Here is a 57,671-nt window from a genome sequence, read left to right as displayed (position 1 = left end):
TGCACAACCCATACGTTGCAGAACCTCAAATTGTGCTATAGTTTCGACCCCCTCCGCCACGATCTCAGCGCCCAGAGCATCTGCAATCCTTATGACCGACTCTACTATGGTGCTAACTTCAACGTTCTCAACCAATTCACTCGTAAAGCTTTGGTCGATCTTGATCGTTGTGGCGGGAAATTTACGAAGATAGCTGAGAGACGAATAGCCTGTGCCAAAATCGTCGATGGAGATGCCCACGCCTAAATCTTTTAGCTTTTCGATCTGTGCCTGTGACTCATCAACATTTGTCATAGCGATAGTTTCAGTAATCTCCACCTCTACCACGCCATTTCCAAGACCATATTGGCGTAGCTTGTCTCCCAAGATCGAGACCAAGCTGCCGTCTAAAAACTGAATCGCTGATACATTGATCGAGAGCATCGCCACATCGACCCCATCACGATGCCAGCTAGCCAACTGCGCGAGGGCTCGACTAATTATCCAATTTCCCAGTGGAATTATAAACCCAGATCGCTCAGCGATTCGGATTATTTCGGATGGCGGGACCTCACCCAATTTAGGATGATTCCAACGCAAGAGAGCCTCAAAACTTCGAATTGACCCATCCCTGAGCGAAACTATCGGCTGATAAACCAAGTACAGCTCATCATTGGAAAGCGCCCTTCGGAAAGACTTCTGGATCTCGAGGGATCGAGTATAGGCCCCAATATTCGAGGAGTCGAAAAGAAGGATCTTATTTGAACCACCATGACGAGCGCGTTCTAGAGCCGAATTAGCCAAGATAAAGAGTGACTCAAAGTCACTAGAATCATCCGGGTAAAGCGAGATGCCAATGAAAGCTCCTAAGTGAACTTCACCGGCTTCCGTCTCAATTGGCTGATTTATCAATCCCAAAACAGACTGTGCGAAATCCAGCGCATCGAGTGGATCCTTCGTGGCAACGGCCATCGCAAATTCATCGCCGCCCAAGCGACAGATCGGCCTCTTTGGATCTATCATAGCTTCAAACCGACTACCAAGCCTCTGCAATGCGACGTCGCCTATCGAATAGCCATAGGCCTCATTGACAGCTTTAAAGTGATCGAGGTTGACAAGCAAAAGAGCAACGCCACCCATTGCCTTTGACTCTGACTCAAAGAGTTCAACCGTGGCCACCATGAAGGAGTTGCGGTTCATAAGACCGGTCAAAGAGTCAGTCATCTCGGCGTTACGAAGGCGTTCCTCGTTTGATCTCTCCTGGGTGACATCCTTATAAAATCCGGCGTAGCCCACCACCATCTCTCGATCGTCACGAATGTGGCGAATTGAAAATCGATTCAAATACCCGAATCCATCCTTGCGATGGCTCCATAGGTCGCCGTCAAACTCACCGTTCCGCAACAGCTTCGACCAATCCTCGCCGAAACCACCATCAAAGACCATCGGTGAATCAGTCGGTGCTACATAAGTATCGATTGCATCTTCTTCGCTATAGCCGGTAATCCTAGTAAAAGAGGAGTTGATAGCAGTGACCCTAAAGTCGGCGTCAGCAATCGCTATGCCTTCTCTACTGTTAGTAAAGAGACTCGCCGCAGTAAGAAGACGATCTCGACTCTCAATCCGAGCGGTAATATCCAATACAACAGCGACGAAGAAACGCTCCTCGCCCACTTCGGCAATCTGAAGGTGAACTTCTACTGGATATCTTGACCCATCTTTGCGTTGACGGACCGACTCAAAGACCAATATCTCCTTAGTCTTATCCAATAGCGGTGAGGCCAGCTCCATGAAGCTGGCCAAATCAAAATCAGGCTTAATCGCCAGAGCATCCATCTCATTTAGCTCTAAAGCGCTATAACCAAGGTTAATCAATGATCCACGGTTGGCCCATGTAAAGCGCAGCGACTTGGCTTCATAGATTAGCACTTCGTTGAGAGAATTATCGATAATTCGACCGAGTAACTCTATTCGATTGCGCCGTTCGTCACGCTCATTTACATTTTCAACTGCAGCGACTAAATAGTCGAAGTTACCCAAAGCATCAGTGACCACCCCTACGGTATTATGAACACGAATAGTTGAGCCATCCTTATGGATGTAACGCTTATCTAGGACAAAATAACCACCAGTCGCCTGAGAAGCTCTAGCTAAAAACGCCTTACTCAGCTCAATGTCATCGGGGTGCGAGAGGCCATATACGATATTTCTGGGGAGCTCATCTTGTTTGTAACCGAGCATCTCACAAAAGCGACTATTCGCCTCTAGGATCATCCCATCCTTGGTTAATGCTATCATTCCAACCATCGAATGCTCGAAATAGGCGCGGAAGTGGCGCTCCTTAGCAGCGAGCTCAGAGGAACTTCTCTCGATTTCCGCGTTTCGGTCAAAGTTTTCAAGAGCAAAAGTTACATCACGAGATAGCTCGTCCAAGAGCGCAACAACATCGCTATCGAAAGCACCTATCTGTTCGTGATAGGCCGTAAAGATCGCAAAGATCTCACCGCCACGAAAGATTGGGAAAGATCCACATGAATTAATTCTATTGGTAACAGCACGCTCTTTCCATGGATCTGTCATTTCAGAAGAGTGAAAATCATTGATTATGACATTTTGACCTTCACGCCAAACGTGTCCAGTTGGGCCTTGTCCGAAGTCAGAAGATGGATCGACGAAGATCTCAATTCCATCTAAATACGCAGTAGCCCCAGAAGAGACTAGGCGAGTCATACTTCCTGATTCGAGATCCGGGCGCCCAATCCAAGCAAGTCTCATTCCACCAAGAGAAACCGCAATGTCGCAGATCAGCGGAAAGAGGTGGCTTTCATCTTCGAGACGCAAAATAGCTTCATTGATCTCATAGAGGGCCTGATAAAGACGTGACATCTTCTCGAACTTCTCGTCCATTTAGCTCCTCCGTCTATCCAAAACTGACTCCGGGCTTACCTCTGGCAATGATCTATCCAAAACTACCCAGCGAGTGAAAATAAAGCAATCAATACACCCCTCATAAACGCCTGAATCTCTCATTTAGAATCTCAAATTCGGATCGTCCTTTTAGCAATACGAATTATCTCTCAGTGATATGGCCAATAGAGACCCCAAACTCATAAGCGATGCGCAACTCAATCCCATGAGCCTCATCTTTATTCACCTGATGCCACAAAAAACCGTCTTGTAATAGAGCTTCCTTGATCCATTTGATCTCTCGAAACTCTACTTTCAAAGCTCATCGGAGCTGAAGCTCACCTACGCATAACCACAGTCTTGCCCCAATTTAGGCGTTCCGCTCCTAGAAAACCTATCAATGGATATCGACCTATAGTCGATTCGCATTAGTTGAACTTAAATAATTATAGTAATTTATAATTTCATCAAACTATAAATCAAACTTTTAATTTCGCCTATCTGGCCTCGTGCCGCCCCAGTTAGAAAAGAGCGATCTCATAGACGGCGGACAAAAGGCTATACAATGAACCGAAACTTATCACACAAATTGACCATTTGGAAAAGCAAAAGCTCCCAATTGCATAAAAATCATGAACTACTCACCAGCAATCTAGTGCGAATTGATCTCTTGGTAATATCTGCACTGATCCACTATCGTCATCTCATCCCAGATATTGTAATGTGAATGCTCGATAGGATATCAGCCATGAGGGATTCCCTAAGGCGTATCATGATCTGGCACCAAAGAAAGAGCGTTCGACAATTTTGCCTTTGCCTTGATATCGATCTAACACTGCACGGCACGACGGATAGAAAATCGATCAATTCCATGGTTCATAAACTTGCCTAAGCATTTCAAACGGTCAACTTTAGATATCTATATCCACTGGTAATAGACCCAAGAGTCGTAATCTTGGTCACCCCAAAACTCCTTTGGCATTCAGTCAATGCCTTAGGGTGTCCAATCGACAACTATAAACGAATCTAGCCAAGCCTCAGAAAGACCAGTGTTCACTCTGACTCGAGCTTTTAGAAACTCACCTTGATGAGCGCGGTCTCGAATCATCACAGCCCAGAATTAGGGGTGAAAACACCCTCTATTGACACATGCTAGTCAATTGATGCAATAGAGTGTCGCGCTCGAGAAACAATCTAGTATTCCAAAAAAACAAAACCCAAAAGACTTTCGACCGGCCCGATGCTCATATTACCCGCGCCTAAGTAGATCAATCGATCCTAGGAGCAAATATCAACCAGTAGATCTCGCTCACTCGCCAATCTAATATATATTCTTGGGTTGCCTAGGTAGTTACCCTCTCCTGGCAATCTCCTTCGGAGCCTGCAATAGCTTTGTAACTTTTATAAGATCTAAGCCACCTCCATTCTTGTACCGTTAGTCGTATCTCAAACTGAATTATTCGTGGGGATAATCGGTACCTCAACTAGGAGTTCGAGACAACCTATTCTCCTTTCCCTGGGAAGATTTAGATTTTTGAGACCATCTACCTCTAAGCCCACAAACAAATCATCTTTCCTAATCATCGATGAGATTAGAGTCGAAAAAGATGGACCGAAAGTCTTGTACCACAGCGCAACACAGCTTCTCCATGCAACCCTCAAGTACTTTTCCAAAAAGGTTTGGCCAAGAAAAGCGCGATCTCCTGGCCAAATCAATAATATCGACTGATCGAAGGGGTCGCCTTAGCACTTGGTTATCACGGTATTGCTAATCTCTGTTTCGCTAATCCGAGTGTGGTTGAAAAAACCGCATCAACAGCACGATGCTCCATGCGGAGGTAAGGATTCCGCCTCGATCAGCTATGTTGCTTTTGGAAGTTAACTCTGCAACCATTACAACAAAAGTAGTAGTCGATGCCACCTAAATTGACAGTAATGGCGCTGGCGTCGATCACTACATCCATCCCACAGATTGGGTCAATCCCAATCTGTGGATAGTTGGGCGCCAAAGTTTCAGCTCGGTGCGACCTTGAATTTCTTCGGGTAACTATCTCTGCCAAGATGGATATTGCAATCTCACCAGGAGTCCGCCCACCGATGTCTAGTCCAGCTGGAGACTTTATCCTACTTAGGTCATAGCCCTTATCCTCTAGAAGACTTAGAACGCCAGCTCCCCGCCTTCTTGAAGCCACAAGGCCGATATAACTTGCCTTTGACTCCAAGGCCTCAATAAGCGCCGGCTCTTCGTCGATCCCATGGGTAGCGATGACGACGAAGTCACTTTCAAGCTCCTTAGATCCCATGAAAGTGCCCTCAAGTGGCCTAAAGCCAACAACTGCCGCTGCATCTAAAAGTGCCTGAGCAATTGGAGAGTCACCATAGATCACAATCGTCGGCTCAGGAAGTGAAGGTTCTAAAAACATCTCCAAGGTCCCGCCTGAAAGGCAAGGGTTGAAGGCCCTTATCACCTCGCCATCTGAGTCATTTTCATCGCTTTGAGTACTATGGGGCGAGATGATCAAAAGTGCCGAGAACTCTCTTGAGAGAACCCGCAGCGACTCAGCCTTAACTGTAGTCAAGGCACAAGAGCCACCAACAAAACCTTCGATCGTCCCATCCGAAAGAATCACCGCACAGTCTCCTGGCCTTGCACTCGTTGGCGATTGGGCCCGCACTACAGTTGCCAAGACAAAGGGAACCCTCTGTCGTCGCAACTCCGCTGCTCTATCCATTACATCGATTCGTGTCACTGGATTGCCAAATCCGTCCTATAGGGCGCACCTTGCATTGCCTGCCAGACTTGAGCTGGCGTAAGCGGCATATCTGCGTGCTTGACGCCATACGGAGCTAGCGCATCAATGACTGCATTGACAACCGCCGGCGGTGATCCTACTGTAGCCGATTCACCAACCCCCTTTAGCCCAAGAGGATGATGTGGGGACGGCGTTACAGTGGCACCGGTCTCCCAAGAAGGACATTCTAAGGAAGTAGGAATAAGGTAGTCCATAAACGACGCACCAAGGTTATTGCCATCTTCATCAAAGGCAATAACTTCCATGAGGGCCATTCCCACTCCGTCTGCAAGACCACCATGTACCTGACCTTCAACGATCATCGGATTGATTCTTGGACCACAGTCATCGACAGCAATGAATCGCCGTACCGAAACCTTGGCAGTTGCAGGATCCACATCAACAACACAAATATAGGCTCCGAATGGATAAGTCAAATTCGGCGGATCATAGACACACTCAGCATTTAGGTGACCTTCTACCCCTTCTGGTAGCTCTACCGTTCCGTGAGCACCAAGTGCTATCTCGGCCATGGTTTTGCCCACTGACTTATCACCTTTGATGTTGAAGCGGCCCTTCTCCCATTCCAGGTCTTCAGGTGCGCACTCCAGCATGGCACTAGCCACAATTCGTGCTTTATCAACCACACGTCGTGCAGCTATAGCTGCGGCTGCGCCAGATACCGGGGTCGAACGAGATCCATAGGTGCCAAGGCCAAATGGGGTATTGTCGGTGTCACCGTGTACCACGTCAATATCTTCTGGTGGAATACCAGTTACCTCAGAGACGATCTGAGCAAATGTAGTTTCATGGCCCTGTCCTTGACTCTGAACCGATAGCCGAACAACCGCCTTACCGGTAGGATGAACACGAACTTCACAGCCGTCAGCCATTCCGAGCCCTAAAATATCCATATGGCGCTTAGGACCAGCGCCAACCGTCTCGGTAAAAAAGCTAATGCCTATTCCCATTAGCTCGCCTTTGGCCCGTTTTTGTGCCTGCTCCTTTCGAAGCTCCTCATAACCAGCTATATCCATTGCTAAGCGAAGGGCCCGAGGATATTCACCGGAGTCGTACTCCCAACCCGTCGGAGATGTATATGGGAATTGCTCTGGGCGAAGGAGGTTCTTCATTCTCAGTTCTGCAGGGTCCATTTTTAGCTCTTGAGCCAAACGATCAACCATTCGTTCAACGAGATAGACAGCCTCAGTAACCCTAAACGAACATGCGTAGGCGACGCCCCCTGGTGCTTTATTGGTATAGACACCCCGAACAGAACAATGTGCAGCCATAAGATCGTATGAACCCGTAAAGACGTGGAAGAACCCTGCGGGAAACTTGGTCGGCTGAGCGGTATTATTGAAGGCACCGTGGTCGGCTAAGACATCTACCCTTAGACCCAAAATCTTTCCATCGGCGCTAGCTGCAATCGAACCCTTCATGTGGTAGTCACGTGCGAAAGAGGTGCTCATCAAATTCTCAGAGCGATCCTCCATCCACTTGACTGGTCGCTTGGTAAGGATCGATCCAACTATAGCCAGCACATAACCCGGATAGATTCCAACCTTGTTTCCAAAGCCGCCACCAATATCAGGGGAGACCACCCTCAACTTATGCTCTGGCAATCCCGCCACTAGGGCATATAGGGTTCTGTGTGCATGTGGAGCTTGAGTTGTGGAATAGATCGTAAGTTTTTGATCTATCGGATCCATATAGGCAACAGCCCCGCAAGTCTCCATCGGTGCAGGATGGACTCGAGGATATAACATATCTTGGTTGACTACGATGGCAGCGTTCGCAAAGACCTCATCTGTAGCAGCTTTGTCACCCGACTCCCAATCGAAAATAAAGTTATCAACCTTGCCAGCGATGTCATCTCGAATCACCGGCGCATCTTTATCAAGTGCTTTTTTGGCATCCACCACCGGTGGTAAAACTTCGTAGTCAACCTCAATAAGTTCCAGCGCATCTCTTGCGGAATAACGATCCTCAGCAACCACAAAGGCAACCTCTTGACCTTGAAAGCGAACTTTATCGGTCGCTAAAACAGCTACCACGTCATGAGAGAGTGATGGGATCCAAGCCAGATTCAGCGTCTCAAGGATTTCCCCAGTGATAACCGCTTTTACTTTAGGATGAGCTTGAGCTGCGGAGATATCAATTGACTTGATGCGAGCATGGGCATAGGGAGATCGCAGAACCGCACCGTGCAACATCCCAGGCAAATTGAGGTCATCTACATAGTTTCCCTTGCCCCGAAGAAAACGTGCGTCTTCTTTGCGCAACATTCTTCCAAAGCCAATCGGATTTGCTTGATTTTCTGTGGTCGTCATTGCGCAACCTCCGCTACATCCAAAGCGCCATTCGAAGAAGAGTTTGCAGCCGCCCATCGAATCGCTCTAACAATATTTTCATAACCCGTACATCTACAGATCTGTCCTGAGATCGCCTCTCGAATCTCAAGGTCGCTTGGATTGGGATTTCTATCCAAAAGGGCACGAGCGGTCATCAGCATTCCTGGGGTGCAAAAGCCACACTGAAGGCCGTGTTCTTGCATGAAGCCCTTCTGCACTGGGTCCAGTTCCCCACCTTGTTCAAGATCCTCTACTGTTCGCACTCTGTGGCCATCTGCCATTGCCGTCAAGACAGTACAGGACTTAACTGGAAGATCATCCAACCACAAGACACACGTACCGCAGTTGGATGTGTCACAGCCCCAATGCGTTCCGGTTAGCCCGATTTGATCTCTTATAAAGTGAACCAACAGAAGTCTAGGCTCTATCTCCTCAGAATAGTTGACTCCATTTACCTCAATATTCACACGCACTGCTAGTTTGCCTTTCCCTTGGAATTACTTAGTGCCCCATCGAGAGCCCTCCTGGTTAATACCTCCACCAAATGTCGCTTATATGCGCTTGGTCCACGCTGGTCAGAGTTAGGATTACACTCCGCACTAGCCATTCTTGCTGCCTCATCAAATAGGTCGGGGGTGGCATCCTTACCCAATAGATATGCCTCCGCGCGACTGGCGCGAAAATCAGGAGCACCAACAGCGGCCAAGCCGATTCCTACTCTTTGAATCTTTCCATCTTGGAGAGCGATAACGGCACCCGCAGCTGCAATAGCCCAATCGCCAACGCGGCGCTCAACCTTTTCATAGGCACTACCTAAATTCTTTTGTGTTACAAATGAGACTTCAGTCAAGATCTCATCGGGCTCCACAACCGTAGAATAGGGGCCCGTATGAAAACCATTTACTGAGACAACTCTGGTCCCTCGTGGCCCTCGAATCTCAACCATGGCATCTAGGGCGGCAAAGACTGCAGAGAGGTCTTCAGCGGGATCTGCTTGACACATGGAACCACCTACAGTTCCACGATTCCTTACAATCGGATCCGCAATGACAGCTTCAGCGTCTGGGATTATCTTCGCAACTTCGGAAATGACCTGAGAAGCCAAAAGCTCGCTATGGCGCGTCATAGCACCAATCCGAAGCACATTCCCGTCACGTCTTATGAAAGAGAGATCTGCCAATCCATTTATATCGATCAGACATTCGGGTCTAGCTAGTCTCAGCTTCATCATTGGTAATAGGCTGTGTCCTCCCGCTACCAATCGAGCCTCGGGCCCTAAGCGAGTGAGACGCTCGATAGCGTCATCTACACTCAGAGCGCGTTCATATTCCACCGGTGCTGGCACCTGCATGCATATCCCCCAACTTCATAGTGCGCCTAAGCTTCAGAAGCAAACCCAGGCAACCACATAAGTACATCTTGTAGCTAAGCGATATTACACCACATTTAATTGGCGAATCGGAATTTAACTTCAAATGTCAAAGTGATATGAAATTTTCCAAAGCCACCAAAAAGAAGAGCAAACTGGCTACGAATCACCGATCTACCGTCAACAAAAAGAACGATCAAGAAGAGGTCTCTTTGAGTCACTACGGATCTTTGAGTCACTACGGATCTTTGAGTCACTACGGATCTTTGGAGGTACGAACCAGAGGTCGTGTCCTCAGCAAGGTGCTTTCGTAGATCCTCATTTCAAAGAGGCGTTGATTCAAGAAATACAAGAAATAGCCCTTGTTCGGCGTGGGATAATCTCAGAGTGATCCAGAAATTCCAAAATTATATTGCAATGAAGAAATATAAAAATTAATTCACCAAAGATCATTCAAAGTAATAGATGCCATTTCACGAACTAATTGCTATCTAATTACCCAGCAAGCAAGAGGTTCAACTTTCATAAAAATCAATAACAACGGTTTTCAAAAACAGCCTATAGAAAGGACCGGGTAACCAATATCTTCCTTAGAGACAACGAATCACGCACTTACCCAAGAAAAACCAAATAGTGAGGCACAAAGGTGTCACTTTCTCTTGTGAAAGAAGCTCACCGATCGCCGAACAATTTGACTAGCTATTAGAGCAACTTCGGCACGAACCGCAAACCTTAGTCAACAAAGTGTCTGTTCCAAAAAAAACATGCACCATTTTCTGACCCTAAAATATACCTGTGAGCTGCAGATTTAAAATCTAACTACGGAATCTGGTAACGCTACAATGTAACATCGAGCCATGGAGTTCAACACAATAATAGAACCATTTCGAATTCATTCCGTGGAGCCGATCAAGCTAATGAGCCGGGATGAACGAAAGAGTGCTATCGAAAAAGCAAAGTACAACGTCTTTAATATTCCCGCCAAAGACGTCCTAATAGATCTGCTCACCGATTCTGGAACCGGAGCGATGAGCAGGGACCAATGGGCGGCAATTCAACATGGGGATGAATCCTATGCTGGCTCACCATCCTGGGAGATCTTTCGTGAAGCAGTCGTTGATTTATTCGACTTCAAGCACATAATTCCAACCCATCAGGGTCGAGCGGCAGAGAAGATTCTCTTTTCATCTATCGCTGGAGATGGCATGGTCATCCCCTCCAATACACACTTTGATACAACCCGAGCCAACATTGAATTTGTTGGAGCTCAAGGGGTAGATCTGGTCATCGAAGAGGGAAAAGACCCAGCAACTATTCATCCCTTTAAGGGAAATATGAATACTGACGCTCTAAGAGAGTTGATCGACCGAGTTGGTCCTCAAAATATCCCAATTATCATGCTGACGATAACAAACAACTCAGGTGGGGGCCAACCCGTTTCGATGGCCAACATTGAAGAGGTCTCTAAGATTGCACATGAATTCAACATAGCGTTCTTCTTGGATGCCTGTCGATTTGCAGAAAACGCCTGGTTCATACGTCTTCGAGAAGCCGGCTATGAGAATATGGATGTAAAAGAAATAGTAAAAAAGATGATATCCTACGCTGATGGAATGACCATGAGCGCCAAGAAGGATCCTCTGGCAAATATCGGCGGATGGCTCGCCTGTAACGACGACCTTCTAGCCGAAAAAGCACGAAACATGCTCATTCTCACCGAGGGCTTTCCAACCTACGGGGGCCTTGCCGGAAGAGACCTAGAGGCAATCGCAGTAGGGCTCAAGGAGGCGATCTCACACGACTACCTCCAATATCGAATCACATCCACCTCCTACCTAGGCGATGCACTCGACAAGGCGGGCATTCCTGTAGTAAAGCCCTACGGCGGCCACGCAATCTACATAGATGCCCGTGCTTTTCTATCCCACATTCCACCGCTACAATACCCTGGACAAGCTCTAGCCGTTGCCCTCTATGAGATGGGCGGAATTCGCGGATGCGAGATCGGTACTGTCATGTTTGGGATGACTCCGCAGGGAACTGAAGTTCCAGCCACTATGGATCTAGTTCGCCTTGCGATCCCAAGGCGAACCTACACCCAAAGCCACATTGACTATGTTATAGAGGTCGCAAAAAAGGTAGCTGAGGATGCCAAGGGTTTAAAGGGGTACAAGATAACTAAAGCTCCGCAATTTCTGAGGCACTTTACCGCGGAATTTGAAAGACTCAATTAACCCTAAAATCAAAGACCTAAAGTAAAAGTTTTCAACCGACTACTTCGTTTACCTTTTGATTTCCCATGATCGATCCATAGCCATCACCATCACAATCACCGTCCTAGGTGCAAAAATCCAGAGGTGCAACAACCATGGCGCCTCTGGAGCAAATGTCCTGAATCGAACCAGCCCTGAAAGATCCACAAAGTGGCAATGACATGGCAATAGAAATGGACAGCTGTCAACTTAGAAGAAGAGATCTCCGCCGGATAAATCCCCATAAGAAGCAAAAATTACCTTTGGCCGCGTCCATCTACCATCCAGCCCAAAAAGCACCTAAAGTGGGTAGAGTTCAACCCTTTTTCGACACAGAGATCATGCAATCCTAAATGGCGCATCCTTATATCTCCGTGACATCATCCCCGCCCTTACGGACGGGGTTTTCCGGCGCGCTTTGATAAAAACAAAAGAGCTACCTTTTATCTTCAAATCGCAAGACAAAGCCACAGACAAAGCTAAACCACGATTCAACTGGGTTCAACATTATAATCACCCGCTGGGAATAACCAAAAGTCGGCTATTTCGCTCTGTATTAATCAGCTCCGTATCAATCAGATGTTGGTATTAACGTCGCAGAGATGGATCACTATGACGAGCAACCCCTAGAACTATTCCAAGGCCAGCCATCATAAAGAGGAGCGAGGAGCCTCCGGCAGAGATCAACGGCAAGGGAACCCCGGTCACGGGCAAGAGACCCAAAACAGCGCCAATATTTAGCAGTGTTTGGCTCCCCACCCAAAGAGCCATGCCTATACAGACCAAAAACTCAAACCGACTTGGCGCTCTCAGCCCCACCCTAAAGATGGCATAGGTCAAACCTGCCAATAGTCCAAGCACAAAAAGACCGCCGATTACACCGGCTTCTTGGCCAATTACAGCGAAAATAAAGTCCGTCTGGCTGTTGGGCAGGTACCCCCACTTTGCTGAACCGGCGCCGATTCCAACACCATGAACTCCACCTGTAGCAAATGCAACAAGCCCCTGTACCTCCTGATAGGAGTAGCTCAACCGATTCTGCCAAGGATGAAGAAATGAGAGGAGTCTCTGGCGTCGATAACTTCGAGCAAGCGCTGCCACTGTGGCAAGGCAAATAGTTGCGAAGGCAAATGGTGCAAAGACCCTCATACGCATACCCGCTAGAAAGAGCATCCCAATCAGAATCGATCCGACCACCATGGCGGTACCCATATCGGGCTCAAGCAGAACCTGACCACAGATCAATCCAACCAGCAATATAGCCGGAAGAGCCTTTGAAAATCGTTGCAAACGAATAGGAACCGCCGGCGTAAAGAAGCCGGCCAGGTACAAGATGACAGCTAACTTCGCAAATTCAGAGGGCTGAAAACGTAAGAAGGAGATCCCAAGCCATCGCTTGGCTCCACCTACAGCAAGTCCCACGCCTGGCACAAGCACAATTATTAGAAATACTATGGCTGGAACAATTCCCAATCGAGCAAATGGTGCAATTCGCTTGGGGTTGATTCGAGCGATACCAAAGAATAGAAACAAGCCCATCACGATCCAGATCGCCTGGCGTTCAAAGATCGAAAAGGGAGAGCCCGAACCCTTTAAACCAAGTGAAGGGACGAATGACGTTGATAGGACCATGGCAGAGCCAACCAAGAGAAGGACCAAAACCAGAGCGATTAATGAAAAACTAAGCGAGCTTCGCTCATAGATGCGATCGCTCTGACTTAACTCATCCTCTAGTTCGTCATAGCCCATTCCATCGAGAGATAGAGTCCCTAAACGCCCACTAGTGCGCCTGCGAGAAAAAATGCCATGGCCCGAATCGGACTCCGAACCAGATACCTCGCCAGGTAGATCTTCCTGATCAGTCTCCAAATTCGATTCCGCTGTCGAGACGTTGGAGTTGCCACCGCTGATCAGATGAAATCTTCGATCCGGCTTTGCCTTTGAATCCAAATTCATACCAGTTCCTCCGAAACCCCACTCAAATCATGGGATAAGATACAACGACCTAACATCATGAACCAAAAACTCTCATATCAGCCCACGCAACCGAGCACTTTTTTTAATTGAACTCTGAAAGTCCAAGCCTCGCTCAACGTAGGAAGAGTACCAATCCCAGGAGGTACAACCAGGTGAAAGAACGATGGAATCACCCATTTGAGCCATACCAAAGGCACCTTCGACCGCATCAGCCATAGAGAAAGCTCGCACGACAGAAAGGTCGTGACCCACAAAGGCACCTTCAATATCACTTGCGGACTCTCCGATTGCAACTACACCACGTAACTTTGGTGCCAAAATCGCCAAAACCGATAGGTCCAACCCCTTGTTCTTGCCACCTGCAATCAAGACCACGTCCTGCAGAGACTCCATGTCACAGATAACAGCATCCGGAGTGGTTGCCTTGGAGTCATCAAAGACCTGATACCCCCCAAAGGAGCCAACGTATTGCATACGATGGGCCAACCCCTCAAATTCAAGGCACGTTGAACGAATTGCATCGTAGTCACAACCAAAGGAGGCTGCCATCGCACCTGCAAATAGAAAGTTCGTCAAATCGTGGTTGAACTGTCTCTTGAGGTCAGAGATCGGCCCGATCGATCGCCCTAGAACTATCAACTCGTTCTCAAAGATGTCGCCACCCTCGCCTAAAATCTGCCTGTAGGAACGCCCGATAGCGTCCAAGGAGCCAGATACTTCGGGTGAGAAGTTCGAAATCCAAACCTGCGCATCGTCATCCATCCCCTCAACGATTCGCATCTTCGAAGCTAGATAGTGCTCAATAGAGCCATGCCAATCCAGGTGGTCAGGGGCAAAGTTTAAAATCGCCGCCTGAATAGGTGCAAGGTTAGAGGTATTGGCCAATTGAAAAGAGGAGGCTTCAAGTACTATAAGGTCAAGATTAGAACCAACAGCCTCACTTAGGGGCGTTCCGATATTTCCAAGAGCCCTAACGCTGCTCCCCGATCGCTCAGCCATCTCAGCCAATAGGGTTGATACAGTCGTCTTTCCGTTCGTCCCCGTAATAGCGATAATCGGTGAAGTAATGCGCTCTCTGGCGAAAGCCATCTCACTTTGGACCTTTGATGGATCGCCAAAGAGACCATGGGTTGGTTCTATACCCGGGGAGACGATGACCTTATCAACATCGACGATCAGATCCGCAAGTTCATTTTCATCTCGAATCACGCTCAGATCTCCAGGAAGATCGATAGCCAAATTCGACTCAAAGACTATCACGTTGCATCCAAGTTGTCTTGCTAGCCTTACCGCGCTCTTACCCGCGCGTCCGTAGCCTCCCACCAGAATTGATTGGCTAGAGTGTCCAGTCGCTGAATCACCTTGGTTCTCCTGGGTCAAAGGCTTCATCGGCCACCTCGAGATCCCAAGGTAGCGTGCCGCAACCAACCACAACGATCCATGGATATGCCCTCTGCTAAAGATGGGGTCGTAGGCTCAATCATTGTTTGATCAGATTTCCAATAGAGAGAAAGTCAGCATAGAAAAGGCCAAGCGCGATCGCTGTAAAGATTCCGGCCATCATCCAAAAACGGACGATAACTGTCGTTTCGGGCCATCCAATCAATTCAAAGTGATGGTGAAGTGGTGCCATCCTAAAGACACGACGATGAAATACTCTAAATGAGATGACCTGAATAACCACGCTCAATGTTACGATAACAAATAGCCCCGCAAGAATAGCCAGCCAAAGGTCTAGCCCCATGATCAGTGTGGTAGCTCCTAAGGCCGCCCCAATCGCTAAGGAGCCCGTATCTCCCATAAATATCTTTGCGGGCGCAGCATTCCACCATAGAAATCCAGCTAAAGCCCCACACATCGCTACGGTTATTATTCCTATATCGATAGCACTAGAGACGTGATAGACAGATTCGTGACGGAATTGCCAATATCCAATAATCGTCAAGCACCCAAAGGCAAAGATCGCCGATCCTGCGGCCAATCCATCCAATCCATCAGTCAGATTGACGGCATTTGAAGAACCTATGACTACCAAGGTCGCAAAGACTATCCAAGCCCAGACGGGAACGTGGAAAGCAAAACCACTGAAACGCACAAAGTCGATCGACGATGGCACATGTGCCCAAAAGTGGGCGCCAAAGGCGAAGAGGCCTGCCACAATAATCTGACCAAGGATCTTAGCCGACTTTGTAAGACCAAGGGAACGAGCCTTCCTGATCTTGATAAAGTCGTCCAAGAAGCCAACCAACCCCGCTCCAAGAGCAGCAAACAGAACGAGCAAGCCACCAGAGGAGATTGGAATTCCCAAGTTGGCATGAGCTCCCAAATATCCGACTAGAACTCCCAGTAAAATTACAATGCCACCCATCGTTGGGGTTCCAGCCTTAGAGACGTGACGCTTTGGCCCATCTTCTCTGATCTGCTGGCCAATCTTATAGGCCCGTAAAAACTTAATCAGATAACTGGTTGCCAGGACAGCAACCAAAAATGCAAGTGCCGACGAGACAAGAATCGCGATCACGTTATCAGCTCCTGCCTCTTTAAATTCAAAACCAATCGAGCCACGTCACCATCGATAAATTCAAAACGATTAGGTCCAATCAATTGATAGCGTTCATGGCCCTTGCCTGCAATCAAAACAACGTCCTTATCGCCCGCAGCCATAATCGCATGCTCAATTGCGCTACGACGATCGTAGATAACGACGCTGGGAACGTCTCTTTTAGAATCGCTCAAACCGGCCAATATCGCCATAGCTATCGCTTTGGGATCCTCATTTCGAGGATTGTCATTGGTCACAACGACCATATCTGCGTACCTGCCAGCTACCTCACCCATCAGTGAACGCTTGATAGAGTCGCGATTACCACCAGCTCCGAAGACCAAAATAAGACGGCCCTCATCCTCTAAAAGATTCTTTAGCGAGGAAAGAACATGCTCTAGAGCATCGGGAGAGTGCGCATAGTCAACAAAGACCCGGGTTGGATCGTCACCACTAACTAGCTCTAGCCGTCCTGGAACCCCACTAAAGGTGGATAGGGCGCTAGAGATCTCCCCAAGTCCAAAACCCATCAATCGAAGGACCTCGATTGCCCCAAGCGAATTTGAAAGGTTATGTTCTCCGGTCAATGGAACCATAAAGCCACGACCGCAGTAGGTGAAGGTGATCTCACTCATCTTCAAGGAAAGATCTGTCGCGTCACTTATGCTATAGCTAGTGCCCGAAATGTTGCCAGACAAAAGCAGTCTAAGTCCATATGGAGTATCTCTGTTGATCACACAAAAACGGCTTCGACCGCCCTGGAAGAGCTTGGTTTTGGCTAAAAAATAGCTCTCTATGTCGCCATGATAGTCAAGGTGATCTGGAGTGAGATTAGTAAAGACCGAGACGAAAAAGGTGAGGTTATTGATTCGCCCCTGATCGATCGCGATCGAGGACGCCTCCATCGCCAGGTTGGAGGCACCATCTGAGATGGCACTTGCGATCCTGCTAAACAGTTCAGGCGACTCGGGGGTCGTGAGCTCACCATTTAAGGTACCAATCACTCGAGATGGTGAACCAAGCACATTTAAGACGTGTGCAACCATATGGGTGATAGTTGTCTTGCCGTTGGTTCCAGTTACACCTATAAGTCTAATTTTTTCTGAGATATCACCATAGAACGCATAGACAAGATCAGCTAAAACTTTACGATCCAGCCTTTCAATGACTAACAGACCCTCCAGTTCAGCCTCTAGATCGTCTTTGTGATAATCACTGATAATCGCACTACAGGCACCACGACTTAAGGCATCCCTCGCAAATGTGGCGCCATCATAACTTCTTCCTGGAAGACCAACAAAAAGATTACCAGGGGTCACCTTTCGAGAATCGATGGTAATCCCGGTAACTTCGCGATCTGGGCAGTGGTGAGCAAAATCACCGATCCCTGCAGCCATGAGTAGCCTCGATAATCGAATGAGATCCTCCTCAAAGAGAAATGCATTTTTTAGTTCCCGGCTTGCCCAGTCTAACAACTCACAGTGATCCATGATACCGCTACCTAATCAAGCCGAATACGAGATATTAGTGGAGCCTGAGTGGTTCCTAGGCACTTTGTGGCGATCAAACTAGCACCAAAACGAGCAAGCGGAAGCGAGCAGGTTGAAATGGCCGTCCCAGGAACTTTCGAATTTACCGTTGGCCTAGTCACTATTGACGAGGAAGGAGGAGTCGAAGGGGCTACAACCTTAGCGCCAAGATGGTATAGGGCATATGTCATGCTTGATGAAAAGACTTTTGCCGCGGTAAGGCCACCATAGAGTTGATTCGGCTCAGTCAGGACTACCATCTCCGATAGGGGAACCGAAGAATCGGTCGTAAATCCAACAAAGGTAGCCATGTATTGATGGGGAATGTAGCCAGCTCTTCCGTTCGGATAGGCAATCGATGCAGTTCCGGTCTTACCCGATATCGAAAAACCTGATACCGTCGCGGCTGGCGCTGTCCCGTTAGCACCAGTTACACCACTTAGAAGTCCAGTCATCACCGATGCTAGGGGTTTCGATATTACCCTGCGCTTTATTACCTTTGCTGGTGTGGTTCCCACTGCTTGTACAAGTCGAGGAGTTGCCATGACGCCCCCGTTGGCAATAGCGTTATAGGAGTCAATAACTTGCAGAGGGGTCACTGCTTCATCCTGGCCAATTGGCGCTGAGCCAGGAGCTGTTCCTGACCACTTCTTAGACGGATCCAAAAACCCCAAAGACTCTCCAGGAAGATTCAATCCCGATGCCACACCCCACCCAAAATTGCGAAACGATGCATTGATCTCATGGGGAGTGAGATGCGAAGCGATGGTGATTGTGCCGACATTAGAGGATTGCGCCAAGATATCCTTAGGGGTCATAATTGTAGGCGGATGAACTTCAGCGTCGTGGAAGTTAGTACCACCAACAATTATTTGATCTGGAACAACCATCTCTGTTCCAGGGGTGATTATCCCCCTAGAGAGGGCGGCCGCAAAGGTGGCAATCTTGGCGACCGAACCTGGCTCATAGACGTAGTCAACAGCCATATTGATCGAAGACTGTTGAGTAAAGGTAAATTTAGGCTGAGGAAGGTTTATTGGAGCTTCGCCAGTCAACGCACTTGAGGTGGGAGGTGCGCCAGCTACCAGATTAGCCATCGCCAAAATATTGCCATTTGTCGGATTCATAACTATTGCAACGCCAGCCCGTGCCTGAGTGGCCACCATCTCATTCGAAAGAGCCGTTTCAGTCTGAAGTTGAATAGCAGTATTTAAGGTAGTTGTGAGATTCTTTCCCTGTCGCGATGGAGTCAAGATCTTGGTTCCACCCGGAAGTGCACCCCCCGAAGGAGCAGTATTGACTAATTCGGTTCCTGGAGTTCCAGTGAGCAGAGAGTTGTAACTCTGTTCAATCCCGCCCACTCCCCCGTTGAACGTTGAGACACCACCGATAACCGATGCCGCCATCGCCTGATTAGGACGCACTCGAAGAGGCTCTTGGATTAAAGCGATCCCCGCCAGTGACGAAAGCTCTTTATTTATCTTTGCGGTCTGACTTTGAGTTATCTGATGGGCGATATATTGAAACTGGCCACTGGCCACCAAATGAGCACGAATAACCGATGGTGAAATCGCCAAAATAGAAGAAAGAATCTGCGACTCCGCAATTGGATTCTTAACTTGTAAGGGGTCCGCGACAACAGTATAACGAGGCTCTGATACGGCCAAAACGTTACCTGACGAATCAAAAATAGTTCCTCTTGACGGAGTGATTTTAAAGATTGAGTAGCCCTCTCCAGCTGCCAATAGTCGGTAATTCGTAGATGGTGCAAGACTAACTACGCTAAGGCGAACGATAAGGGCGCCTAAGACCAAGAGTGAAACTACCTTAATAAAGCCGACGCGCGAACGAGAGACTGGAAGCCATGAAAGGCCTCTATGACCCTTTGGGCCAGCCTCTTTAAAAGCGCTAGGCTCAAAGTCGCGCTGATACGAGCGCGACTTTGGCGATGGTGAAGCTGGCCTACCGCCCCCACCCTTGTTATCTTTACCTAAAGTGTTATCTTTACCTAAACGTGGAAATCTGGCCACAGTCAACCTCCATTGCGGGCCGTCTTTGAGCTCTGCATTGTAATCGTACGAATAGGCGCCGAAGTAGTAGTAGTCGAAGCAGCTGACGGCTGGGTGGTCGCCGACGCCGACGAGCTCGCTGAAACCGAAGACGAAGAGCTACCAGATGCAACCTGTGTAGCAGCAGTGGCAGATGACGACGCACTTGAAGGAGCAGCTGTCTTCACAACCTTGGATCCAGAGACATTCGTGGTAACTGGAGCACTTCCGCCAGGAGTGTAATAGAGAGAAAGAGGGGTCGAGGTGGGGGAAATTCCGGAACTATTCGTATAGGTCGAAGTGGTTCCAGGTCCAGATGAAAAGACCATATGCAACTTAGTCTGGGCATATTGCGCAATCCGAGCTGGCGCAGAAAGGGCCTCGCTGCGAAGGGCTAGCTCATTATTTGTCGTAGTCAAAGATGCAATCTCTGGTGCGATAGTGTTTACCTCTAACTGCATCTTTGCAATCTCTGCCCTAGCCATGACCGAGACGAAGATACCGCCAAACAAAACTACTATCGCGATGCCTAGATAGACACGTCGCAAAAGCACATTCCGCCGCGAATTCCTAAATGTCTTACCTGTTGGAAGTGACTTTAAGTGGCGAGGCGCATGTGTTAGAGGTTGCGGAGTCGGCGGCGAATCAACTCTTTCGATAGGTGCGTTTATGGCAACCCCGCTAAATCTTGTTCGGCGGGCCCTGCCACCACCCGAGGAAGTTCGCAGATGTGAAGGCGAGCCTTCGGTGGAGCTCTCCTTGGGAACAGTTGGAAGCCCGTGAACGAGTGGAACCTGATCTGTAGCGGTTCTAGTCAAAGACGGACTTTCACGAAAGCTGCGACCCGAGAGCCACTCCTCGAATGAGCTTAGCCTTGCACTTTCAAAGTCGTCTAAATGCTCGATCTGGCTCATTTTGACCGTCCTTTTATCGTTGAAATAGCGATCGGCTCGATGAACTCAATCGCTCGCATCTTGGCCGAGCGACTCCTGGGATTTATAGCGACTTCATCTTCTTTAGCGGTTGCCAATCGAACAATTGACCGCGCTCGGGCTACTGCTCCACAGACACATCCAAGCTGGGCCAGACAGTGACAATCTCCCTTTAGCATCAAAGAGATAAAGGATTTGACCTTTGCATCTTCCCCGGAATGATAAGAGATAAAAACGACGTGCGAACCAACAGGAAAAACCTCAGGGATATTTTCAAGAAGAGAGGAAAGCTCCTCCATCTCAACATTCACCAAAACCCGTATAGCTTGAAACACCCGCGCCTGAGAATCACGTCTTCCCTTGGTATATCCCTTAGGAAGAACTCGGTCTATCAATTCACTTAGTTCAAAGGTGCTCGACAAGCCAGCGCGAATCTCCATCTTTATCGCCCTAGCCAAAGCCTTGGCATATCGACCTTCGCCATTTGCACGTATTGCATCGGCTAGTTGGTTTTCGGAGATATTTGACAAAACCCCAATCGCATCCAATTGGGAATCCCTGTCCATCCTCATATCTAAAGCACCATCCAAACGCAAGGAAAACCCTCGCTCGGCACTATCGAATTGATGTGAACTCACACCAAAGTCAAAGAGACCGCCCACTAGCGGTGATTCTGCCATAAAACTCTCTGCTTCAGCACCGCGAAGTAGATCGGCGAGCTTTGAAAAAGGCGCCTTGAAGCTCAAGAACCGTCCTTCAAAGGCCGAGAGACGCGCAATCGAAAAGTCAATCGCGTCTTGGTCTCGATCTATCCCAATAACTCGCATGGCAGCTAGGTTGGCCAAAATGGAATGGCTATGACCCCCTCCGCCAAGCGTCCCATCCAGAACAGTTCCGCCAAGATCGCCGAAGATCTCCACCACTTCGCGCCACATAACTGGCGCGTGATATGAAGATGAAAACTCTCCAGGAGCAAATTCAAAGTTAGGATGCTGCATTAACACCCCTAAATTCATCCCAGTTGGATGGAGACCACAGCTCAATGGTGTCGAGCGCACCTATGACGACGACCTCACGGGTCAAATCTGCCATATTTCGCAATCGCTGCGGGATGGCTAGACGACCGCTGGCATCTATCTCCTGGTCAAACGTATCCGCCAGCCAGACCTTGACAGGTCGTCTTACGTCGATATCGCTAATATCTTTCGCTCGTTGAATAGCGCAATAGTCGTCAAAATCGCTCATGCGCCAAAGAACTAGACACTTATCTCCATATTGGGAAACTGAAATTACACAGGCGTCGCCAAGATTGCTGCGGAAGCGTGACGGGAGCGTGATACGTCCCTTCGCATCGAGCGAATGTTCATGAGTACCAATGAAATGGCTCAACGTGCCTGCCATCAGTACCCCCTTTCGAACATTTGCCCCACAATCATCCCTAATGACCCACTCTACACCATATTCACCCACTGTCAAGCAATTTTCAAGCACTTGACCTCGCAATATCACAAATTGTGGGTGACCAAATGCCCGGCGTGAATTCATAGGGGCGATTTAGGATGCAATTGGTAGAAAATCTCCCATCTCGAAGTACAACTTGTCGCGCAAATGAGCACGAAAGTAACGATTAGATTAGGAATATAAAATCGGGGGGGGGACGGGGAACGATTGCCCACGTCCCCCAAAGGACGCTTTAGGGAAACAAGCCCCCACTAATGAGTCGATACGATCATTCAAAAGGTGATTTTGTCAATTGCGCCAGATCTCAACGAATGAAAGCCACAACTATCGAAGATCAATTAGCACAGTTTGCTCCAGCAAAATCTAAGTCCTATTTGCAACAAGATGCCCTTAGCCAGGAAAAGGCTCAAAAGCAAGGCAGCGCCACGTTTAGGCGACAAAAGGTTAGAGATCCTTCAACCTGGATCTAAGTGCTAAAAGATTGCCTCTCCGATAAGATTGCCAATCGTAAGATCATCGCTTTGGGCAACCCAAGGCGCTACATCGATGAGATCTGTTACCATCTGACGTAGGTGATCTACACTATCAATCTCTCCCAATAGGAGTTGCGATGTTAGATCGTAAGGAAATTTTATGTAACACATCGTGTGAATAAAACACGCGTGGCGACTTCGTCGTTGCGCCATTCCTACTAGCTTCCTGCCGCCGACCAAGATCTCACCCGGAGCTTTGCTGGTAAAGCAGACTTGTGAAGCCAATGGGTCCATCACGATCGGTCGACCTTTGACCTCAAGGCCAGAAACACCCAAAAAAGAAAGTGCGTCGAACCACCCTCGCGCAACCAGGTCAAACGATCTACTCACATTTGCCTCAATTAGAGGATCATCTACAGGAAAAGAGATATCGATCCAGACACATTCGTGAGGAAGCGCAATGACACCTGTGCCGCCCGAAGATCGTCGAACCAGTTCAAAGTCGATTTCCTTGGCTTTTGATACCATATCATCGGACAGTTTTTGGGTTGAACCAAGTATGATAGCTGGCCGTTGAAGGCGAGACACAAACACGCTGCGCGTGAGCGGTGGTATGATATGGTCTCGGTGAAAGTCTGCGGCACCACCTTCGACGACATGCAATTCAAATCCCACCAAGGGGCCACCCTTCACCTATAGCCACTCCAGCACAGACACCTTAGTATGGTTTTTAGAAGCCTTTCACCTTAAAACTCTAACGTTACAAATGCCAACGAATGTAACGAATAAGGCCAAAATGCCCAGAATTCTCCGGCTGGTTGGAAGAACGTCTCTTTGTGACCTGTGGTAACGACCAAGGGTTCCACTTTCAAAAGTTCAACGAATCCTTAGCGAGGGTCTCGAAGCACCTTGAAAGCTGCTCATCGAATAGTAACTTAATTCCGTCGATTATTCAGAGCACATTTCGACGATATGGTTGCTCATTTATCTAATTTGAAAACAAAGAATTAACTGAAGAATCGAAATATGAAGTTGGATATCATATTTTCAACTTTTATAATGACCCTAGACGCCATGGCGAATAGGGCTCAAAATCACCCATAGAAAAAGAGACGTCCCAGATCAACAGCAGACCACAAATAAATAGCCGGTACAAAAACCGATATAAGCAAGATCTCCTGCTGGATATGAAGGAGCATTATTTATAGCGGTAGCATTGCTTAGGGTTTATTAGATGGATTTGATGGGACTGACTAAGTAGTAATTTTGATGAAAGAGATCGCTAAGGTAGAAGATGAGGTGGAATTAGCTGTTGCAATAGAGCACTTCGGAACGAACTTGAGACGGCTTGGGCAAACAGTGCGAGCAAACCCATTTGCTTGGAGCTGTCAGGGCTTACAATAGCTTTTCAGGCTGCAATCAAGTCCGCCAACGACGTCTCTGGTGCAGTTCCCTAGTACGCACTAAATGCCAGAGGTACTCAATCCTCAAACACAGAGCGTTTTGCTGACGTTCAAACCCGGCCTCTATAAAAAACAGCAAATCCTCCCCATTGAATGTCGCTGCCAATCAAGTTAAGTCATGTAGATAGGAATAGATATGACAAGCCCTTGGAATGATCGTTTAGCCCAAGTTTGGGCAGGCTCCCATAAGCCTCGAGCAAAAGTATTAGCCGATGAACCCCAGAGTCAAGCTGGAACGGGAGTGATCATTGGAGATGATGGAGTACTAACTGCCCGTCACGTTATTGCAGGTGCACTAAATGGGGGTACGATTCTGGCTCGGATGGTCAAACAAGGTGCGACAACATCTTCTTGGGCGACCATGAAAGTTATAAGTCACGACTTAGATTGGGACCTTGCGCTGTTACAAGTTGATGACCCAAAAAGTGACAATCAATGGCAAAAACCCAATTCTCCATCGCCACAAGTCGTAATGCTAGATGGGGATGCCGAACATAATTGCGAAGTTTTGGGTTTCCCTGAGACCGCTATCCAACCTAGTGAATCGGGCCTTCCATCTGAGGATATTTACCAGAGCGAACAAGCTCTAGGGACATTACTTCTTACAAACCAAGCAAAGCCTGCCCAGACCAATAAAAAGACCTTGCCCAAGCGTACCTTTCTCTTGGATGTTGATAGATCTCACCCCAAAACAAGTAAAGGTTGGCAGGAGATGTCGGGTAGTGGAGTCGTCTTGTCCGCTGGACGATTGGTAGGTGTTGTAGCTTCTGTCGATCAAGAGCGGGATACTCATCGTCTTTTTGTAACTCCATTAGCTGATGCTATAAGTGACTCGCCTGGCCTAGCCGAAGGCTTCACGAAGTTGTTGGGACACCCAATACCAGTCGAAATAGAGGCTGCACCACTTATCGAAGAACTCCTCCAAGGTGTCTGTCTCGGTGCTAGCGGACTACCTATTACTCTTGGTGAAGCCGAATTAGAGGCCTTCGGGGTGAAGCGTGCAAATATCATTGGTGAGCCTGCCTATTTGGACTATACCAAACGAGACCAAGATGGTGAACTAACAAAAGCTCTCGATGAAGCCATATCTAGTCACCGCATGTTATTAATCGTTGGTAGTTCTGCTTCCGGCAAATCACGCTCAATGGCAGAACTAGCCAAAGCCAAGCTTGCTAACTACCATCTCCTATGCCCAAAGGCTACTTTGTTCAGTCAGCTTTTAGAGTTGCCTCTAGATTCAATCAAACCAGCAGTGGTCTGGCTAGAGGATGTAGAGAACTATGTGGGGTTAAATTTCAAAGGCACAATCAGCGAGCTGCTTAGCGAAGGCTTAGTAGTAATTGGCACCATTCGACAAAATCAACTAGAGATGCATAAACCCTTCGGTGATGCCAAGATGCACAAAACTTTAGTATTACAGAAAGAATGGTCAAACAGCTGGAGCAAAAAAGAGCGATCAGAACTCCAAAATCATGTCAAAAATAAAGCTCTCCGCCAGTGGGTCAAGAAGAACAACTCCCCAAGTGTTTGGTGTGCAGCTGGAACGGAACTAGCAGACAAACTCAGGATAGCAAAATCAAATGATGACAAACCTTATCGTTATCAACTAGTGCGTACCGTGTTGGATTGGTACCGTACCGGCAATGCTAGGCCAATTGCAATTGCCACAGCCACTTCCTTGCTCACTGAGTCGATCGCACTTTCTCTAGCCCCTGACGAACAAGAAGTAAGTGATGCACTTACTTGGGCAACGGAACCAGTCGTTGGCAAAGGCCGCATGTCAAGCCAGTCACTTCTATCCAAGGTAGATGATACCTATCTAAAAGTCCATAACTACCTCCAGGATGAAGATGCAAAAAGCATAACCGCCGAAGTTCCCGATGCGATTTGGCGTGCCACACTAGATGCTGTGGGCTCAGATGACGAAAGATTTACAATTGGACTATTTGCCTACAATCAGTCGAATTCCAAGTGGGCTGAATCGGCCTGGCGTCCCCTCTCCGATGGTGGCAACTCTAGGGCAATGCTCGCTATGGGAATGTTATGTAGCGAACAGGGCCGCCACAAAGATGCAATTGCGATCTATGACGAGGCGATACCTCGCTTTGGAGACGATCCGACGCCAGAGATACATGAAATGGTTGTCAGGGCACTTTTCTCAAAAGGTGCAGCGCTAGGTCAATACGGTCAGCACGAAGCTGCAGCCGAGGTCTATGACGAGGTGATAGCTCGCTTTGGAGATGATCCAACACCAGAGACACACGAGGTGGCCGTCGGGGCGCTATCATCCAAAGGCGCGACACTCGGGGAATTGGGTCGGTTCCGAGATGCGGTCCCAATATTTAATGCAGTAGTTAATCGCTTTGGAGACGATCGGACGCCGGAGATACGCGAATTGGTTGTCAAGGCGCTGTTAGCCAAGGGTATTGCACTAGAGGAATTAATCGCATAACACTCTGAAATGCTCCAATGAGCCCTTTTAATTTCTTGTGGGGTGTGTTAATCTTCTCATGACATGCTTACACCCGAGGAACTCGCCACTATTGAAGCATTCATGGCGAAGACTGAAAACATCGACGAATATAAGCGGGCGCTGGCAGTTCTCACCCTTGAAGATGGGAGTCCCCTCAACAGGACAGGCCTCTCTGTCAAGCATGTACAGCGAATTCGACGGTCATTCCGCAGCGTTGGCACTGAGGCATTCAAGGACAAGCGCCATAACAACGCTCTGGTACTTCTCTCAAAGTCTCAAAGAGATGAAGTGGCAATCATGCTCACGACTACAACTCCCAATGACCACGGCTATAGCAGTTCCCCGTTTTGGTCAACACGGATCCTGGCTACAGTACTCAAGCGCAGATACGGTGTTCTCTATGCCTCTAGGACTAGCTATTACGTTCTGTTTCGGGAAAGTAAGTTCAGCTTCCATCTGCCGGGCAAACAGTACGAGAAGGCTGATCCACAAGCGGTAGCTGAATGGAAAGACGAGCAGCAAGAACGTCTGAAAGAGGCATTCTCTGATCCAGATACGGTGATTCTCTGTGAAGACGAGATGGTTCTCACTCAGGCGACAACTACTCAGAAAGTGTGGATACCGAAAGGAACCACACCAGCTGTAATTGAGACCAATGGAACCAGAAAGAACCGGAGCATCTATGGGTTTTTGAACCTCAAGACAGGCAAGGAGCATGCATTTGCAACAGAGCGCCAGACTATGCATGAAACAGCGGCCATACTGCTGGCGATCCGCAAGATTTACCCAAGAGAGAAGATTCTGCTTATATGGGATGGGGCAGGATGGCACAGAGGGAGCGTCGCTCAAGAGGCAATTAGGGAGCATCACATCGAAGCAGTCCATTTCCCTCCGTATTCTCCGCAACTCAATCCCCAGGAACACGTTTGGAAGCAAGGGCGCTCTGCTGTAACCCACAATCGCTTCATTCCCAAGATTGAACCAGTCACAAAGGAATTAGTCGACTATCTCAACACGACGACATTCCCATACTCTTTGCTTGATTTCAAGGAGCAAGTCAGAGTGTGAGCTCTATAGGTCGGCTCCGAGATGCGGTCACGGTCTTCAATGCAGTAGTTAATCGCTTTGGAGATGATCCGACGCCAGAGATACATGAATTGGTTGTGCATGCGCTGATGGCCAAGGCCGTGGTATTAAAGGAATCGAGTCGACCCCGAGATGCGGTCACGGTATTTAATTCAGTAGTTAATCGCTTTGGAAACGATCCGACACCAAAGATACGCGAATTGGTAGCGACAGCACTACTATCCATGGGCATACTACTAGGTCAAAATGGTCAGCCCGAAGATGCAACTGCGGTCTTCAATGAAGTGGATACTAACTTTGGAGATGATCCGACGCCAGAGATACATGAATTGGTTGTTAGGACGATGTACTCCAGGGGAGTAACGCTAACTCTAAACGATCAGCACGAAGATGCGATCGCGGTCTTCAACGAAGTGGTGGCTCGCCATGGAGACGATCCGACGCCAGAAATACGCGAGGTGGTTTTTGATGCGCTGCTCTCAAAAGGTACACCCTAGGTCAAATGGATCAGTTCGACGAGGCAGTAGAGGCATACGACGAGGTGATGGACCGCTTTGGAGATGATCCGACACCAGAGATACGCGAATTAGTCGCCTCGGCGCTATTGTCCAAGGGCTTAATGCTAAGTCAAACTGATCAGCTAGACGAGGCAGCCGAACTCTACGACGAAGTGGTGGCTCGCTTTGGAGACGATCCGACGCCAGAGATACGCGAATTGGTCGCCATGGCGATGGTGACTAGATGCATAACACTGGGCGAACTTAGTCAGATCGAAGATGCAGCCGAACTCTACGACGAAGTGGTGGCTCGCTTTGGAGACGATCCGACACCAAAGATACGCGAATTGGTGGCGACAGCGGCAGAGTACATGAGTGAATCTCTAGAATAAATCGGTTACCCCGTGGACGCACTCGAAGTCTATGACGAGATGGTGGCTCGCTTTGGAGACGATCCGACACCAAAGATACGCGAATTGGTGGCGACAGCGGCGGTAAACAGGCGGTAAACAAAGGTGCACGACTGCAACAACTGGGTCTCGGCGCGAAAAACAAGTCTGAGTCAGAGACGATGCCAAGGAATGAGTAGAGAGGAACTTGGAAGAACTGTCACTGAGTTCGAAAATCTAAAAATACGCAACTCCAACGCATCTAACTTCGGAACTTTGATCCCAGGGGATTTCAGTAGCATTGGAGCTGGTGGTGCTTGCCATCAGCTCCCGTTGATTCCATGTCCTCCAAAGCGCTTTTGGAAAGCGACGGTGGTCGAACACATCATCGTTATAACAACCAAATGGCCAACAGGGTCTCCCGCTCTGGCTATTTGGTTGTGACTACCCCGGCGACGGTGGTCCATAATTCAAACCAAAGTCGGACCATTCACAAGAGGCTCCTCAGGCGGAAATTGAAGGTTCGCCTATATAGGGAAGCCATTCGTCTCTAGGATTGCCCAAAAGCCAGATCCACGCTTTTGCACGTGGTTGCATAGGAGCTCGGCGAAGGACAAAATTAGTCTCGTGTAGAAACCGGTCTTCCTTTCTGGAGTTGCACGGTTTGCACGAAGCCACCACATTATCCCAAGAGTGGCCACCACCTCTGGATTTAGGAACTACGTGGTCGATATTTTCAGCTGGTGCACCACAATATTGGCACCTATAGTTGTCGCGAGCAAAGACAGCACGACGGGTTAGAGCCACCCGTTTTGGGAATGGAACCTTTACGTAGTACTTGAGGCGAATAACCGATGGTTCAGGGAAAACACAGCGCTCCGAGTGAAAGTAGTCGCCGGTCTCGTGCAATATCTCAGCCTTATTGCAAAGGACCAATGAAATTGCCCGCCGAGACGACACGATGGCAAGGGCTTCGTAACTTGCATTAAGTACGAGAGCCCGACTCATCATCGACTCAATTCATCAAATCGGATCGGACTGAGGTAAAAAAGAGCGACGGCTATACCCCGTCGAAAGCCATCATCTCTTTTGTATGAATGCATCGCCGTCATACCAGCCTCGCAAAGAAATCTTGACTTTTATCTTATACCCATAGACTTCGTTGTGTGCGACACCATCGAAGATATTCTAAAAGGTCCTTGCTTGCCGGCAGAGCATCGGGGGTCCCATAGACCGTCTCCATCCGAAATCTCAAATAATTCAAGTCTGGTATTGGCAAATACGGGAAAGCCCGATACCAATCGCGCCTGATATAGGCAAGGCTTTGTCTTATGGCAATAACATACAAATTGGGATGGCCCAAAACTGCTACGATAGCGACGGTCGTCCATATAAGCAATCGAATAGTCGCTTTAAACCTTCTAAACATCGTCGATTAGCCACCGTCTTTAAATAGATCCCTAGGTATCTACCCTAATAGCAATAGCTCTAACCATTGAGAATAAACCAATAGTTAGAGCTATCGTTTTGCCTTAATTCACAGACTGCGGGATCTTCGACCAAGGACCCTCATCCATGCGAGGCTCTTTAGGAAGCCCGAGGACCATTTCACCCAAGATATTTCGCTGAACCTGAGATGTTCCAGCGTATATAGTACCTGCCCTGGCATTCAAAAAGGTGGTATCCCACGAACCTGAGGAGTTCGGGGAGCCTGGATCGTCGGTTTGGAAAGCAGAGGTAGGCTTTCGCCCTGTAACTTCTAGGGCTCGACTTCCAAGAATGTCCACGGCCAACTCAGTGACAACCTGATGGTATTCACTCCAATAAAGCTTAGAGATCGATCCTTCAGGACCGGGATGTTGACCCGCAAGAAAACCGCTCAAAGTCCTAAGGCCCAGGTAGCGCATAACTTCCACACGGGAAAAGCACCATGCGATACGTTGGCAAATAATTGGATCGTTGTTAGCTCCGGTCTCCTTAGCAAGAGCAATTAAGCGGTCAAGTTCAATTCGGAAACGAATGGGCAAGGTAGCTGCTGCCTCACCGCGCTCGTAGCCCAGAAGTGTCATAGCGACTGACCATCCTTGGCCAACCGACCCAACCACATTGCCAGCTGCGGTTCGAGCATCGGTGAAAAAGACTTCGTTGAACTCTGACTCACCCGATAGCATCCGAATTGGACGCACCTCAACACCAGGCTGACTCATAGGAACTAGCAAGAATGTGATTCCCTTATGCTTTGGAGCATCAGGATCGGTGCGTGTCAGAACAAAGATCCAGTTAGCCAAGTGACCGGCGGAAGTCCAAATCTTTTGGCCATTTATGACCCACTCATCCCCATCAAGGTAAGCACGCGTTCCAAGGTTGGCAAGGTCAGATCCTGCATTGGGCTCGCTATACCCTTGGCACCAAAGGTCCTCTCCAGAGAGGATTCGAGGAAGAAAGTATCGCTTTTGCTCTTCAGTACCCCAACGAATAATGGTGTTTCCAACCATTTGAATTCCAAAGGTATCATTAGGGCCACCCATGGGAGCTCCAGCTTTGGCAAACTCCTCGGCTAGGACGACCTGTTCCATTGCGCTTAGACCAGCACCGCCGTATTCCTTGGGCCATGCAAGGGCAAGGTAGTTCGCTTGAAAGAGCGTTTTGCGCCACTTGTTGGTGAATTCGGGGACATCTTCCGATGGGAGTGCGCCGATTCCGGCCCATCCTGAGGGCAAATTCGATTGTAAAAATTCCTGAACGCTTCTACGAAATTCCTGAGCTTGTGGTGGGTAACTAATCTCCATAGCTCAAACGTTATCGCAAAATAGGAGTGAAAACGAACCAAAATCAATTTGCCACACAAAAGACTCTCTGAGCAATATCAAAGAGTCTTTCCCTCCAAGGCCGATCTAACCTTGCCATCATCTAGCAAAACTAGAAGGTCAAGTATGGACTACTTGTCCTTCTTTCCAAACTTATTCTTGATCTTAGAACCAAGATCTTTAGCCTTGACTGTGGAACCAGATGGTTTTCTCCCACTTGTCAAATCCGCCCAACCCGCTTTTCCGAGGCGACGTAGATTTTGCTCAAATATTACGGCTGACGCCAACATTATCAAAAACCCAAAAATGCCAAGGAAAACAGAGATGGAAAAGGTCAAGACCGTCACGACCAATCCGACTACAAAGGTCAACGTTGACCACTTGCAGTTTCGGCCTGCGTGTCTATAAACCGTCTCTTCTCTTACGCGAGCCGCGAAATTCGGATCCGACTCGTAAAAATTTCTCTCTATCTCTCGCAGAATGTTCTGCTCATGCTCTGAAAGAGGCAAGGTATCCTCCTTTGAAGCTCGTGATAACACTAACCTGTTATTCAACAATATCTCATAACAATGCTACAACCCAAAACTTCCTTTAATAAGTCGACAAACAAGAGTTATGCCTTTAGCTGCGGAATATTTTTGCCAATTAAGATAAATTTTGACAGATCTCAGATAAATGACGAAATTCTTGCTCATCTGTCGAAGATATGACTCGAGATTTGACAGGATCGCTTCCAGCTCTCAGAGTCAAATTCACCAACCCCGGCCCATCGACGTTGTGCTGTAGGACTTCATCTTCAGTCGATCCTGTCACGATCGCCTTAACTCCCGAACCCGACAAGATCGCCTGTGAAGCGCCCGCCCTTATCAACTCTGAAAGATCGTCGCTAAGCCTAGGTCGAAGAGTTGCATGAACCACAACTTTATATCCGGCCTCGGTAAGCCTCTCGATCAAACCCACAGAGTATAAATTTCGCTCGTGATATGAAGAGCCTTCCACCTCAATAATTCTCATCTATGACTCCACCTGATTTACAATACGTCGAAACGTCTCTGCATACGGAACGCCTAAACGTCGCCCCAAAGTTTTAGCAGTCGTATCGATCGACTCTCCAAGGCGGACAAAACGACCCCCCACTTGCGTACGATGGCTCAAGACTGCCTTTGTCTTTAATTCCAAACCAAGCGAAATATCGATGGCCACATTTGGCTCTTGGGTTCCCGAGAGCAAGACGGTCGACACCCTATGGGGCGCTCCAGCTTCGGGGAAATAGTGAGGAAGATGGCTAGCAGGAAAGACTGAATCCAAAACGGCAAAGCCGAGTTCCCGATGGTCCCTGTGATTAAAGTAGGTAGAACCAAAAAAGGTCGCCGTCGGATCGTGTGTCAGAACCACCTGGGGTTGCAAGGAACGAAGCCTCTCAACGATGCGACCACGCAGTACGAGATCATTTTCAACCTCTCCATCAGGAATCGAAAACGACTCTACCAACGATACTCCTAAGCATTTTGAAGCCTCAGAGATCTCCTTAACTCTCAATTGAGAGAGACGCTCGGTCGAGATCAAAGAGTCGGTAGTTCCCTTTTCCCCTAGGCATGCAATAATGAGCGTTACCGCCGCTCCTTTTTGTGCCCATGTCGCAATCGTTCCGCCTGCCCCTATGTCTGCATCATCTGGATGGGCAAAAACACAAAGCACAGATTTGGGCACTTGCTTGATCAATTGCATTGCCATCTAATAATGCACCCTGTGATGAAAGAGAACTTCGCTAAGAGAGTTAAAGATCATCTGGGATATCTACAATGACTTTATAGGCATAGTCCAATTGGGAGTCATCTACGTCTTTGTGAGTAACAAAGCGCAACTTTCTGGGACCAATTGGATTCACCAAGACACCTTGAGAGTTGAGGTAGGTTGAGATTGCATCTGCTTGAGGATGGTCAAAGACGATAATATTGGTCTCAGGCAGATAATCTTCTCCAACGTAGCTACCGAAACGCGCTTTGACCGCCTCTGAAAGATGACGCGCTCGAGCATGATCCTCAGCTAGACGGTCCACCATCGTCTCCAAAGCTACGATTCCCGCTGCTGCCAATACCCCTACTTGTCGCATCTGACCACCAAGCACACCTCTTTCATAGCGAGCACGCTCTATAAACTCACTACTACCAGCCAATAAGGAACCAACCGGGGCAGCTAAACCCTTAGAAACACATGTCATTACCGAATCGGCATAAGATGCAAATGTTGCAGCTGCAACTCCACTGGCGACCTCGGCATTGAAAAGCCGTGCACCATCCATATGAATCGCTAGGCCCCCAGCGGCTTGACGGACGCTTTCGAGGCGCTCGATGGGCCAGATACGGCCTCCCGATGGCATGTGGGTATTTTCCAGGCAAATAAGAGAAAATTGGACGTCCCAATAACCCTGAGAAGATGTCGCCTCTTGGATCGCCTCGCCACCAAATGACCCCGACTCGTCATCCAAGAGATAGAAAGTCGTTCCTGCATTTCTAGCTGAACCGCCGTACTCAAAGACCACAACGTGCTGATATCGCCCAGCGGCAACCCAACTTCCCGGTTGGGCATGGCATCGTATAGCGATCTGATTCGCCATCACTCCAGATGGAACAAAGAGCGCGGCCTCCTTACCCACTCGCTCGGCATAGATAGCTTCGAGCTTGGCTACTGTTGGATCTTCTCGGTACAGGTCGTCCCCTACCTCAGCATTGGCCATAGCGTTACGCATTTGAGGAGTAGGCTTTGTAACTGTATCGGATCTCAGGTCAACTTGAGTTATTGTCATAATTAATCAAGCTTAGCTACCGTTGTAATAGACGATAGTTATCATTTGTGGTTCGAACTACAAACAAATTGGATGATTAAGTCTATGTCACCAACCTCACAAGCCCTATCCATCAGCGAGCTATCATAGCCCAAGATATTTTCAACAAACCATCACAGTGCAACATCACAGTGCAACATCACAGTGCAACATCACAGTACGACATCACAGGGCGACATCACAGGGCGACCCTATCTAAATCGACTGAGAAAAGTGTAACCAAAGATGCTCATGCAATTATCCCTTTCCCTTTCCCTCTCCTCCGTGTGAAGCCAAAAAGAAGACCTTTGGTCAAAAATCTCTCCAAAGAGGTAAAAATTTAATTAAAGTTTGGAATTTTTTTGAAATAAATTGAAAAACATTTCTTCGAGAAGAAGGTGCTTTTGACAAGGGCGCAAAATATCCAAATCAATATAGTAAATACCTATCAGTAATGACAAATAGATCAACCCTTCATCGTTATATGTCAACAGCACTCTATCGACACCGAAATAGGAACCAATAGATGAAAAACTAACCCTAAATTACCGAGACCAGCTTCCGATTAAGGGCAAAAGCAAGGCGATAAAATCCAAAGTGGTCAACAACTATCAGGTAAAGCAAAAAATTGTAAAACAACAAACCTAAAGCCCATCGCAAGTTCGATCTAGAAAGGTCGATCCCTAACCAACACTCTCATAAGAGCAAACAACGGCTCATGGAATCGCCATGAACTCCAGCGCCCCCTAAGTCACATGGCCATACCGGAGTCATCGACGTATTAGCTCTTTTGGAGATATGTGTGAGGAATGAGAAATAACTGACATCCATTTGGCAATCTTGTGTAATTCAGATAATGCCGCGGTGCGATAAGGTGACAAGGTTCGCTCAAACAAAGCTACGAAAATGTATTAACGAAGAATCACGTCAGCGATCGAAAAGCAACAATCACTAAGACATGAGCGCAATGAGACCATGGCTGTAATGAAATCTTGGGTGTAATAAGGCAACGACCTCAAGCACCTACCTCGCTCTTAACTACCCAACCATAACCACTCACTCATAGCCATCGGGCAAGTAACTACCTCCGTAAAAGGCAATAACCACTTCCAGAAGCTATCGTTTAGTCGATCCAAAAAGCAGGTCTTACAGCCTTTAGCAAGACCCCAAAGAGTCGCCCAGAGACAAATCGAACTAAGTTCATAGTCATGAACGAGATAACACTACGCCACAATGCCGCCCTCGAGATTGCGCTTATCGCCTCGAACTTCATAACCGAATCAATATCAGCACCAGAATTCAAACTCGCAGTCACCACCAAATCCTCCCGAACCGACATGGTTACCCAGATCGACGGAGGAGTAGAGTCCCTAATACAAAAAGAGATCATCACTCGGTTCCCAGACGATTCCATCCTCGGAGAAGAACATGGATCGATCACCGGCACCAGTGACTACGAGTGGGTAGTCGATCCGATCGATGGAACCACAAACTTTGTCTATGGATTTCCTGCATACGCCATATCCATAGCGATCCGCGATCGCAATACAAAAAAGGCAGTTGCTGGCGTGGTACGCGATATCCCCCGAAGGCGTGTTTTTGAAGCGATTGCTGGTGAGGGTGCCATGCTTGATGGGATAAAGATAAGGGTCACAGACCTATCTGAGATCTCCGGAGCACTCATCGGAACGGGATTCTCCTATTCCGACACAATTCGTATTCGTCAGGGAGAGGTAATTTCAAGGATCATAACTAAAATCCGAGATATTCGACGAATGGGCGCGGCATCGCTTGACCTTTGCATGGTCGCATGTGGCGAACTTGATGGCTATTACGAAATTGGCCTTCAGCCATGGGACTACATGGCAGGAGCCCTAATAGTAACTGAAGCCGGCGGACAAATAAGCGGCGGAGATTTAGATGAACCGTCATATGAAATGATGGTCGCCTCAAATTCACTCATTCACAAAGAGCTGCGAGCCCTGATCAAGAAGTGACGATCTCTACCTTTTTTCTACCTTTTTCGAGTCAAAATACTACATCTATTCGCTCGTTACAAATGTCCAATTATCCAACAAGAATAGATTTCAATGGTTATGACTCGAAAATAGCTCCCTGGATTAGAACTGTATTCTTGATCAATTAGAGTCATTTCTACTAAAACCTATACAGCGTAAATTAGCAAATTAAACGACATAAAACTAGTATTTGCTATGCAAAATCGCACCGACCATACGGCTTGGCTAGGTAATCAAAATAGATTTTACTAATAGTGAAATCTAACTATTTCATCTTGATAATCAATTATCAAAAAATAAATAAGAATGCCCCAAAACTCAATTCACTTGAAAAAAAACGTCCAGGGGTGAATTGAAATATTAATATCATGTGACTAATGTCATTCGAGAAAGCTTCTAAGCGGGGTGCTTGGGGCAACTAAAACATCATCTTTGATGGGGGTAAAATAACAATGAAATCAAGCCGGACAAATTCCAGACTCAAAGGACTAGCGGGGTTCAACAGTTCCAATGGGAGCCGGATCGCCCGAGGCGCACTTGCTGCGGCAGCTCTGGCATTGATCGCAGGAGCGTGCGGTAGCACTTCATCTTCGTCATCTTCGTCAAGCACAACAGCTGCAGCTGCGACCTCGACAACGGCGGCGGTCCCTCAGGTAACAACTTCATCGCTCGACAGCACATTCGCTGCTATGTCTAGCCTCAAGCCACTTGTAAGCCAAGGAAAAGGTAAAGTTGCAGTCATCCTTCCTGACACTCAGTCTTCTGCTCGTTATGTGGCCTTCGATGCTCCATATCTAGCCAAAGCCTTTGCAGACGCTGGTTACTCATCGAGCAACTACATCATCGAAAACGCACAGGGCAGCGACGCAACACAGCTCTCTGATGCACAAGCTGCGATCACCAACGGTGCTAGCGTCTTGGCAGTGGATCCGATCGACTCCGGCGTAGGTGCCTCAATCGAGTCATACGCTGCAGCACACGGCGTAAAAGTCATCGACTATGACCGCATTACCCTCAAGGGCAGCGCCAGCTATTACGTTAGCTTCAACAACGTACAGGTAGGAAAGCTAATTGGACAATCCTTCTTGAGCTGCGTAACTGCATGGAACGTAAAGAATCCACAGGTTTACATCCTTGATGGTTCGCCAACAGACAACAACGCAACCCTCTTCGCTCAGGGCTACAACTCAGTCTTAGCTCCTGCGTTCGCCTCAGGTAAACTCACCAAAGTCGGCGAGCAAGCTGTTACCAACTGGGACAACCAAGTCGCATTGACCGACTTCCAGCAGGCCTATACCGCACATCCAAATATCAATGCGGTTGTAACGGCTAACGACGGACTCGGAAATGCTGTCGTTTCCGCCCTCAAGACACTAAATGTCAAGCCATTTACGGTACCTACCACAGGCCAGGATGCAACCCTTCAAGGAATGACAAATATCCTCCAAGGATACCAGTGCTCCTCGATCTACAAGCCAATCTACCTTGAGGCTCAGGCAACTGTAGCCTTGGCAACCTACCTCCGAGCTGGCATTACGCCTCCTTCGGGCTTGGTAAATGGCACGACCAACAATCAAACCACCAATGTTCCATCCGTACTCTTGACTCCAATTACGGTTACGGCTAGCAACATGGCATCAACTGTTATCAAAGATGGATTCATCCAAAAGTCTGCACTTTGTGTTGGAACAGTCGCCGCCCTTTGTACAAAGAACGGCATCTAAGTCAATCAAACTAAATAGTTGACTGCACCATTGGGGACAGCCTTCAACTAACAAAACCGAACCGGGATCTCCAAGCAACTGCTGGGATCCCGGTTCTTGTATTGTTCATGTTGCAATGCAACGCATCAAGAAGGAAGGATGTGGAGATGCCAGAAAGTCAAACTATGGCTAACTCTCATGAATTACTTGAACTCTATAAAGTATCGAAAAGTTTCGGACCAGTTCAGTCATTAGCGGATGTAGACCTAACGATTCCCCTAGCCAAAGTAACTGCTCTCGTTGGCGATAACGGCGCTGGGAAATCTAGTCTCGTAAAGTGCATAGCTGGCATTCATAGCGCTGATAGCGGCGAGATAGTCTTTGAAGGAAAACACATCAAATTAAAGAGTCCCAGGGATGCCGCGGATCTCGGCATCGAGACTGTTTACCAAGATCTAGCGCTCTGTGACAACTTAGACATCGTACAAAACATGTTTTTAGGTCGCGAACGAACCAGAAAAGGTCTCTTAGACGAAGACTCCATGGAACAATCTGCCAAAGAGACACTCGCGAGTCTGTCAGTGACAACAGTTCGTTCAATTCGCCAACCAGTAGCATCACTGTCTGGCGGTCAACGTCAAGCTGTCGCTGTAGCCAAAGCCGTGATGTGGAATGCAAAGTTGGTCATCATGGACGAACCAACCGCAGCACTAGGCGTAGCTCAGACGAGAATGGTACTTGATTTAGTACGCCGATTAGCCGAACGTGGTCTTGGAGTGCTAATCATCTCCCACAATATGAATGACGTCTTCGAAGTTGCAGATCGAATCGCGGTACTACGATTGGGACGAATGGTCGCCCAAGAAGATGTAAAAGCATTTGATCGCCAAATCATAGTTGACCTTATGACAACTGGATCATCAACGCGAACAGCTGCCAAGGCCAACTCGCATGGAATTGAAAGCAAGGAGAATTGACGATGGCTCCAAATATGCAACCTTATGAATCGGCTCTCGACACCAATGAGAACCAGCCAAAAGACGATATCGTCGCTAAAGTGGCCGAAGACGACGCGCTTCCCGCCGCTGCTGGGGCAAACTACGTCGAAGTAAACACCCTTTCGGAATATATCTCTAGTTCAATCTCCAAGGTAAAAAATGGGGATTCAGGGATCCTTCCCGTACTGGTTGGCCTCATAATCATCGCGATTATCTTCCAATCGCTGAATTCAAACTTTCTCTCTGCTGGAAACCTGGTCAACCTACTCTCCCAAGGTGCGGTATATATCATGCTCGCACTAGGAGAGATCTATGCATTGCTCCTGGGCGAGATCGACCTCTCCATTGGCTATGTAGCTGGCGTTGCTGGAATCATAACTGCGCAGTTGGCCTCTGCACAACACAACTGGCCATGGTGGGCAGCCATAATTGTTGCACTCTTGGTAGCTGGAGCAATTGGAGCCATACAGGGAACCATCATCACTCGAGTAGGATTACCCTCCTTTGTCGTGACACTTGCGGGTCTTCTAGGCTGGCAAGGGGTAATGCTCCTCATTCTTGGAAATGGTGGAACTCTACCAATAAGCTCGAACGTTCTCAACGATCTAGCAAATGCGAGTATTACTCCGACCGCAGGTTGGATAGTGATTATTGCGCTTGTGGCGGTATACGCCGCCATAACGCTGGCTCGTGAATTCAGACAACGCAAGAATTCACTCCACCATACACCAGCCTCTCTCGTATATTTTAAGATCGCCGGAGCCGCAATTGCGGGTGTGGTCTTGGTCTTGATATCCAATGCGAACCGTGGCGTATTAGTGCCGATCGAAGGACTCCCCTGGGTGGTCCTCATCGTCATAGCCTTTGTAGCGGCTTGGAGCCTTCTTCTCGGAAGAACAAAGTATGGTCGCTACGTCTATGCTGTCGGTGGTAACGGCGAAGCAGCGCGTCGAGGTGGCGTCAATCTTGCCGTTATCAAGACAATCGCATTCGCCTTAGCATCCTTCACCGCTGGAGCTGCGGGCATTCTCTATGCGTCGCGTCTTCGTTCGGTCTCAACAAGCCTCGACGGAGGCACCTTGGTGCTCTATGCGGTAGCTGCGGCAGTCATAGGTGGAACCAGCCTATTTGGTGGCAAGGGCAAGCCAATACATGCTGTACTTGGTGGCATTGTCATCGCAGGTATCGACAATGGAATGGGCCTTCTTGGAATTAGCGCTGCGCTTCGACTCATCGTTACTGGACTAGTTCTACTAGCAGCTGTAGTTATCGATGCACTAGCACGTAGAGGAAAAACCACCCGCTAATAAACCCACAGGGCTATAAGATCCCCCAACCAAATAAGACAAGAGGCAGCTTCCCCCACTTAAGGCTGTCTCTTGTCTTATCTTCACGATCAAGCCAAATCCGACCATAGACTATTTCGCATTCGCGGAGCTGACCTGGTATGCGTGATACTCATAACTTCGAGATCACCAAAAACCAAAGAATAAGTCAAATCTGGCGAAATCTTTATAGCCCCTGCGAGTAAGATAAGCATCGCAAGGCTTGGGGACCACCGTAGGCAAAAAAGCTTAGAACTTCAATGAATCAATCGATCAGAGTTCAAGATCGATCTTTAGGCTCGCTACCTCTTTTTCAAAGTCATCTGGGTCTTCAAAATCCTTATAGACCGAGGCAAACCTAAGATAACCGACCTTGTCGATTTGGCGCAGGACATCTAATACCGCAATCCCAATCGCAGAGGAATTTACGTCGGAGGATGCTAAGCGAAACCGCTCTTCTATGTCGGCCACAGTTGCTTCTATAAAGGACGAATCAAATGGTCGATTCTTTAGAGCTGCCGCAATTCCGCCAAAAAGCTTTCCACGGTCAAAAGGTTCGCGAATCCCCGAGCGCTTTATGACCACCAAGGGGACTTCTTCAATCCTCTCGAAAGTCGAAAAACGGCGCTGGCACGAGATACATTCGCGGCGCCGACGAATAGTCCTACCATCCTCAATCACTCGGGAATCAACAACTTTGTCTTCGTGATTCCCACAAGTAGGACAGCGCACTATTTCTCCCTGGTCACTTTCCCCTAGTTAACTTGACCCTGATTCTATCATATGGAGCCAAAGACTAAGCGTAGTCCAAAATACACTACCATAGGACGATACCAAAAGAGAAATGCCTAGACAAAGCTGATAAACAAGGTCCGTCCCCGATGCTAAAGGGCTCTGAGGGACAATCAAAAACTGGACTATTGGCCTTTGGACTTCTAAAGTCCTTTACTAAAGCACCACATAACAAAGAAACCACAACGAAAGAGAAAAGGTGTCACCAAAAATTATGGATCCTTGAACGCTTCGATAGCCTCCTAGGGGATCGCAATAACTTCGCCTGGATAGATCGTCGTCGTACCCAATTTAGCCAAGATACGCTCTTCAACCGAGAATACGCTTTGACCATTCGCAAAGCGTTGCGAAATCGTCCATACCGTATCTCCGGGTTGAACCACATAGTGACGAACCGAAGCCAAAGCGATCTTTGATGGCACTCCCATGGAGCTGAAATAGAGAGATAAGCAGAGAGAGAGCAACACAAAACCTACCAAGATCGCGCCTTTCATCGTCTCCGACAATGAAAGGCGATCATCCTTTGCGGTCCTGGTTTTAGCGTGTAACGCCACGGCGCTCGAGGCATAGACTGCCCGATAATTTGGCCGATCTTTCAGATATGATCCAAAACTCATTTGAGAGTGGCTCGTATTATCACCTTCATAAAGATAGACGTCGGACCTAATCCGAGGTGGTATGGCTGATCTGTCGATTCCATACTTAGTGGTATCTAAATAACCTGACGCCGAATTTTCGCTAGACAACATTGAAATTACTCCCCAATCGCAATAACCTCTCGAACACTGATACTAGTTTATCGAACACATGTACGTTCGATAAAATAGAACAAATGTTGTATTTCCTCGAACAAAGTGATAACATGTCACTATGACAACTGAGCCGCCAAATAACGAGATTTTGACCGTCAAGCGTCGTGAGATCCTCACGTATATAGAGCGGACTCAAATTGAGCGTGGATATCCGCCATCTGTAAGAGAGATCGCTACAGCATGTTCGCTCTCGTCACCAGCGTCTGTTCAGTTTCACCTGAAAGTTCTCCAAAAACAGGGATTCCTCATGCGCGACCTATCCAAGCCACGCGCGCTAACCGTGAACATGTCATCGAGGTCCTTATCCTCATCTAATGACGATGCCCTTTCGATCCCCGTAATCGGACTTATTGCAGCTGGATCAGGAGCCCTCGCCCTTGAAAATCCAACCGATGAAGTTGCACTAATACCGGCTTTTCTTGGGGATGCCACGACCCTCTTTGCCCTGAGAGTAAAGGGTGATTCAATGATTGGCGATGGAATCTTCGAGCGCGACATCATCGTCGCTCGAAAACAGTCCACCGCTACAACTGGTGAATTAGTAATTGCCGGCCTAAGGGACGAAACCGAGGCTACGGTAAAGAGAATTGAGATCGATAGGGCAAAAAATAGAATCGTCCTAAAGCCGTCCAACCCAGCCTATAGCCCAATGCAATATCCGATGGATCAAGTAGCAATCTATGGCCGCGTTGTCTTTCTTCAAAGACAATTTTAAAGATTTGCTAGCTTAGTATTTCACCATTGTCCAAAGGTGACGCTCACAACCAAGTCGACATCTTCGTTAAAATCAACTCTCAACGAAGTTGAGATATAGTTAGGGGCAAAAGATACGAAAGGGCTATTTCTCCGACCGTAATCCAATTACTTGAGATCCAATTACTTGAGATAAAGTCAAATAGCAGAAATCTAGCTCTTGTATAGATACAATCTCTTGATCGGTATGGGCCAAAGTTGGATCACCAGGTCCAAAGTTACAAGCTGAAACTTGACGCTCCCAAAAAAATGCAACATCCGTCCAGCCCAGTTTGGCCCTTACCTTCCCACCAGCGACATCTGACAAGCTAGAGATAAGGCTATTTCCAAGATTGGGTGGGGCCGAAGGAGCCCAGTCAACAAGCTCTACCTTATCTCCGTAATCACTGGAAATTTTCGAAGTTAGAAACTCCTCGATCTCCAAAAGCGATTGCGAATCATTCCCCGCTGGTGCAAATCGGTAATTTACGCCGATCTCGACCCGATCCGGGACAACATTGCCGGCTATTCCCCCATTGATCGAGGTAGCAAGAAGCGACTCCTTGAAGTCACAGCTATCAATAGAAACCGCTTTGGATACATTGCTGTCGAGCGCTCCAAGAAGTGCATAACTACGATGGATTGCATTGACTCCCATCCAAGGTCGAGCGCTATGAGCTCGCTCTCCGGCAATTGTCACTTTGAATTTAGCAGTACCCTGGCAACCTGCCTCTATGTATCCTCCGGTTGGCTCCATGAGCACTGCCCCCGATGCCCTCAAAAGCCCTCGGTTAAAAGCTTCAATCTCAAGAAGTCCAGAGAAGCTCCGGCTTATCTCTTCACTGGCATAAAATACATATCTAACGTACTTGCCGCCAATTTGCGATAGAAGTAGCTTCATCATTACCGCAATGCCGCCCTTCATGTCGACAGCACCTAAACCACATAGGGAATCTGCGACAATCTTTGGCTTCAAGTTAGGCGATGGTGGGACAGTATCAATATGACCAGCGATTATTATTCCTTGGTCATCCATGTAGCCGCTAGGGGTCGCCACTATATTGTTGCCGATTCGAACCAGATCATAGAAGTCCGAGACCCTCAGTCGACCCTCGATAAAATCAGCAATCTCTCGTTCATTTCTTGAAAGAGAGTCGATGCAGACTAACTCATAGGCCAGATCAAGAAGGTCTCTACTTTCCATGTTAAAGAGCAACTCCACTCTCGCGTAGAAAATCATTTAGAGCGGTCTTGTCGTGGCGTTGCCCCTCGTCTAGTCGCTTTATCACAAGGACACAGGGTAGGTAGAACTCTCCACCGCTAAATTGCTTACGACGTGAACCCGCTACTGCGACTGCCCACGGAGGAATGTGGCCCCTTGATATCTCCTCGCCAGATTCTGTATCAATGACTGGAATCGACGGATTCAAAATCACTCCAGCGCCCACGACCGCACCCTTACCAACTCGAGCCCCCTCGGTGATCATCGCACGGGACCCAATGAACGCCTCGTCGTCTATTATTACAGGTGCCGCTTGAGGAGGCTCAAGGACTCCACCGATTCCAACCCCACCTGCCAAATGAACGCGCTTGCCAATCTGCGCACACGAACCCACGGTCGCCCAAGTGTCCACCATGGTATCTTCCTCAACACGGGCGCCAAGATTGACGTAACTTGGCATCATTGTGACTCCTGGTGCGAGATATGATCCCCAGCGCGCAGAGGCTCCTGGAACCACTCGAACTCCTATGGCCTCATAGTTAGACTTGAGCGGAATCTTATCTCGAAACTCAAAGGGGTTGGAGTTGGTCGTTTCCATAGGAGAGACCCTAAAGAGCAAGAGGATTGCTCGTTTGATCCATTCATTCACAAAGACACTGCCATCTTCTTGAATAAAGGCGACGCGCAGATCACCAGAGTCCAATTGATCGATAACCTTAGCAATAGTTCGATAGGCATCTAAATCATTCGGATTTAATTTATCACGCGATTGCCATAATTCTTCGATTTGCGACTCGAGCACAAATCCTCCATTTCCAATGTCAAACAAATTTTGGTACACAAAGTTTCAATTTCAATATCGAACTATCACACTACCAAGGCCAATGTCACACAAGTCGCATTTGGGCCCAACCAAACAATTACAATTCGACAAATAGGATAATTCTCATGGCCATTGCTAAGGCAAAAAGGCCAGCCCCCAATTTCTAGAATCTCTTAGTAGAGCTGCTTGGTAAGATCTCAAGGGAAGTTCCAAAACAAGACCACAGCCTTTTTGGGTTCGACAGCTCCAAACGGCAGCCCTAAAAGTCCACGTGCTAGCGCAATCTCTCTAAGATCCCAAAGAGTGTTTGAGTTGGTGCCACAGCTGCCAGGCGAAGATAGTTACGACTACTTTGACCATAGAACTCTCCTGGACTGCCAATAATCCCTGTCGCCTTGGCGAATGCGGCGGCGATGGCAAAACCATCCTCGTTGTCCTGGCCATGTAACCAAATGTAAAAACCACCTTGGGGAAATGTCGCTAAATAGCCAAGCCTCTCAACGATCTCTAGCAAGATCATCAATCTCTCTCGATATATGTTTGCTTGGTGGTTTACGTGAACTTGGTCTCCAAGCAACTTGGTTGCAATAGCCTGCATCGGACCAGGGATCATCAAGCCGCCATGTTTTCTCACCTCGGCTAGGTATTCAACCAGAGTGGCATCTCCAGCATAAAAGCCAACTCGACCACCTGCAAAGTTTGATCGCTTAGAGAGAGAGTGTATAGCTAGCAAATCTTGAGTTCCGTGCTCTAATATCGTTCTAGGCGGACCGTCCCAAGTGAATTCAACGTAACACTCATCAGAGATGACCACAAATCCAAATCTTCGCCCGATGGCAACTGCGCGGGATAAATCGCTCACCGCTCCAGCCGGATTCGAAGGCGAATTGACCCACAGACAGAGAGTCCTCTCCAAGATCGCCTCGTCGATGGCTCCAAGGTTAAGCTCACCTGAGGGCAAGAGGGGTACTGCGATGGGTGTACATCCACCGAGAAGCGCCCCCATTGCATAGGTAGGATAGGACACCTGGGGATACAACACAACATCGCGATCTGGGGTTCGCAACCGCAGATAATTAGGGGTCGATGCCACAAACTCCTTGAGTCCGACACAAGCCGCTAGCTGATTTGCCTCTAGTTCAACTCCGAGTCGCTCATAATTCCACTTTAAACAGGCATCTCTAAGGTCAGCCGATCCAATCGAACTTGGATAACCACGCGCACTCACAAGTTGAGAGGAGAGCTCACCGACAAAATCAGGAAGGGGGTCGATCGGAGTTCCGATCGAGAGATCAACGACCTCCAGACCGGCTTCGATTGGCAGTTTTTTAATCTCACCGAGACGATCATGAGGATATGGAGGAGGAACAAAACCACTAGTCATATTAAAGACAATAGATCCTCATATCCATAGAATGAAACGTTGTTGAGGCATCAAAACTGAGAGTTGGACCGAAGTCAAAGTGACGGAACGACAAACTCCTCAAAGAGACCAAGACTTCCACTATCTAAACGTGCTGTTATCTCATAGCCTTCGTCGGTTGAGGTCATAGATAGAATCTCACCCTCACTATGGAGTCGAGCTAAAATATCCCCTCTAGATAGGGCGATTTTGAGATAATAGATCTTGGTCTGTTCCCTTATCAATGCAGCAATTTGAAGACGAAGTTCCTCCAAGCCATCACCACGAACCGCCGATACAAATACAGCTTGAGGAAAGTCCAGCCGCAAAGTCGATAGGTCTTCGACTAAGTCAATCTTATTAAAGACCAATAATTCGCGAACGTTCTCAGCATCTATTTCAATCAGAACCTCCCGAACCGCACGCATCTGACCGTGAGGATCCGGTGAAGTTGCATCTACAACATGTAGCAAGAAGTCTGACTCACGAACGACCTCGAGGGTTGACCTAAAGGACTCGATTAATTGGTGTGGCAACTTCTTTATAAAGCCGACGGTATCCGAGAGCAGAAACCCCTCGCCACCTGGGAGCAACATCCTACGGGTTCGAGTGTCGAGCGTTGCAAACAACTTGTTCTCTACAAAGACATCCGAATCACACAGAGCATTTATCAATGACGACTTCCCTGCATTGGTGTAGCCAACTAAAGAAGCAGTCTGAGTTCTTGATGCCACCCGCGAAGATGCTTGGACTCGCCTATTCTTTGCATAGTCATCCAATTGATGTTTGAGGCGTGATATCCGGGCCTGAATTCTACGGCGATCCTCTTCAAGTTTGGTCTCGCCTGGTCCTCGCGTTCCGATCCTACCGGTCTGCTGGGAAAGCGAGATCCCTCTACCCCGTAGACGTGGAAGACGATAACTCAAAAGCGCCAATTCGACTTGGGCTTTACCCTCCATCGACTTTGCATTTTGTGCGAAGATATCCAAGATCAGTGCGGTTCTGTCGATTGCAGTCCTACCAAGAACCTTTTCAAGATTCCGCTGTTGAGCCGGAGTTAGCTCATCGTCAAAGATAACAGTATCGCAATCAGTTGCATATGAAAGCTCCTTGAGTTCTTCAACCTTTCCCTTTCCAAGGAAATACCCTGGATCCCGAGCGGCCATGCGCTGAGTAAGACGGCCAACTACGTCGGCCCCCGCAGTATCGACAAGAAGTGCCAACTCAGTAAGCGACTCCTCAACTGCCATTGGTGAATCCCCAGGGAAGACTGCGCCGACAAGCACAATCTTCTCCCTAAAACTACGTTCAATTAATGTCATTTGACTACTTCAAACCAAGAAATGGCTTCACAAGGAAAATACCTCGTGGGATGTTTCGATTGTACCAATAAAATTGCTCTCCCCGTTTAATATAGTCTCGCCACTTTTTTCATCATAGAAGACACCAACACGACCACCAGGATTTATTACCTCGACTGGATTTTGGACCATACCTTGAGAGATCAGCAAGTACGCGCTCGCCGTCGAACCTGATCCACAAGCTAAAGTTACACCTACCCCGCGTTCAAAGACGCGCATATCGACGAAATCTGACAATGTGTCACCAATTTGAGCAAGATTGAGCCACTCTACATTGATTCCACCGTCAAATTCGCCTTGAAGATCCAAACCATACCTTTGGATATCCAAGTTATGAAAGATCTCTTTACTAACTCCGCTGTGTGATATCGACCCAGTTGACTCTAGTTTGGGGACTAATACCAAATGGGGATTGCCCACATTTAGCACAGTTCCCATCCAGTCAACTCCCAAAAAGGAGTAGGAACGTGAAAAGACCTCTCCCACCACGGATACCTCGCCCATCGAAACCGAAAATTCACATCTCGTATCTTTCGGATCCCCTAGCACAGAGATTGAGCGAACTCCTCCTTTGGTAGAGATATCAAAGTGATCATCGTTCAGAATTGCAAACTTCCTACTTGCATGAGCCAAGCATCGAATACCATTCCCGCTGATTTCTGCTTCCGAGCCATCGGCATTAAAAAGTCTCATATTTAGACGCGAGCTTTCGTCAACAAATCCGACTATCAGCCCGTCTGCGCCTACTCCATGCCTGCGATCCAAAAGTGAGACAACTCGCTTTGAGATGTCATCTGGGAGATCATTATTTGAATCGATAAAGGTGACTAGAAAATCGTTACCGAGCCCTTCGAATTTATATAAGGAGCGCAAATTGTTCACCACTACAAGCATAACTTTGAACCGACTACTTCATGATATTACAACGAGTACTCGTAAGTCACCGATTACAGCCAGGATCAATTGAAAGCAATACCGGGTTGGAAGATTGTCGACGGACTCCAAAATATCATTAGGTCCAGATTTCTCCTTGAAAGAACTGGGCGCGATAGTTCAGCTAATCTTATGAAAGATTTGATCTAAATTTAATGCAACTTTACCCTTTTATTAATCCAGACATAATTGAATGTTACATTAGAGAAAGGCGTTAGAGATTCACCTTCAGGAGTTAGATTGAACCACCCCCATGGCACACCCCGCTTAGGTACAATCGTCAACCTGATCTTGAAAGTATCACAGCTATTATGTTGATCCCCATCTCATATATGCAGCTAAGATACCAAGCGCCTTTTCCAGGTTTAGAAACTTTATGAGCGTCTCATCAACTAGAGATACTTCTCAAATCGAGATACTTGTTGAATCGATAGATACGGATCGAGACGCTCTAGTGACTCTTGATGGATCAAAAGAGACAAAGAAAAGCCAAAACCTCTGCTTCTAATAGGGAACAGCTCCAAAGATATCCTTCAAGCGACCTAAAGGCTATCTTGAAAACGGATTTAGAGTTTTATGGATCAGGATCCAAACAACTAGGAGTAAAAAAGATGGACACTTCGCTGGAGAGACTATCCGAGGGAGAGGTCATTCAAAAGGGCAGGTCACGGGAGTTCCTGGCTCTTAGAGCCATCGAAGGCCAGCCTCACCTCGACCGCGAAGATCTCCATAGCAAGTTCGCTTCACCTAGGCCAAGTGAGCCTCGCGCTCGGCTGGTTCACATCACAGACTTCCAACTCTGTGATCCCTCCTCCCCGACACGGTTTGAATTTGTCAATAAGCTATTTGGAATCGCCAGTGCCAAAGATCTCTTTCCGGGTCACAGGGCTCAAGAAACCCTAATCCCCTTTGCGATCGCTCAAGCAATTGCATACATCAACGAACTCTCTTCGAAGAGTCCAATTGATATGTGTTTGATAACTGGCGACACCATCGACAACTCACAAGCAAACGAAGCCGAAACTTTGCTCAGTCTACTTAGTGGTGAAGCATTGGAGCTCAAAAAGACCTTCGGTCAATACTTTGGGGTTCAGTCAACGGAGTGGAACGATGACTTCTTCTGGCACCCAGATTCTATCGACGACCAACCTAAATCCGAACTAGGCTACCCCACCCTAGAGGGCCTATTCAAAGCGATCAATGACAAATACCCAAACCAAGGGCTATTGGTACCGTGGCTGCTCTCCAACGGAAATCACGAAGTTCTTATCCAAGGAATGGGAGCTTGCACCGAGGCTTCAAATGCCTTCGCGGTTGGAGGCCAAAAAGCATTTGACTTTGGAGACAACATCGACTACCTTGTGGCCTCAAGGAAGTTCGAGGCCGATCCGTCCACGGTCTTTTCAAAGGCGGAAAGACGCCCAGTCGAGCCAAGCTCCCAGCGCCGACTAATTCAATCTCACGAATTCATAGAGATGATTAGAGAAACTCCTGGCCTTCCTAGCGGCCACGGCTTCCTAGATAAAGGCGGACTCGAAGCCAACTTCAACTTCGTCCATCTCGATCGGATCAAAGGAATCGTTTATATCTTTTTGGACACCGCTGTTCGATCTGGTGGCGCCAGGGGAGGCATTGACAACGAGCAATTGGAATGGCTCAAATCAGCGCTTGCTCAAAGCTTCGATGAGATCCAATCCCCATCACCCATTGGCATCATCGTCTCTCACCATGGCCTAGATGAGATCGACTTCAACGGCAACCCGGAGGTAACAAGGTCATCCTTAGTTGATCTTATTCACAGTTATCGCCAAATTCGCCTTTGGTTCTGCGGTCATACCCATGAAAACCGAATTCTAGCAATCCCTAATCCAAATAGAGCTGGCACTGGACTCTTTCAGATCACCTCCGCTTCAATGATGGACTGGCCCTGTTCTATCCGCGAAGCCTCGATCTACGATTATGAGAATGGCGAAATCGAGGTAGAACTTACGATGCATCATTCCAATTCTGCTAAGCCAAAGACGATAACGAGCATCTACGACTTAGCAAGCTGGCACCAGCTCATAGCAGCAAACTCGCCCTACATCGGAATCGGCTCATGCCTAGAAGGAGCCCCCGAGGACCAAAACGTTCGTCTATGGTTTGGAGCCATCGACTAGGTCCATCTAGTTCTGTTTAAATCGGTCTCGGCGATCATTCTCGTTGCTCAAATCTTGCCACACCTCATCAACGCCCCCAGCCGTTGGCAACCAAAGGTGACAAAATAGCCAAGCGGGTGCACGAGCAAGCCATTTCTCAGTTTTGACCCTCTCACGCGTAATCCTCTGGTGAAAAAACATCAAATGCTACGCTGCTTACCGTTATGATGCCATGTCTTGCGATTTGATCAATAACCTTTTCGGAAGCGGCCTTTGGACGGCGGCATAAAGGCATGCATCGTTCGATTGGCGTAGTTGCTTGATCTATATTCTTAGCTGATCGATATCGGACCTAGGTCTCCCAGCCAAGAAGCCAAAAACTATCACTTGATCACCCTTAGCAAATCTGCCAGCACTTTAGACAATTACCACTCATGGGTGGGGAGATTGCCTAATTCAAAGAATCTCGGCCAAGATCATAAATCCAACTTTGTTTGACCACGTCACTAAAGATGGATCATATCTTTAGAGTTCCTTGGAGTCATTCACCTTCAAAGACATAGCAATTCCCCCCACGGCGCTTTGCTTCATACATCAAATGGTCCGCACGCCTCAATAGCGCATCAGGATCATCGTTACCCGTCTTAGAAAATGAAACGCCCATAGAGGCGGTTATCGTCACCCACTCAGTACACTCTTCATTGATTGCAACTGGAGCTCCAATGGCCTGCATTATCCGGCCAATAATCTCACTAGCAACCTCTATTTCATCGATAGACCCTAAAATGCATACAAATTCGTCCCCTCCGATTCGCGCTACAGTATCAACCTCGCGAATTGCGGACTCAATCCTCCTAGCCAATGTAATCAGCAATTCATCCCCGGTCCTATGGCCATACCTGTCATTGACGGGCTTAAAGTTATCAAGGTCCAAAAATGCCAATGCAGTCATACCGCCAAGGCGCCGATTAAGGGCTAACTGGTCGGCCATCTTTTCTCCGACGAGACTTCTATTTGGAAGATTGGTTAGGTGGTCAAAATATGCCAATTTAGCCAGTCGGCTTTGATAGTCCATCAAATCCGAGATGTCAGAAAAGAGCACAACATAAAGTTCGGGCGCACCTCGTTTCCCAAATATGGTGGAGATGTTGACAAAGGCCGAAAAAGTTGACCCATCCTTACGCCTTTGCTCCAGCGATCCACTCCAGTGGCCCTCGGATCGCAATTGGGTGTTCATGTAATCATAAAAGGTGAAGTCCGCAGACTCACTAGCGAGAAAACGAGAACTCTGGCCAATTAAATCCTCACGTTGGAAACCAGTCATTCGTACGCAGGCAGGGTTTATGTCAATTATTCGGGAATCAGCGTCAACTATCACAATGGCTTCGGAGGTATGTTCAAAGACCACTGCTGCCTTTTGAAGTTGCTTCTCGGCGATCCGAGCCTCGGTGATATCCGTTCCTACAATAACAAAGGACGAGGCCAGGCCATCAAGATCATAGATTGCACTATTAATCCACTCGATAACCCGGCGCTCACCGTCTCCCCGAATCCAAGCTGATATAGTTTTTTGGCTCACGTTGCCAGCCAATGCGTCCACAAACCATGCTCGAACCACCGGTTGTGCCTCTGGAGAAAAGTATTCGACTATCCGAAATGGCTCTCGCATTATCTCCTCCAGTGAAGTCCCCGTGAACTCCAAGACAACGCGATTACAACGTATAACTCGACCAGAGCGATCCAAGACAAAGATCAGCTTGGGAATTGCCTCTATAACCTGAGCGATAAAGTCCAAGTCGTCGCGGACCAGAGCGGCATTACGACTCCTTTCGGTGACGTCAATGCCATAGATGACAATGGCTGCATTGGAGTCGCCAAGCTCCTGCAATACCGACGTGTAGTGCATCTCCACCAGTCGTTTCGTCCCATCTAGATGATGGTGCCACACCTCGTTTACCCCGGAGTCACCATGTTTCATAACCCTAAGAAAGGTCTCCTCAATTAGAGTTTGGTCCTTCGGGTCGATCCAGCTTCTCCATAATTCAGGGTTCGCAAGTACTTCATGGCTACTACGGCCAGTTAGAAGTTCGGCCCCACGATTAAATCGTTTGATTTGGCCCCTTTTGTCCAAGACCATAACTGATGCAGCCACCGAAGCCATAATTCGATCATTTAAAGTTCTTTCATGTCTAAATTGAGCGACTAATTCATCCCCGTCTCGAAACTCAACAAGTGCCAGAAAGAGCTCGGCATCCTCTCCCTCGCCATGGAGAGCCGTATGGTAATGCATGCGAAAGCTACCACCTAGATGATCACGGACGACAAGCTCTCCCGCCCACTCACTTGTGACGCCGTAACGAAATTGAAGGACTAACGAACGTCTTCTATCCAACTCCGGGATTAAATCAAAGACACTAAGGGTCCTTATTACATCTTCTTTATAACCAAAACGATCGATGGCTTCACGATTAGCTTGGACGATTCCGCCATCACTAGCTCTTATTGAAAACTTATAAGCAGTTGGAAGTTCAAATAGCGTCGACAAAAACTCCTGGCGACTTGCACCTATCTCATCGGCCTTCTTGAGTTTCAAACATAGAGAGATAATCGAACCAACCATCTGCAACAACATCGAGTCAAACTCTCGAACAATCCCCTCATTAAATATAAAAACCGAGAGTACTCCAATAGTATCGGCCGAGTTCTCCCTCAGGGGAACCGACCAGCAGGCTGAGATTCCAAGGATTTCAACTGCTTCTCGAAGATCGCTCCATCCCGGGTCAGATCGGACATTGCTTACAAAGATCTCCTTGTTTTGAAGAATTGCAAGACCATCTAATCCATTAAAGTTCGAAATACTAAGGCCACTAAGCAAAGGCCATTTAAGCGGAGGCAAGCTTGGAGACCAAGCAACATTAAGATTCGCGTCATCATCCAAGATTAGAACGCTCGCCATGGAGCCAGGAATCAACTTCTCAATCTCGATCAACGCATCCTCGACGACTTGAGATGGAGAAATGCCCTCTTCAATCTCTGCGAGCAATCGGCCCTGAAGAGAATGGAGATCCTTCATTTGGCGTAGTGAAATAGAATTTAAAGTAGAAAGTTCAAAGGCTGATCCCTCGTGCGCGGTTGGCGCAGGCATCGATCGAGAGATCTCTAAATTGAGATTTATCAATCGAGCTAGGTCTTCCTCTAAACGCAAGAGTGAACCTAGGCCAGCATTTTGCCTAGAATCCTCGACAAATTCTAAGATTCTCCGATCTATGAGGTCGCTGTTTAAGCCACCTATCCTCAATTTAAGATCTGAGACCAGATCGCTCACATCGATTGAATTCAGAAAAGTCTCCAGAGCAATTACCCGTCTGGACCATTTTCTAAGATAGGCCAGCGCTCCAAGTGAAGTGCGAACACTAGCAGCTGGCTCGTCATATCGAAAGCGGTTAGACCACTCAACAATACCCTCAAAACTAACCGGATGGCCCAAACCGTAACCTTGCCCGAAGTCCGCACCCAAGATAGCCACGGCCTCTACCAGGGAGTCGTTTTCGAGACCCTCTACTACGACACACATTCCAAGGTCATGGGCTAAATCTGTCAAATGCGCCACCAAGTCTACAGAATGCGCAACGCCGGTTGGAGATCTAATTAGCTCTTGGTCGATCTTTACTTCATCAAAGCCGACACTCTCAAGACGCAAAAGCGAGCTGTATCCAGCCCCTAGGTCATCTTGTGCAAGGTGGACCCCCATAGCGCGAGCGCGATGTAAAACTGTGGAAGAAAGACCATCGCCTAGCAGAAGATCTTCATCCTCTGTAAGCTCAAGGGTCAAAAGATAAGGATCGACACCAGACTCGCTAAGGTTGCGTTCGATGCTCTTTATATATCTATCATCGAACATGCCCTGAGGCGGAAAATTTACGCTAAGGCCACATGAAAGACCATGTCTTCTCCAGGCCAAGATAGCAGACAGACCAGTACTCAAGCCCTGTTCAAATAGATAAAATAGGTCATCCGATCCAAAGGCACGAAGGAATCGCGCCGGCGACAACAACTCTCCATTCGAATCTCGAAGGCGAGCTAGCGCTTCAACCTTATAGAGGTCGCCACTACGTAAGTTGACGATAGGTTGATAAACGATCTCAAGTCCACCACCATAGAGTAACGATCTAAAAAGTTTGCGCTCGCCATGGGAAATTATCAGATCCGAACTATCCAGCCGAGAAAGTGCGGCACTAAATAGGTGGCAGACGTGTTCTAGAATACGCCGCCTGCGATTCATACCAAAATACCCAAGAACCCTGGAATATCCATTTATGACCGCAACAACATCACCATTGCCAGCTGTAACTGGAAGCCCGACTCCCGAGCGCAATCCAAGAGAGATTAGACCCTCTCTCCAAGGAGCCATTCCCGGATCCATTGCAATCGAGTTGCAGACCTCTACGCGACCAGATCGAAACGCTCTTCCGCTAGGTCCCATCCCCGAAGCAGCACTCGATCGGACCGAGATCGGCGAGACATTTCCTAGCTCTATTTGTCTTTGATATTTTGCAAACTTATCCCCCACAAAATACTCATACTGGACAACCCCATTACCATCAGGTCGTCCAAATGCGACCATGTCAACGCCATCGAGACCATGAAGCAGTCCTAGAAAATTTCTTATCAAATCAGCCGAGGTACTCGCTTGAGCCACCATCGCGTTTACGCGATCGAACAGTAAATCCAGCTCCTCTTCGATCGCGGTCTCGCTATCAAATACTGACTTGATCAACATGTCAAGGCGCATAGATACACCAAGACAATACTCGTCAACCAGCGGGCGAGCAATGCCCCCTCCTAAAAGGTGGGTTGAAAGCATCTCGATCAATTGGTGATTCAACGCCATAGTCCAAGCCGGTCGAACTCCAATGGTCGCATGCGCTTGACCGAGTCCGCCAAAGAGACCAAGGAGATCTTCCACCGTCTTTTGTGGATCAAGCAAGTCGATTAAAAGTTTAACAAATTGGTGCCGTAAATTCTCGGTCTCCTCGGGCGTCAGGAGGCTAAATATATCCGCCACATGAGAAAACTTGGAGTACGAGCTAAAGAAGAAGTCAACAAAACTGTCTATCGCCCCGGCAATGATCTCACGAGGCGCGTTAGTTAATTTATGACCTCTGGGCTCCAAATTCTCGAAATCAATCACTTAGACGCCGTTTCTCATTGCGACCACTTGGCCTCTCAAATTATTATCGATTCCTGATAACCATTTCCTTTAGCCATTTTCGAACCAATTCCTTTGGATTCCCCAACTTGAAGTGCCAACATCCCACCCATTACTGCCACCGAGAAGCAAAACCGATACAAATGCGAATTGAGGGTCACGAATTACCTATTCGTTTAGAAAAAATGATCCTTGACCAAATCATCCGATCGGCAAAATAATGGATCCAAACCTTGTGGGGAAAAAAAGATATCAATAAACTAAACCCAATGTACTACGCTTTCAAAGTAGTACCATCCAACACTATAATTCAAGCAAATCGCGGATTCAATATAAAGAATACAAAAGCCAAGCTAAGAAATATCCCGAGCGTCAAAAGCTCCATGGATCCCGAGCTACGCTCTCCAATGCAAGGCACAAAGGCAACTAGTGACGGTGGATTCTATGACCAACAGTCGCATAGAGGGATCTTCTGACTCATGCTGGGCCCAGTCATTATTAGCCCAGGTAATTATTAGAAAAGTGAAGGCGAATTCACGGCAAATTCACCACAAGCTAGCCATTTTGAGCAAAGGCAGCGGATAATTCCGACAAATGGGAGCCCCTGGGAGTCCTAAATCGCTGAGACGTCACAAGGTGTCGATTTGGTCCAGGATATATTTTTGAGCTTCTTTAATCTCTCGAAACCAAACGATACGAGGATCGCGTCCGAACCAAGATCGTTGCCTTTTGGCGAATTGAAGGGTCCTTGTCAAAGTGGCTTCCTTGGCTTCTTCAAGAGAGAGAGCGCCATCGATATATCTAAATAGCTCTAAATAGCCAATCGCATGAAGGGCAGTCCGCGACAGGTCAAAGTTCTCCTTGAGCCACCGCGCCTCCTCAATCCAGCCATAGTCAATCAATCGATCAATTCGATACGCTAAGTCAATTCGAGCCTTCAAAAGGTCTGTTTCGATTCCGACTATCTCACCACTGGATAAAGGATAGGCATCTACCCCTCCCCCAAATTCTGAAAACCTTCGGCCAGTAATTTCAATAACTTCGAGAGCCCGAATAATTCGCCTCGAATTATTCGGGTCAATCCTACTGGATGCAACCGGATCCAATCGGACGAGGTCCGCCCAAAGGGGGGCCAAGCCACGCTCAAGCGCTTGTTCTTCCAAAAAAGCTCTAACTGTTGGATTATTCGGAGGAATCTCTAGATTATCAAAGACCGCAGTGTGGTAAAGCCCTGATCCTCCAACAAAGAGCGCGATCTCATCTCTAGAAAGTTGCCCTAAATACCAATTTGAGGCTTGGCGAAATTGAGCGATCGAAAACTCTTCGTCTGGATCGACAAGGTCGATCAACCCATAGTGTATTCCACCAAGTTCGTCAGCACTAGGTTTGGCAGTCCCGATGTCCATGTAACGATAGATAGCCATGGAATCGCAAGAAAGAAGAGCTACTTTGGGCCTTGCGTGAGCAATCTCAATAGAAATAGCCGTCTTTCCCACACCGGTTGCGCCCACAATGGCCATCTTTCGTGGATCATTGGTCCCTCGGTGCTCTGACATCTCGGTTTGATCGCTCCAGTCGGTTCATACTTGCATCTTCAACATAACGTGCAAAATCCATCTCCAGCCTCATTTCTTAGCTGGCAAGCATCTTCGGGCTGCATAGTTACTCGCCGTTAGTTCCACTAACCCACTGCCAGCTTTACCCCATTTATTGCGAGTCATATTGAGCTTGGACCTATACGAATACTTGACTATAACTCAAGGCAAGTTTCCCCGCTCAAGAGCAAAATCAAATCAACAAGACAATGTAGCCATCAACCATGCCGGGTTGAATTTCGCTGTTCTTGAATTTTGCTAGGTTTAAATCTTGCTGAGTTTAAAACAAATCCATACAATTCAAATAGCGAGCGCATCTGAAAGCAACACCCTATCGTTCGAAAACGGATAGGATTCAATCTCTTCTAAAGTCGAACTCGTTGACCTATTCACCAGCGAAATAATCTGACTTTTCTGGTGAGTAATGCTAACTGTATTTCCGAATTTGAAGCGT

At 47.8% G+C, this 57,671-nt stretch carries 41 protein-coding genes (1 of these 41 only partly in view); 12 read left to right on the top strand and 29 right to left on the bottom strand.

Going from position 1 to position 57,671, the window contains the following annotated elements:
• The 5 genes from AXFE_RS00425 to AXFE_RS00400 form a co-directional block, all read right to left on the bottom strand.
• Positions 1 to 2,886, bottom strand: the 5' portion of a protein-coding gene (locus AXFE_RS00425) for a bifunctional diguanylate cyclase/phosphodiesterase (protein WP_052603926.1). Its footprint begins 105 nt before the window's first position; only the first 2,886 of its 2,991 coding nucleotides appear in the window; its start codon is at positions 2,884 to 2,886; its stop codon lies off the left edge, out of view.
• Positions 2,887 to 4,742: 1,856 nt separating this feature from the next.
• Entirely contained in the window at positions 4,743 to 5,636 is an 894-nt protein-coding gene (locus AXFE_RS00415; RefSeq protein ID WP_052603924.1) for an XdhC family protein, read from the bottom strand.
• Positions 5,633 to 8,011: an aerobic carbon-monoxide dehydrogenase large subunit gene (locus tag AXFE_RS00410; RefSeq protein WP_052603923.1), complete on the bottom strand. Its 2,379-nt coding sequence runs from the start codon at positions 8,009 to 8,011 to the stop codon at positions 5,633 to 5,635. The genes AXFE_RS00415 and AXFE_RS00410 overlap by 4 nt, the downstream gene beginning before the upstream one ends.
• Positions 8,008 to 8,505 (bottom strand): (2Fe-2S)-binding protein, encoded by a 498-nt coding sequence (locus tag AXFE_RS00405; RefSeq protein ID WP_052603922.1) that lies wholly within the window; start codon positions 8,503 to 8,505, stop codon positions 8,008 to 8,010. Before AXFE_RS00405 ends, AXFE_RS00410 begins: the two co-directional genes overlap by 4 nt.
• A 2-nt stretch (positions 8,506 to 8,507) precedes the next feature.
• The gene (locus AXFE_RS00400; RefSeq protein WP_052603921.1) at positions 8,508 to 9,383 is read right to left on the bottom strand and encodes an FAD binding domain-containing protein; all 876 of its coding nucleotides are present in this window, start codon (positions 9,381 to 9,383) and stop codon (positions 8,508 to 8,510) included.
• 875 nt (positions 9,384 to 10,258) lie between these two features.
• On the opposite strand from AXFE_RS00400, the gene AXFE_RS00395 reads away from it, so the two are divergent.
• A complete protein-coding gene (locus AXFE_RS00395; protein ID WP_052603920.1) occupies positions 10,259 to 11,635 on the top strand; it encodes a tryptophanase in 1,377 nt (458 codons plus the stop codon).
• 606 nt (positions 11,636 to 12,241) lie between these two features.
• On the opposite strand, the gene ftsW is transcribed toward AXFE_RS00395, so the two are convergent.
• From ftsW to AXFE_RS00345, 9 genes are all read right to left on the bottom strand, one after another.
• Positions 12,242 to 13,609 (bottom strand): putative lipid II flippase FtsW, encoded by a 1,368-nt coding sequence (ftsW, locus tag AXFE_RS00390; RefSeq protein WP_052603919.1) that lies wholly within the window; start codon positions 13,607 to 13,609, stop codon positions 12,242 to 12,244.
• 72 nt (positions 13,610 to 13,681) lie between these two features.
• Entirely contained in the window at positions 13,682 to 15,019 is a 1,338-nt protein-coding gene (gene murD, locus AXFE_RS00385) for a UDP-N-acetylmuramoyl-L-alanine--D-glutamate ligase (protein WP_152625758.1), read from the bottom strand.
• A gap of 91 nt (positions 15,020 to 15,110) precedes the next feature.
• A complete protein-coding gene (gene mraY, locus AXFE_RS00380; protein WP_052603917.1) occupies positions 15,111 to 16,151 on the bottom strand; it encodes a phospho-N-acetylmuramoyl-pentapeptide-transferase in 1,041 nt (346 codons plus the stop codon).
• The gene (locus AXFE_RS00375; protein ID WP_052603916.1) at positions 16,148 to 17,662 is read right to left on the bottom strand and encodes a UDP-N-acetylmuramoyl-L-alanyl-D-glutamate--2,6-diaminopimelate ligase; all 1,515 of its coding nucleotides are present in this window, start codon (positions 17,660 to 17,662) and stop codon (positions 16,148 to 16,150) included. The genes mraY and AXFE_RS00375 overlap by 4 nt, the downstream gene beginning before the upstream one ends.
• An 11-nt stretch (positions 17,663 to 17,673) precedes the next feature.
• Positions 17,674 to 19,731, bottom strand: a complete 2,058-nt coding sequence (locus tag AXFE_RS00370; RefSeq protein ID WP_052603915.1) for a peptidoglycan D,D-transpeptidase FtsI family protein — start codon at positions 19,729 to 19,731, stop codon at positions 17,674 to 17,676.
• Positions 19,732 to 19,733: 2 nt separating this feature from the next.
• Positions 19,734 to 20,663, bottom strand: coding sequence for a hypothetical protein (locus AXFE_RS00365; RefSeq protein WP_052603914.1), 930 nt, complete (start codon positions 20,661 to 20,663; stop codon positions 19,734 to 19,736).
• The gene (gene rsmH / locus AXFE_RS00360) at positions 20,660 to 21,679 is read right to left on the bottom strand and encodes a 16S rRNA (cytosine(1402)-N(4))-methyltransferase RsmH (RefSeq protein WP_052603913.1); all 1,020 of its coding nucleotides are present in this window, start codon (positions 21,677 to 21,679) and stop codon (positions 20,660 to 20,662) included. Before rsmH ends, AXFE_RS00365 begins: the two co-directional genes overlap by 4 nt.
• The gene (locus tag AXFE_RS00355; protein ID WP_052603912.1) at positions 21,666 to 22,226 is read right to left on the bottom strand and encodes a division/cell wall cluster transcriptional repressor MraZ; all 561 of its coding nucleotides are present in this window, start codon (positions 22,224 to 22,226) and stop codon (positions 21,666 to 21,668) included. Before AXFE_RS00355 ends, rsmH begins: the two co-directional genes overlap by 14 nt.
• A gap of 389 nt (positions 22,227 to 22,615) precedes the next feature.
• Positions 22,616 to 23,290, bottom strand: coding sequence for a lipoyl protein ligase domain-containing protein (locus AXFE_RS00345; protein ID WP_152625756.1), 675 nt, complete (start codon positions 23,288 to 23,290; stop codon positions 22,616 to 22,618).
• Between the two features lie 594 nt (positions 23,291 to 23,884).
• On the opposite strand from AXFE_RS00345, the gene AXFE_RS20960 reads away from it, so the two are divergent.
• From AXFE_RS20960 to AXFE_RS00325, 5 genes are all read left to right on the top strand, one after another.
• A complete protein-coding gene (locus AXFE_RS20960; RefSeq protein WP_268749131.1) occupies positions 23,885 to 24,019 on the top strand; it encodes a hypothetical protein in 135 nt (44 codons plus the stop codon).
• Positions 24,020 to 24,214: 195 nt separating this feature from the next.
• Positions 24,215 to 26,530 carry a trypsin-like peptidase domain-containing protein gene (locus AXFE_RS00340; RefSeq protein WP_052603909.1) on the top strand — a complete coding sequence of 772 codons (2,316 nt, stop codon included), beginning with the start codon at positions 24,215 to 24,217 and terminating at the stop codon, positions 26,528 to 26,530.
• 63 nt (positions 26,531 to 26,593) lie between these two features.
• Positions 26,594 to 27,619: an IS630 family transposase gene (locus tag AXFE_RS00335; protein WP_052603908.1), complete on the top strand. Its 1,026-nt coding sequence runs from the start codon at positions 26,594 to 26,596 to the stop codon at positions 27,617 to 27,619.
• Entirely contained in the window at positions 27,616 to 28,134 is a 519-nt protein-coding gene (locus tag AXFE_RS00330) for a tetratricopeptide repeat protein (protein WP_052603907.1), read from the top strand. Before AXFE_RS00335 ends, AXFE_RS00330 begins: the two co-directional genes overlap by 4 nt.
• 5 nt (positions 28,135 to 28,139) lie before the next feature.
• Entirely contained in the window at positions 28,140 to 28,526 is a 387-nt protein-coding gene (locus AXFE_RS00325; protein WP_052603906.1) for a tetratricopeptide repeat protein, read from the top strand.
• A 501-nt stretch (positions 28,527 to 29,027) separates the two neighbouring features.
• On the opposite strand, the gene AXFE_RS00315 is transcribed toward AXFE_RS00325, so the two are convergent.
• The 6 genes from AXFE_RS00315 to AXFE_RS00290 all read right to left on the bottom strand — a co-directional run bounded on the left by AXFE_RS00315 (position 29,028) and on the right by AXFE_RS00290 (position 34,136).
• Positions 29,028 to 29,531, bottom strand: a complete 504-nt coding sequence (locus tag AXFE_RS00315; RefSeq protein WP_052603904.1) for an HNH endonuclease — start codon at positions 29,529 to 29,531, stop codon at positions 29,028 to 29,030.
• 524 nt (positions 29,532 to 30,055) lie between these two features.
• Positions 30,056 to 31,312 carry an acyl-CoA dehydrogenase gene (locus AXFE_RS00310; protein WP_052603903.1) on the bottom strand — a complete coding sequence of 419 codons (1,257 nt, stop codon included), beginning with the start codon at positions 31,310 to 31,312 and terminating at the stop codon, positions 30,056 to 30,058.
• A gap of 149 nt (positions 31,313 to 31,461) precedes the next feature.
• Positions 31,462 to 31,839, bottom strand: a complete 378-nt coding sequence (locus AXFE_RS00305) for a DUF3040 domain-containing protein (protein ID WP_052603902.1) — start codon at positions 31,837 to 31,839, stop codon at positions 31,462 to 31,464.
• A 136-nt stretch (positions 31,840 to 31,975) separates the two neighbouring features.
• Positions 31,976 to 32,344, bottom strand: coding sequence for a uroporphyrinogen-III synthase (locus tag AXFE_RS00300; protein WP_052603901.1), 369 nt, complete (start codon positions 32,342 to 32,344; stop codon positions 31,976 to 31,978).
• Positions 32,345 to 33,064, bottom strand: coding sequence for a PIG-L deacetylase family protein (locus tag AXFE_RS00295; protein ID WP_052603900.1), 720 nt, complete (start codon positions 33,062 to 33,064; stop codon positions 32,345 to 32,347).
• A 43-nt stretch (positions 33,065 to 33,107) separates the two neighbouring features.
• Positions 33,108 to 34,136 carry a GntG family PLP-dependent aldolase gene (locus AXFE_RS00290; protein ID WP_052603899.1) on the bottom strand — a complete coding sequence of 343 codons (1,029 nt, stop codon included), beginning with the start codon at positions 34,134 to 34,136 and terminating at the stop codon, positions 33,108 to 33,110.
• Positions 34,137 to 35,362: 1,226 nt separating this feature from the next.
• Here AXFE_RS00290 and AXFE_RS00285 point away from each other — a divergent pair.
• From AXFE_RS00285 to AXFE_RS00270, 4 genes are all read left to right on the top strand, one after another.
• Positions 35,363 to 36,151 (top strand): inositol monophosphatase family protein, encoded by a 789-nt coding sequence (locus AXFE_RS00285; protein WP_052603898.1) that lies wholly within the window; start codon positions 35,363 to 35,365, stop codon positions 36,149 to 36,151.
• Positions 36,152 to 36,624: 473 nt separating this feature from the next.
• Positions 36,625 to 37,896, top strand: coding sequence for a sugar ABC transporter substrate-binding protein (locus AXFE_RS00280; RefSeq protein ID WP_052603897.1), 1,272 nt, complete (start codon positions 36,625 to 36,627; stop codon positions 37,894 to 37,896).
• Positions 37,897 to 38,042: 146 nt separating this feature from the next.
• Positions 38,043 to 38,852: an ATP-binding cassette domain-containing protein gene (locus AXFE_RS00275; RefSeq protein ID WP_235347486.1), complete on the top strand. Its 810-nt coding sequence runs from the start codon at positions 38,043 to 38,045 to the stop codon at positions 38,850 to 38,852.
• A gap of 2 nt (positions 38,853 to 38,854) precedes the next feature.
• Positions 38,855 to 40,180 (top strand): sugar ABC transporter permease, encoded by a 1,326-nt coding sequence (locus AXFE_RS00270; RefSeq protein WP_052603896.1) that lies wholly within the window; start codon positions 38,855 to 38,857, stop codon positions 40,178 to 40,180.
• Between the two features lie 291 nt (positions 40,181 to 40,471).
• Here AXFE_RS00270 and nrdR read toward each other — a convergent pair whose 3' ends face one another.
• Both nrdR and AXFE_RS00260 read right to left on the bottom strand, forming a co-directional pair.
• Positions 40,472 to 40,930 (bottom strand): transcriptional regulator NrdR, encoded by a 459-nt coding sequence (nrdR, locus tag AXFE_RS00265; RefSeq protein WP_052603895.1) that lies wholly within the window; start codon positions 40,928 to 40,930, stop codon positions 40,472 to 40,474.
• Positions 40,931 to 41,232: 302 nt separating this feature from the next.
• A complete protein-coding gene (locus AXFE_RS00260) occupies positions 41,233 to 41,739 on the bottom strand; it encodes a LysM peptidoglycan-binding domain-containing protein (RefSeq protein WP_052603894.1) in 507 nt (168 codons plus the stop codon).
• Positions 41,740 to 41,860: 121 nt separating this feature from the next.
• Between AXFE_RS00260 and lexA the strand changes: the two genes are divergently transcribed.
• Positions 41,861 to 42,517 (top strand): transcriptional repressor LexA, encoded by a 657-nt coding sequence (gene lexA, locus AXFE_RS00255; protein WP_052603893.1) that lies wholly within the window; start codon positions 41,861 to 41,863, stop codon positions 42,515 to 42,517.
• Between the two features lie 123 nt (positions 42,518 to 42,640).
• On the opposite strand, the gene dapE is transcribed toward lexA, so the two are convergent.
• The 5 genes from dapE to dapF all read right to left on the bottom strand — a co-directional run bounded on the left by dapE (position 42,641) and on the right by dapF (position 48,236).
• Positions 42,641 to 43,738: a succinyl-diaminopimelate desuccinylase gene (gene dapE, locus AXFE_RS00250; RefSeq protein WP_052603892.1), complete on the bottom strand. Its 1,098-nt coding sequence runs from the start codon at positions 43,736 to 43,738 to the stop codon at positions 42,641 to 42,643.
• A 1-nt stretch (position 43,739) separates the two neighbouring features.
• Complete coding sequence (locus AXFE_RS00245; RefSeq protein WP_200891138.1) at positions 43,740 to 44,558, bottom strand: 2,3,4,5-tetrahydropyridine-2,6-dicarboxylate N-succinyltransferase; 819 nt, start codon at positions 44,556 to 44,558, stop codon at positions 43,740 to 43,742.
• A gap of 295 nt (positions 44,559 to 44,853) precedes the next feature.
• Entirely contained in the window at positions 44,854 to 45,963 is a 1,110-nt protein-coding gene (locus tag AXFE_RS00240; RefSeq protein WP_052603891.1) for an aminotransferase class I/II-fold pyridoxal phosphate-dependent enzyme, read from the bottom strand.
• 74 nt (positions 45,964 to 46,037) lie between these two features.
• On the bottom strand, positions 46,038 to 47,303 hold the full coding sequence (hflX, locus tag AXFE_RS00235) for a GTPase HflX (RefSeq protein WP_082058345.1): 1,266 nt from the start codon (positions 47,301 to 47,303) through the stop codon (positions 46,038 to 46,040).
• 27 nt (positions 47,304 to 47,330) lie between these two features.
• Complete coding sequence (gene dapF / locus AXFE_RS00230; RefSeq protein ID WP_052603890.1) at positions 47,331 to 48,236, bottom strand: diaminopimelate epimerase; 906 nt, start codon at positions 48,234 to 48,236, stop codon at positions 47,331 to 47,333.
• A 650-nt stretch (positions 48,237 to 48,886) separates the two neighbouring features.
• Here dapF and AXFE_RS00225 point away from each other — a divergent pair.
• On the top strand, positions 48,887 to 50,434 hold the full coding sequence (locus AXFE_RS00225) for a metallophosphoesterase (protein WP_160291670.1): 1,548 nt from the start codon (positions 48,887 to 48,889) through the stop codon (positions 50,432 to 50,434).
• A 520-nt stretch (positions 50,435 to 50,954) separates the two neighbouring features.
• On the opposite strand, the gene AXFE_RS00220 is transcribed toward AXFE_RS00225, so the two are convergent.
• Positions 50,955 to 55,604, bottom strand: coding sequence for a PAS domain S-box protein (locus tag AXFE_RS00220; protein ID WP_052603888.1), 4,650 nt, complete (start codon positions 55,602 to 55,604; stop codon positions 50,955 to 50,957).
• 647 nt (positions 55,605 to 56,251) lie between these two features.
• The gene (gene miaA, locus AXFE_RS00210) at positions 56,252 to 57,178 is read right to left on the bottom strand and encodes a tRNA (adenosine(37)-N6)-dimethylallyltransferase MiaA (protein WP_052603886.1); all 927 of its coding nucleotides are present in this window, start codon (positions 57,176 to 57,178) and stop codon (positions 56,252 to 56,254) included.
• Between the last annotated feature and the right edge of the window lie 493 nt (positions 57,179 to 57,671).

Source organism: Acidithrix ferrooxidans, from assembly GCF_000949295.1.
In the GTDB taxonomy this organism is placed as follows: Bacteria; Actinomycetota; Acidimicrobiia; order Acidimicrobiales; family Acidimicrobiaceae; genus Acidithrix; species Acidithrix ferrooxidans.
This window is presented reverse-complemented; position numbering and strand designations above follow the sequence as displayed.

Excerpts from the sequence above, each read along its gene's own strand:
- AXFE_RS00410 (WP_052603923.1), bottom strand. The coding sequence starts at position 8,011 with ATGACGACCACAGAAAATCAAGCAAATCCGATTGGCTTTGGAAGAATG.
- AXFE_RS00400 (WP_052603921.1), bottom strand. The coding sequence starts at position 9,383 with ATGCAGGTGCCAGCACCGGTGGAATATGAACGCGCTCTGAGTGTAGAT.
- AXFE_RS00395 (WP_052603920.1), top strand. The coding sequence starts at position 10,259 with ATGGAGTTCAACACAATAATAGAACCATTTCGAATTCATTCCGTGGAG.
- ftsW (WP_052603919.1), bottom strand. The coding sequence starts at position 13,609 with ATGAATTTGGATTCAAAGGCAAAGCCGGATCGAAGATTTCATCTGATC.
- murD (WP_152625758.1), bottom strand. The coding sequence starts at position 15,019 with ATGAAGCCTTTGACCCAGGAGAACCAAGGTGATTCAGCGACTGGACAC.
- AXFE_RS00375 (WP_052603916.1), bottom strand. The coding sequence starts at position 17,662 with ATGGATCACTGTGAGTTGTTAGACTGGGCAAGCCGGGAACTAAAAAAT.
- AXFE_RS00365 (WP_052603914.1), bottom strand. The coding sequence starts at position 20,663 with ATGAGCCAGATCGAGCATTTAGACGACTTTGAAAGTGCAAGGCTAAGC.
- rsmH (WP_052603913.1), bottom strand. The coding sequence starts at position 21,679 with ATGCAGCATCCTAACTTTGAATTTGCTCCTGGAGAGTTTTCATCTTCA.
- AXFE_RS00355 (WP_052603912.1), bottom strand. The coding sequence starts at position 22,226 with ATGAATTCACGCCGGGCATTTGGTCACCCACAATTTGTGATATTGCGA.
- AXFE_RS20960 (WP_268749131.1), top strand. The coding sequence starts at position 23,885 with ATGAAAGAGATCGCTAAGGTAGAAGATGAGGTGGAATTAGCTGTTGCA.
- AXFE_RS00340 (WP_052603909.1), top strand. The coding sequence starts at position 24,215 with ATGACAAGCCCTTGGAATGATCGTTTAGCCCAAGTTTGGGCAGGCTCC.
- AXFE_RS00335 (WP_052603908.1), top strand. The coding sequence starts at position 26,594 with ATGCTTACACCCGAGGAACTCGCCACTATTGAAGCATTCATGGCGAAG.
- AXFE_RS00325 (WP_052603906.1), top strand. The coding sequence starts at position 28,140 with ATGGATCAGTTCGACGAGGCAGTAGAGGCATACGACGAGGTGATGGAC.
- AXFE_RS00315 (WP_052603904.1), bottom strand. The coding sequence starts at position 29,531 with ATGAGTCGGGCTCTCGTACTTAATGCAAGTTACGAAGCCCTTGCCATC.
- AXFE_RS00310 (WP_052603903.1), bottom strand. The coding sequence starts at position 31,312 with ATGGAGATTAGTTACCCACCACAAGCTCAGGAATTTCGTAGAAGCGTT.
- AXFE_RS00300 (WP_052603901.1), bottom strand. The coding sequence starts at position 32,344 with ATGAGAATTATTGAGGTGGAAGGCTCTTCATATCACGAGCGAAATTTA.
- AXFE_RS00295 (WP_052603900.1), bottom strand. The coding sequence starts at position 33,064 with ATGGCAATGCAATTGATCAAGCAAGTGCCCAAATCTGTGCTTTGTGTT.
- AXFE_RS00290 (WP_052603899.1), bottom strand. The coding sequence starts at position 34,136 with ATGACAATAACTCAAGTTGACCTGAGATCCGATACAGTTACAAAGCCT.
- AXFE_RS00285 (WP_052603898.1), top strand. The coding sequence starts at position 35,363 with ATGAACGAGATAACACTACGCCACAATGCCGCCCTCGAGATTGCGCTT.
- AXFE_RS00280 (WP_052603897.1), top strand. The coding sequence starts at position 36,625 with ATGAAATCAAGCCGGACAAATTCCAGACTCAAAGGACTAGCGGGGTTC.
- AXFE_RS00275 (WP_235347486.1), top strand. The coding sequence starts at position 38,043 with ATGCCAGAAAGTCAAACTATGGCTAACTCTCATGAATTACTTGAACTC.
- AXFE_RS00270 (WP_052603896.1), top strand. The coding sequence starts at position 38,855 with ATGGCTCCAAATATGCAACCTTATGAATCGGCTCTCGACACCAATGAG.
- AXFE_RS00260 (WP_052603894.1), bottom strand. The coding sequence starts at position 41,739 with ATGTTGTCTAGCGAAAATTCGGCGTCAGGTTATTTAGATACCACTAAG.
- lexA (WP_052603893.1), top strand. The coding sequence starts at position 41,861 with ATGACAACTGAGCCGCCAAATAACGAGATTTTGACCGTCAAGCGTCGT.
- dapE (WP_052603892.1), bottom strand. The coding sequence starts at position 43,738 with ATGGAAAGTAGAGACCTTCTTGATCTGGCCTATGAGTTAGTCTGCATC.
- AXFE_RS00240 (WP_052603891.1), bottom strand. The coding sequence starts at position 45,963 with ATGACTAGTGGTTTTGTTCCTCCTCCATATCCTCATGATCGTCTCGGT.
- hflX (WP_082058345.1), bottom strand. The coding sequence starts at position 47,303 with ATGACATTAATTGAACGTAGTTTTAGGGAGAAGATTGTGCTTGTCGGC.
- dapF (WP_052603890.1), bottom strand. The coding sequence starts at position 48,236 with ATGCTTGTAGTGGTGAACAATTTGCGCTCCTTATATAAATTCGAAGGG.
- AXFE_RS00225 (WP_160291670.1), top strand. The coding sequence starts at position 48,887 with ATGGACACTTCGCTGGAGAGACTATCCGAGGGAGAGGTCATTCAAAAG.
- miaA (WP_052603886.1), bottom strand. The coding sequence starts at position 57,178 with ATGTCAGAGCACCGAGGGACCAATGATCCACGAAAGATGGCCATTGTG.